Origin of the sequence: Nostoc sp. (genome assembly GCF_036916985.1) — a bacterium.
Classification (GTDB): Bacteria; Cyanobacteriota; Cyanobacteriia; order Cyanobacteriales; family Nostocaceae; genus Nostoc.
The window spans coordinates 57,672-115,342 of record NZ_JBALFD010000079.1 but is presented as its reverse complement, the minus strand read 5'-3'; the positions used below and the strand labels follow the sequence as shown (position 1 = coordinate 115,342).

Annotated in this window: 48 protein-coding genes, 1 tRNA gene and 2 pseudogenes (2 of these 51 cut by a window edge); 23 read left to right on the top strand and 28 right to left on the bottom strand. The window is 40.9% G+C overall.

Features of this window, described 5'->3' with window-relative positions; all coding sequences use genetic code 11:
* Both V7L07_RS25550 and V7L07_RS25545 read left to right on the top strand, forming a co-directional pair.
* Positions 1-243: the 3' end of a hypothetical protein gene (locus V7L07_RS25550; RefSeq protein ID WP_335061603.1), read on the top strand. It extends 267 nt beyond the left edge of the window; only the last 243 of its 510 coding nucleotides appear in the window; its start codon lies off the left edge, out of view; its stop codon occupies positions 241-243.
* A gap of 710 nt (positions 244-953) precedes the next feature.
* Positions 954-2,567: an NAD(P)H-quinone oxidoreductase subunit 4 gene (locus V7L07_RS25545; RefSeq protein WP_335061602.1), complete on the top strand. Its 1,614-nt coding sequence runs from the start codon at positions 954-956 to the stop codon at positions 2,565-2,567.
* Positions 2,568-2,728: 161 nt separating this feature from the next.
* Here the strand turns inward: V7L07_RS25545 and V7L07_RS25540 are convergent, their stop codons facing one another.
* The 3 genes from V7L07_RS25540 to V7L07_RS25530 all read right to left on the bottom strand — a co-directional run bounded on the left by V7L07_RS25540 (position 2,729) and on the right by V7L07_RS25530 (position 6,622).
* Complete coding sequence (locus tag V7L07_RS25540; RefSeq protein ID WP_335061601.1) at positions 2,729-2,869, bottom strand: hypothetical protein; 141 nt, start codon at positions 2,867-2,869, stop codon at positions 2,729-2,731.
* Positions 2,870-2,973: 104 nt separating this feature from the next.
* Positions 2,974-5,202, bottom strand: a complete 2,229-nt coding sequence (locus tag V7L07_RS25535) for a tetratricopeptide repeat protein (protein ID WP_335061600.1) — start codon at positions 5,200-5,202, stop codon at positions 2,974-2,976.
* Positions 5,203-5,452: 250 nt separating this feature from the next.
* The gene (locus V7L07_RS25530; protein WP_335061599.1) at positions 5,453-6,622 is read right to left on the bottom strand and encodes a cysteine desulfurase family protein; all 1,170 of its coding nucleotides are present in this window, start codon (positions 6,620-6,622) and stop codon (positions 5,453-5,455) included.
* Between the two features lie 218 nt (positions 6,623-6,840).
* On the opposite strand from V7L07_RS25530, the gene V7L07_RS25525 reads away from it, so the two are divergent.
* Positions 6,841-8,472: a DUF655 domain-containing protein gene (locus tag V7L07_RS25525; protein WP_335061598.1), complete on the top strand. Its 1,632-nt coding sequence runs from the start codon at positions 6,841-6,843 to the stop codon at positions 8,470-8,472.
* A gap of 123 nt (positions 8,473-8,595) precedes the next feature.
* Here the strand turns inward: V7L07_RS25525 and V7L07_RS25520 are convergent, their stop codons facing one another.
* Entirely contained in the window at positions 8,596-9,672 is a 1,077-nt protein-coding gene (locus tag V7L07_RS25520; protein ID WP_335061797.1) for a glycosyltransferase family 4 protein, read from the bottom strand.
* An 835-nt stretch (positions 9,673-10,507) separates the two neighbouring features.
* Here V7L07_RS25520 and V7L07_RS25515 point away from each other — a divergent pair.
* Entirely contained in the window at positions 10,508-11,317 is an 810-nt protein-coding gene (locus tag V7L07_RS25515) for an ABC transporter permease (RefSeq protein WP_335061597.1), read from the top strand.
* A 719-nt stretch (positions 11,318-12,036) separates the two neighbouring features.
* On the top strand, positions 12,037-13,863 hold the full coding sequence (locus tag V7L07_RS25510; protein ID WP_335061596.1) for a bifunctional serine/threonine-protein kinase/formylglycine-generating enzyme family protein: 1,827 nt from the start codon (positions 12,037-12,039) through the stop codon (positions 13,861-13,863).
* 257 nt (positions 13,864-14,120) lie between these two features.
* Here V7L07_RS25510 and V7L07_RS25505 read toward each other — a convergent pair whose 3' ends face one another.
* Complete coding sequence (locus V7L07_RS25505; RefSeq protein ID WP_335061595.1) at positions 14,121-14,357, bottom strand: hypothetical protein; 237 nt, start codon at positions 14,355-14,357, stop codon at positions 14,121-14,123.
* 361 nt (positions 14,358-14,718) lie between these two features.
* Between V7L07_RS25505 and V7L07_RS25500 the strand changes: the two genes are divergently transcribed.
* Complete coding sequence (locus V7L07_RS25500; protein WP_069070526.1) at positions 14,719-15,087, top strand: Dethiobiotin synthetase; 369 nt, start codon at positions 14,719-14,721, stop codon at positions 15,085-15,087.
* A gap of 57 nt (positions 15,088-15,144) precedes the next feature.
* Here V7L07_RS25500 and V7L07_RS25495 read toward each other — a convergent pair whose 3' ends face one another.
* Positions 15,145-15,756, bottom strand: coding sequence for a hypothetical protein (locus V7L07_RS25495; protein ID WP_335061795.1), 612 nt, complete (start codon positions 15,754-15,756; stop codon positions 15,145-15,147).
* 313 nt (positions 15,757-16,069) lie between these two features.
* Between V7L07_RS25495 and V7L07_RS25490 the strand changes: the two genes are divergently transcribed.
* Positions 16,070-16,873 carry a hypothetical protein gene (locus tag V7L07_RS25490; RefSeq protein WP_335061594.1) on the top strand — a complete coding sequence of 268 codons (804 nt, stop codon included), beginning with the start codon at positions 16,070-16,072 and terminating at the stop codon, positions 16,871-16,873.
* Between the two features lie 215 nt (positions 16,874-17,088).
* Positions 17,089-17,358 carry a hypothetical protein gene (locus V7L07_RS25485; RefSeq protein WP_335061593.1) on the top strand — a complete coding sequence of 90 codons (270 nt, stop codon included), beginning with the start codon at positions 17,089-17,091 and terminating at the stop codon, positions 17,356-17,358.
* On the opposite strand, the gene V7L07_RS25480 is transcribed toward V7L07_RS25485, so the two are convergent.
* Entirely contained in the window at positions 17,355-18,377 is a 1,023-nt protein-coding gene (locus V7L07_RS25480) for a zinc-dependent alcohol dehydrogenase (protein WP_335061592.1), read from the bottom strand. The two genes, V7L07_RS25485 and V7L07_RS25480, sit on opposite strands and share 4 nt — an antisense overlap.
* 168 nt (positions 18,378-18,545) lie before the next feature.
* On the opposite strand from V7L07_RS25480, the gene V7L07_RS25475 reads away from it, so the two are divergent.
* The 3 genes from V7L07_RS25475 (at position 18,546) to V7L07_RS25465 (ending at position 20,352) form a co-directional block, all read left to right on the top strand.
* Positions 18,546-18,920, top strand: coding sequence for a hypothetical protein (locus tag V7L07_RS25475; protein WP_335061591.1), 375 nt, complete (start codon positions 18,546-18,548; stop codon positions 18,918-18,920).
* A gap of 132 nt (positions 18,921-19,052) precedes the next feature.
* Positions 19,053-19,679, top strand: coding sequence for a hypothetical protein (locus V7L07_RS25470; RefSeq protein WP_335061590.1), 627 nt, complete (start codon positions 19,053-19,055; stop codon positions 19,677-19,679).
* A gap of 154 nt (positions 19,680-19,833) precedes the next feature.
* Positions 19,834-20,352 (top strand): hypothetical protein, encoded by a 519-nt coding sequence (locus V7L07_RS25465; RefSeq protein WP_335061589.1) that lies wholly within the window; start codon positions 19,834-19,836, stop codon positions 20,350-20,352.
* Between the two features lie 209 nt (positions 20,353-20,561).
* Here the strand turns inward: V7L07_RS25465 and V7L07_RS25460 are convergent, their stop codons facing one another.
* Both V7L07_RS25460 and V7L07_RS25455 read right to left on the bottom strand, forming a co-directional pair.
* Positions 20,562-20,747 carry a hypothetical protein gene (locus tag V7L07_RS25460; RefSeq protein ID WP_179063627.1) on the bottom strand — a complete coding sequence of 62 codons (186 nt, stop codon included), beginning with the start codon at positions 20,745-20,747 and terminating at the stop codon, positions 20,562-20,564.
* 57 nt (positions 20,748-20,804) lie between these two features.
* Entirely contained in the window at positions 20,805-21,875 is a 1,071-nt protein-coding gene (locus V7L07_RS25455; protein WP_335061588.1) for a glycosyltransferase family 4 protein, read from the bottom strand.
* A gap of 456 nt (positions 21,876-22,331) precedes the next feature.
* Here V7L07_RS25455 and xth point away from each other — a divergent pair, with 456 nt between their 5' ends.
* On the top strand, positions 22,332-23,114 hold the full coding sequence (gene xth / locus V7L07_RS25450) for an exodeoxyribonuclease III (RefSeq protein ID WP_335061587.1): 783 nt from the start codon (positions 22,332-22,334) through the stop codon (positions 23,112-23,114).
* A 599-nt stretch (positions 23,115-23,713) separates the two neighbouring features.
* Here xth and V7L07_RS25445 read toward each other — a convergent pair.
* Both V7L07_RS25445 and V7L07_RS25440 read right to left on the bottom strand, forming a co-directional pair.
* On the bottom strand, positions 23,714-24,802 hold the full coding sequence (locus V7L07_RS25445; protein WP_335061586.1) for a T3SS effector HopA1 family protein: 1,089 nt from the start codon (positions 24,800-24,802) through the stop codon (positions 23,714-23,716).
* A gap of 99 nt (positions 24,803-24,901) precedes the next feature.
* On the bottom strand, positions 24,902-26,143 hold the full coding sequence (locus tag V7L07_RS25440; RefSeq protein ID WP_335061585.1) for a phosphotransferase family protein: 1,242 nt from the start codon (positions 26,141-26,143) through the stop codon (positions 24,902-24,904).
* Positions 26,144-27,102: 959 nt separating this feature from the next.
* On the opposite strand from V7L07_RS25440, the gene V7L07_RS25435 reads away from it, so the two are divergent.
* The 6 genes from V7L07_RS25435 (at position 27,103) to V7L07_RS25410 (ending at position 34,099) form a co-directional block, all read left to right on the top strand.
* Positions 27,103-27,744 (top strand): hypothetical protein, encoded by a 642-nt coding sequence (locus tag V7L07_RS25435; RefSeq protein WP_335061584.1) that lies wholly within the window; start codon positions 27,103-27,105, stop codon positions 27,742-27,744.
* Positions 27,745-27,754: 10 nt separating this feature from the next.
* Positions 27,755-28,561, top strand: coding sequence for a pentapeptide repeat-containing protein (locus tag V7L07_RS25430; protein WP_335061583.1), 807 nt, complete (start codon positions 27,755-27,757; stop codon positions 28,559-28,561).
* A 1,084-nt stretch (positions 28,562-29,645) separates the two neighbouring features.
* Positions 29,646-30,989, top strand: a complete 1,344-nt coding sequence (locus V7L07_RS25425) for a DVUA0089 family protein (protein ID WP_335061582.1) — start codon at positions 29,646-29,648, stop codon at positions 30,987-30,989.
* Positions 30,990-31,051: 62 nt separating this feature from the next.
* Positions 31,052-32,500, top strand: a complete 1,449-nt coding sequence (locus V7L07_RS25420) for a PQQ-dependent sugar dehydrogenase (protein ID WP_335061581.1) — start codon at positions 31,052-31,054, stop codon at positions 32,498-32,500.
* 141 nt (positions 32,501-32,641) lie between these two features.
* Positions 32,642-32,726, top strand: a tRNA-Ser gene (locus tag V7L07_RS25415).
* 194 nt (positions 32,727-32,920) lie between these two features.
* Complete coding sequence (locus V7L07_RS25410) at positions 32,921-34,099, top strand: CapA family protein (RefSeq protein WP_335061580.1); 1,179 nt, start codon at positions 32,921-32,923, stop codon at positions 34,097-34,099.
* A 417-nt stretch (positions 34,100-34,516) separates the two neighbouring features.
* Here V7L07_RS25410 and V7L07_RS25405 read toward each other — a convergent pair whose 3' ends face one another.
* From V7L07_RS25405 to V7L07_RS25395, 3 genes are all read right to left on the bottom strand, one after another.
* On the bottom strand, positions 34,517-36,109 hold the full coding sequence (locus V7L07_RS25405; RefSeq protein WP_335061579.1) for a serine/threonine protein kinase: 1,593 nt from the start codon (positions 36,107-36,109) through the stop codon (positions 34,517-34,519).
* 565 nt (positions 36,110-36,674) lie between these two features.
* The gene (locus tag V7L07_RS25400) at positions 36,675-38,900 is read right to left on the bottom strand and encodes a pentapeptide repeat-containing protein (RefSeq protein WP_335061578.1); all 2,226 of its coding nucleotides are present in this window, start codon (positions 38,898-38,900) and stop codon (positions 36,675-36,677) included.
* Between the two features lie 9 nt (positions 38,901-38,909).
* A complete protein-coding gene (locus tag V7L07_RS25395) occupies positions 38,910-39,917 on the bottom strand; it encodes a zinc-dependent alcohol dehydrogenase family protein (RefSeq protein ID WP_335061577.1) in 1,008 nt (335 codons plus the stop codon).
* A gap of 499 nt (positions 39,918-40,416) precedes the next feature.
* Between V7L07_RS25395 and V7L07_RS25390 the strand changes: the two genes are divergently transcribed.
* Positions 40,417-40,626, top strand: a complete 210-nt coding sequence (locus V7L07_RS25390) for a hypothetical protein (protein ID WP_335061576.1) — start codon at positions 40,417-40,419, stop codon at positions 40,624-40,626.
* Positions 40,627-41,250: 624 nt separating this feature from the next.
* Here the strand turns inward: V7L07_RS25390 and V7L07_RS25385 are convergent.
* The 7 genes from V7L07_RS25385 to petM form a co-directional block, all read right to left on the bottom strand.
* The gene (locus tag V7L07_RS25385) at positions 41,251-41,517 is read right to left on the bottom strand and encodes a hypothetical protein (protein WP_335061575.1); all 267 of its coding nucleotides are present in this window, start codon (positions 41,515-41,517) and stop codon (positions 41,251-41,253) included.
* Between the two features lie 27 nt (positions 41,518-41,544).
* Entirely contained in the window at positions 41,545-41,772 is a 228-nt protein-coding gene (locus tag V7L07_RS25380) for a DUF2949 domain-containing protein (RefSeq protein WP_179065710.1), read from the bottom strand.
* 511 nt (positions 41,773-42,283) lie between these two features.
* A complete protein-coding gene (locus V7L07_RS25375) occupies positions 42,284-42,790 on the bottom strand; it encodes a DUF192 domain-containing protein (RefSeq protein ID WP_335061574.1) in 507 nt (168 codons plus the stop codon).
* A gap of 105 nt (positions 42,791-42,895) precedes the next feature.
* Positions 42,896-43,582, bottom strand: coding sequence for a response regulator transcription factor NblR (gene nblR, locus V7L07_RS25370; RefSeq protein WP_179065712.1), 687 nt, complete (start codon positions 43,580-43,582; stop codon positions 42,896-42,898).
* Positions 43,583-43,930: 348 nt separating this feature from the next.
* A complete protein-coding gene (locus V7L07_RS25365; RefSeq protein ID WP_335061573.1) occupies positions 43,931-44,848 on the bottom strand; it encodes an NAD(+) kinase in 918 nt (305 codons plus the stop codon).
* A gap of 131 nt (positions 44,849-44,979) precedes the next feature.
* Complete coding sequence (locus V7L07_RS25360; protein ID WP_335061572.1) at positions 44,980-45,978, bottom strand: SDR family oxidoreductase; 999 nt, start codon at positions 45,976-45,978, stop codon at positions 44,980-44,982.
* Between the two features lie 232 nt (positions 45,979-46,210).
* Entirely contained in the window at positions 46,211-46,315 is a 105-nt protein-coding gene (gene petM, locus V7L07_RS25355) for a cytochrome b6-f complex subunit PetM (RefSeq protein WP_069072151.1), read from the bottom strand.
* 205 nt (positions 46,316-46,520) lie between these two features.
* Between petM and pdxA the strand changes: the two genes are divergently transcribed.
* On the top strand, positions 46,521-47,618 hold the full coding sequence (pdxA, locus tag V7L07_RS25350) for a 4-hydroxythreonine-4-phosphate dehydrogenase PdxA (protein WP_335061571.1): 1,098 nt from the start codon (positions 46,521-46,523) through the stop codon (positions 47,616-47,618).
* Between the two features lie 131 nt (positions 47,619-47,749).
* On the opposite strand, the gene V7L07_RS25345 is transcribed toward pdxA, so the two are convergent.
* Positions 47,750-48,469 carry a response regulator transcription factor gene (locus V7L07_RS25345; RefSeq protein ID WP_335061570.1) on the bottom strand — a complete coding sequence of 240 codons (720 nt, stop codon included), beginning with the start codon at positions 48,467-48,469 and terminating at the stop codon, positions 47,750-47,752.
* 1 nt (position 48,470) lies between these two features.
* Here V7L07_RS25345 and V7L07_RS25340 point away from each other — a divergent pair, with 1 nt between their 5' ends.
* From V7L07_RS25340 to V7L07_RS25330, 3 genes and pseudogenes are all read left to right on the top strand, one after another.
* On the top strand, positions 48,471-48,674 hold the full coding sequence (locus tag V7L07_RS25340) for a hypothetical protein (RefSeq protein ID WP_335061569.1): 204 nt from the start codon (positions 48,471-48,473) through the stop codon (positions 48,672-48,674).
* A 691-nt stretch (positions 48,675-49,365) separates the two neighbouring features.
* A complete protein-coding gene (locus V7L07_RS25335; protein WP_335061568.1) occupies positions 49,366-51,729 on the top strand; it encodes an NACHT domain-containing protein in 2,364 nt (787 codons plus the stop codon).
* Between the two features lie 192 nt (positions 51,730-51,921).
* Positions 51,922-52,368, top strand: a pseudogene (locus tag V7L07_RS25330) (rhodanese-like domain-containing protein); the annotation flags it as partial.
* A 543-nt stretch (positions 52,369-52,911) separates the two neighbouring features.
* Here V7L07_RS25330 and V7L07_RS25325 read toward each other — a convergent pair.
* The 6 genes and pseudogenes from V7L07_RS25325 to trpB all read right to left on the bottom strand — a co-directional run.
* Positions 52,912-53,541: a ribonuclease H-like domain-containing protein gene (locus tag V7L07_RS25325; RefSeq protein ID WP_334696872.1), complete on the bottom strand. Its 630-nt coding sequence runs from the start codon at positions 53,539-53,541 to the stop codon at positions 52,912-52,914.
* 89 nt (positions 53,542-53,630) lie between these two features.
* Complete coding sequence (locus V7L07_RS25320) at positions 53,631-54,179, bottom strand: CAP domain-containing protein (protein WP_335061567.1); 549 nt, start codon at positions 54,177-54,179, stop codon at positions 53,631-53,633.
* 293 nt (positions 54,180-54,472) lie between these two features.
* Positions 54,473-54,850 (bottom strand): annotated as a pseudogene (locus tag V7L07_RS25315) (CAP domain-containing protein); the annotation flags it as partial.
* A 29-nt stretch (positions 54,851-54,879) separates the two neighbouring features.
* Positions 54,880-55,167 carry a hypothetical protein gene (locus V7L07_RS25310; RefSeq protein ID WP_335061565.1) on the bottom strand — a complete coding sequence of 96 codons (288 nt, stop codon included), beginning with the start codon at positions 55,165-55,167 and terminating at the stop codon, positions 54,880-54,882.
* A gap of 91 nt (positions 55,168-55,258) precedes the next feature.
* Positions 55,259-56,416, bottom strand: a complete 1,158-nt coding sequence (locus V7L07_RS25305; RefSeq protein ID WP_335061564.1) for a class I SAM-dependent methyltransferase — start codon at positions 56,414-56,416, stop codon at positions 55,259-55,261.
* Positions 56,417-56,448: 32 nt separating this feature from the next.
* A protein-coding gene (gene trpB, locus V7L07_RS25300) for a tryptophan synthase subunit beta (protein WP_335061563.1) crosses the window boundary here: on the bottom strand, positions 56,449-57,671 show its 3' portion. The gene runs 13 nt beyond the window's last position; 1,223 of the gene's 1,236 nt are visible here — the last part of the coding sequence; its start codon lies beyond the right edge, outside the window; the stop codon is at positions 56,449-56,451.

Sequence of the window (57,671 nt, the reverse complement as noted above, 5' to 3'; positions counted from 1 at the left end):
CTTATCCTCCAGCAGCAGCTAGAGGAAGCCAAAGAAATTGCTCAGATTCATGCTGAACGCATTAATCAACTAGCGGGAGAACTGGCCGCAGAAGTCCGTTTTCTTAAGGCTTGTGCCAATCAACTGAGTCCAATGTATTGGCAGATTTATTACAAGCCCTTCATTACTGGGTTCAAAACAATCTCCGTCCCCTACGTCCGCTCAGATGGGGAAGTTTGGACAATTGTCAACCGGATTGTTTAATGTTTTAGCCTTTTCGTTTGTATGCAATACATTGACCTCACTTCCATTCCTCTCTCCTAAGAGGCTACGGTGTACACACAAGTCTTGAAATTACACCTCACACTTGGTTTCGTCGTCTATCCCTAAGCTGTTGGATCGCTCCGAAAGCTTGTCATTGCGAACGCGAGTGCGTCTCGTAGAGAGGAGGAACGACGAACGCAAGAGCGTGTCGCAGACAAGCAATCGCAAAAACTACGGGATTATGCGATTACTTCGCTCCGCTCGTAATGACAATTTATTGGGTCTAGAAAGCTTGAAACCCTTGTAGATACCACTTGTGTGTACACCGTAGCCCATAGGGAGAGAGGCTTTGAATCTTACTCCCCTTCCCTTATAGGAAAGGGGCTGGGGGTTAGGTCTATGACTCAACTTAGAAGCTTAGACTAAATAGCCTTGACAATTGGGCTTAACCAGAAAATGTGACGGGATTGTAACGGTGGCTTTAGCTGCCGTTTTTTGTTGACGTTGCAAAAGTTTACATTTAGAATAGAAAACGGCAAAATCAAATAAGTATTTATTCTTATTTATCCTGAAAAACTGACATTTGACGAGTATATATTCTTATCGACATTAAAAATTTAATCTTTTAAAGATCAAGAATGTTTACAAAAGTCAAAATTCCTTAATATAATGTAACTAAAAGCGAGAAGTCAAATTGATTGTCAGAAGTGATGAATGCTATTGAATTTCCCTGGCTAACAGCCATAATCCTCTTACCCTTGGTGGCTGCCTTAGCCATCCCCCTAATCCCAGACAAAGAAGGTAGAACTGTCCGTTGGTATGGTTTGGGAGTAGCGATCGCCGACTTTGCACTGATGATTTATGCCTTTTGGCATAACTACGACTTTCAGAGTTCAACACTCCAACTTGTAGAAAACTATCCTTGGATACCGCAGTTAGGTTTGCATTGGGCTGTGGGGGTTGATGGTTTATCGATGCCCTTGCTACTTCTGACAGGCTTAATAAATACCCTCGCAATCTTCGCGGCTTGGAAAGTTACCACCAAGCCGCGATTATTTTATGGTTTGATGTTGGCGATGTACAGCGCCCAGCTTGGTGTATTTGTCGCCCAAGATTTGCTGTTGTTCTTCCTAATGTGGGAAATCGAGTTAGTGCCGGTTTACCTGCTGATTTCCATCTGGGGAGGACAAAACCGCCGTTATGCCGCAACAAAATTCATTCTTTACACCGCCGCTGCATCAATATTTATCTTGATTGCCGGTTTTGCAATGGCATTCTCTGGAGATACTGTCACATTCGACATGGCAACTCTGGGAATGAAGGAATATCCCAAAACCTTGGAATTATTAGTTTATGCAGGTTTCTTGATTGCCTTTGGTGTGAAGTTACCGATTTTCCCTTTACACACTTGGCTACCTGATGCCCACGGTGAAGCATCAGCACCCGGTTCAATGATTTTGGCTGGTGTGTTGTTAAAAATGGGTGGTTATGCCCTCATCCGCTTCAATGTGGAAATGTTGCCTAATGCCCATGTGACTTTTGCCCCAGTGTTAGCAATTTTGGGTGTAGTGAACATTGTCTACGGTGCTTGCTGTGCCTTTGCCCAAACCAATCTCAAACGCCGCTTGGCTTACTCTTCAATTGCCCACATGGGGTTTGTGCTGATTGGAATTGCCTCTTACACAGAGTTAGGTATTAGCGGTGCAGTGCTACAGATGGTTTCTCACGGTTTGATTGCTGCTAGCTTGTTCTTCCTCTCTGGCGTGACTTACGATCGCACTCACACCTTGATGATGGATAAAATGGGCGGTATGGCCAAGGTAATGCCCAAAACCTTTGCTCTGTTTACCATTGGTTCAATGGCTTCTCTCGCCCTACCTGGAATGAGTGGTTTTGTGGGTGAGTTAATGGTATTTCTCGGTATCGCCACCAGTGATGTTTACAGTTCCAGCTTCAAAATTGTAGTTGTACTGCTGTCAGCCGTTGGCGTAATTTTGACACCAATTTATTTACTGTCGATGCTGCGCCAAGTGTTCTACGGTGAGCAAAATGAAGAGTTGCACTTGGATGCTGTAATATCTGATGTCAAACCCCGCGAAATATTTATTACCGCTTGTTTGCTGCTACCAATTATCGGAATTGGTTTCTATCCCAAATTAGCAACGCAGACTTATGATGTAAAGGCAGTAGAATTAGCTACCCATGCTCGTCAAGTTCTACCAGTAGTTGCTCATCAACAACCATCAAGTTTGTACTCGCGGATTTTCTCTGCACCAACATTGGCTAATTCTCAAGTTGAAAGTTCGATTAATATTTCTGAGTAAATTAACTTCCCATTAAGGGGCTGCAAGTAAATTCTAAATATTCAGGGGAATAAAGGGGTGGTTATGAAACCACCCCTAAAATTTTGGAATTTATCGAGTTGAAACAGATTTTTAAGTCAATACAGTTCAGATAAACCCAAAACACTTGTAGAGACGGCGATTTATCGCGTCTCGAAAACCCAAAATTGTTGCCAGTAGCCCTTTGAACCGTATTGATTTTTAAGTAGGAGCAATTCATGTAGACGCATTCGCAAAGCGGATTCCACCATGAGGGAACTCGGTTCTGGGTTAGATAGACTCATTTATTCGTTTACGTGACTCAGGGCTAAGTTTACCACTGTGACAGGCAGCGCCATAGAGTGCTGGGATCGGTATTAGCACAAAACTAAAGACTTAAATTATAATTCTATACTTTAGTCCAGATTGTAATTATTTGTTGCACATGTTCTCTACAATTTTGAATACTGGTGTCATCTGGAGCGAGAACCAGTGAGCGTTCAAATATTGTCAATGCCGCTTGATAGCTCTGGAATGCCTTTTCACTTTGAGATAAGTTTTTAAATAAACGACCTAAGCTCCAAAATATTTCTCCTTTTTTGTTGAGAGCACAAATATTATCAGGGGAAAGTGAGAGTGTATGGTCAAAAGTAGTTATAGCCTCTTGATAAGACTTTTGAGCTTTAAGGTGCTGCAATAACTTTAACTGTAAGTCAGCCACTTTTTTTAATACATAGCCTTTGTTATTAAGAGCATTGATGTCATCAGGGGAAAGAGAAAGGACAGACTCAAAAGTATTTATTGCTCCTTGATAAGACTGTTGTGCTTCAAAGTTCTGTGATAGTTCTAACTGTAAATTGCCTAACCTTAATAGTATTATCCCCTTGTTGAAAAGACTCTTAATATTATCGACGTAAAGGGAGAGTGCATTGTCAAAAGTATTTATTGCTTTTTGATAAGACTCTTGTGCTTCCTGTGGCTGCGATAATTTTAACTGTAAATCGCCCAATTTTGCTATTGTTAACCCTTTATTGGAGAGACTATTGATATCATGAGGCGAAAGGGAGAGTACATTGTCAAAAGTATTTACTGCTTTTTGATAAGATTCTTGTGCTTCTTGTAGCTGCGATAGCTCTAACTGTAAATCGCCTAAATTTAATAGTGCTGTTCCCTTATTGGAAAGACTACTGATGTCATTGGGTGAAAGAGAGAGTACATTATCAAAAGTATTTATTGCTTTTTGATAAGACTCCTGTGCTTCCTGTGGTAGCCATAATTTTAACTGTAAATCGCTCAATTTTGATAGTGCTATCCCCTTATTGGAAAGACTTTTAATATCATGGGCAGAAAGGGAGAGGGCATCGTCAAAAATAATAATTGCTTTTTGGTAAGATTTTTGTGCTTCCTGTAGGTGCGATAACTCTAACTGTAAATCGCCCAATTTTGCTATTGCTAAACCCTTGTTGGAAAGACTATTGATGTCATTAGGTGAAAGAGAGAGAACATTGTCAAAATTCTTTATTGCTTTTTGATAAGACTTTTCTGCTTCCTGTGACTGCGAGAACTTCAACTGTAAATCACCCAAATTTAATAGTACTGCCCCCTCGTTGTAAAGAGTCAAAATGTCCTTAGGAAAAAGGGAGAGTACATTGTCAAAAATATTTATTGCTTTTTGATAAGACTCTTGTGCGTTCTGTAGCTGCGATAACTCTAACTGTAAATTTCCCAAATTCAATAGTACTACCCCTTGGTTGTAAAGACTATTTATATCGTCAGGTGAAAGAGAGAGTATATTGTCAAAAGTATTTACTGCTTTTTGATAAGATTCTTGTGCTTCCGGTAGGTGCGAGAATTTTAACTGTAAATCGCCCAAATTTAATAGTGCTGTTCCCTTATTGGAAAGACTATTTATATCGTCAGGTGAAAGAGAGAGTACATCGTCAAAAGTATTTATCGCTTTTTGATAAGATTCTTGTGCTTGTTGTAGCTGCGAGAATTTTAACTGTAAATCGCCCAAATTTAATAGTGCTGTTCCCTTATTGGAAAGACTATTTATATCGTCAGGTGAAAGAGAGAGTACATTGTCAAAAGTATTTATTGCTTTTTGATAAGATTCTTGTGCTTCCGGTAGGTGCGATAATTCTAACTGTAAGTTGCCCAAGCTTTTTTGAGCAATCCCCCTGTATTTAAGAGCATAAATATCATCAGGGTGAAGGGAGAGGAAATCTCCAAAAGTATTTATCGCTTCTTGATAAGATTTTAGCGCTTCAATTGGACGTGATAAATTTAATTGTAATTTAGCAAAGTTTAATAATGCCAGTCCTTTATTATTGTGAATATAAATATCTTTAGGTGAAAGAAAAATAGCCTTTTGATAGGCGATAATCGCTTCTGTATAAGACTGATATGCTTCAAGCTCCTGTGATAGCTTTAATTGCACATTAGCCATTTTTACTAGTGCCAGACCTTTATGAAATACAACCAAGTTTTCATTTGGAAAAGATGACAAAATACTATCAAAAGTGGTAATTGCTGCTAAATACTCTTGTATTCCTTCTTGGTATCTAGATGCGGTAACACAGTAATCTCCTTCAACTAATGAAATTTTTCCTAACTGAAAATCTTTAGTAACGCTCATATTAAGACTGAAATATCAGGATCTTATTTAGAGTACCCACACAGCTAAAGATTATTGCTTGTTATTAAATACAATTTAGCTATAACCGATATTCCCCACCCTATCTGTCACAATAGGTTTTTACTCATTCAATCTGAGAGTAAAATAATTTTAGTCACTTTAATTTAGATACAGTAAGCATTTTGGGCTTAACGTACATTCCTGTTCCATTGCTACCAGAACCCCAAATACTAGTAGTCTTGCCAAAAATTTAACGCTTAACTAAAGATAAATCCGGTGTCAGCCTTTGCAAAACTTGCTTCAATACCATCACCGTCCAATCTATATCAGCTTCGGTAGTATCACGCCCCAACGTGATGCGAATTCCGCCTAAAGCCGCTTTTTCGGAATAACCCATCGCTAACAATATCGGGCTTGGGCTAAGTTTACCACTGTGACAGGCAGCACCAGCACTGATGCCGATGCCAGCAAGGTTTAGCTGTCGTACCAAGGTTTTACCGCTGAGTTTTTTCCCATCGGCGTTTTCTAAGCACATACTTACATGGTGAGGTAAACGATCGCAGCTATCCCCTGTAGGAATTAAACCAGGAATCTCAGCTAATTGAGCAAAGGCGCGATCGCGTAACTCAATCAATCGTGGTGTTTCTATAGCTAGTTCTTGGGCTGCTAATTCTGCTGCTACACCAAACCCCGCAATTATCGGTACTGCTTGCGTACCAGAACGCAATCCCATTTCTTGTCCACCACCAGCGATTAAAGGCATCAAATCCACACCAGGACGCACATATAACGCCCCTGCACCTTGGGGGCCATATATTTTATGACTAGAAAGGCTAAGTAAGTCTACTGGGAGTTGTTGCACATCTATAGGTAAGCGTCCCGCAGCTTGCACCGCATCTGTATGAAACAAAGCACCATGCGATCGCACAATTTTACCCAGTTCTGCGATCGGTTGTACAGTACCAACTTCACTTTGACCGTAAATTATCGAAACCAAAACTGTGTTATGTCGCAACGCCGCCTTTAAATCTAGGGGATTTACTCTACCTTTCACATCTACAGACAAGCGCGTAACTTCCCAACCCCACATTTCTAGCAACCTTACTGTTTCAGAAATTGCAGAATGTTCGACGCTGGAAATAATTAGATGTTGAGGAACAGCATACAACCGAGCCACACCCATAATCGCTAAATTATCTGCCTCAGTGCCACCAGAGGTAAAAACGATCGATTCAGGGGTAACAGCGTTAATTAAACCAGCAACTTGAACTCTGGCTTCTTCTACAACCGTTGCAGCCCGTTGTCCCCACTCATGTAAGCTGGAAGGATTGCCCCACTGTTGAGTGAGGACTGTTTGCATAACTGCGATCGCTTCTTTTCGAGTGGGTGTAGTGGCGCTGTAATCTAAATAAATTTGCATATAACCGAATAATGGTGAGAACACAGGTTAGTAGTAGACTGCTGTTCTTGTCAGCATATACAGTTTTAGTGGACAAATCCTGAAAAAATCTCTGTAATTCTGCTTCTAGCGGTGGATTTTTCCCAATACTAGGAAAACTATTTCTCTACTTCATTCAGAACGCAAAATTTTGGGAATGATAAATATGTCCACTCCCAATCCACTTTTAACAGATTACAGTGCAAGTTATTTCTAGACAAAGATATTTTTTATATATCTTTTTACTGATATTCTCCCTCGCTGGTTGTCAACGAGTCCAGTCTTCTAATCAGCGTCCAGCACCCTTAACACAAGACCCGCTAGTTCAAGTTTACTTTAATCATTCTGAGTCTTCAGAATACCAAGAAAGTTACCGTCAGCAAACTCGCCTTGGGGATGATTTAGAAAAACAGATTGCCGATGCTATTACGCAGGCTAAATCTACAGTAGATGTTGCGGTACAAGAATTACGTTTACCCAAAGTTGCCCAAGCACTGGTTGATAGACAAAAAGCTGGGGTAAAAGTCAGGATAATTTTAGAAAATACCTACAGCCGACCTTGGAGTAGCTTAACATCTACTGAAGTCGATAAGTTAGATAAAAGAGAACGGGAACGCTATAATGAATCCCGCAAATTTATCGATATTAACCAAGATAATCAACTTAGCCCAGCAGAAATCAATCAAAGAGATGCTTTGATGATTTTGCAGAATGCCAAAATTCCCTGGTTAGACGATCAAGCAGATGGTTCGGCGGGTAGCAGTTTGATGCATCACAAGTTTGTGATTGTGGACAATCGCCTTGTAATTATCACTTCGGCCAATTTTACATTAAGTGACACTTCTGGAGATTTTACAAATTCCAGCAGTTTAGGCAATGCCAATAACTTATTGCAAATTGACAGCCCAGAATTAGCATCTTTATTTACAGAAGAGTTTAATATTATGTGGGGGGACGGGCCAGGAGGTCAACCAGATAGTCGATTTGGTTTAAAAAAGCCAATGCGTTTACCTAAACAAATAACTTTAGGTAATACCAAAATTACTGTGCAATTTTCGCCTACTTCTCCAACTCAACCTTGGAGTAACAGTAGTAATGGTTTAATTGGCAAAACTTTAGATTCAGCAACTCAATCTATTGACATGGCATTATTTGTTCTTTCCGAACAGCGTCTTGCCAATATTTTAGAAAAACGCCATCAACAAAGTGTGGAAATTCGCGCTTTAATTGAACCACAATTTGCCTACCGTCCTTATAGTGAAGCATTAGATATGATGGGGGTTGCTCTCAGTAACAAATGTAAATATGAAATTGACAATCATCCCTGGTCAAATCCAATTACTACCGTGGGCGTACCTGTGTTAGCCAAAGGTGATTTATTGCATCACAAATTTGGTGTTCTTGATAGTCAAACAGTAATTACAGGTTCTCATAATTGGTCTGATGCTGCCAATAATGGTAACGATGAAACTATTGTAGTAATTGAAAATCCGATAGTTGCTGCTCATTATGTACGAGAATTTGCGCGTCTTTATAGCAAAATTAAACCAGGATTGCCAACAGCAATTCAAGAAAAAATTAAATTAGAGCAAACACGCTGTCCACAAATAAAAACTTCTTCATCAACTGATTTACAAACAATTCAAAAAGTAAATATCAACACCGCAAGTTTAGAAGAATTGGCAACTCTCCCTGGCGTAGGTAAAAAGTTAGCACAGCGAATAATTTTTAGTCGTCAACAGCAAAAATTTACATCTTCACAAGACTTGGAAAGAGTTCCAGGAGTGAGTGCTAAGATGTTGGGAAAATGGATCGATCGCATAATTTGGTAAAATCGCATAGCATTTTTTCTTAGCCCACGGAGGTGGGCTTTGTTTGTGTACCTGCGTTTGCCCTTGGTGTGCCGGAGGCATCATTCTATTCGCCAGGGTTGTAAAATTACACAAATGCGATCGCTAGCTAGCTAAATCAACCAAACTGCGGAAATGCCCATTCTGAGAAAATCGTTCTGCTATTACTTGTTTATAAACTGTTTCATAGCCATCAGTCATGTGCCCAACGCTGAAAAGGTCTTCCACATATTGACGACAAGCATAGCGGTCTAACTCGATGGTGCGATCGATGGCACTGATGCACTCTTGAATATTATTGCAAAGAAAACCCGTCTTACCGTGAGAAATTACCTCTTCAGTAGACCCCAATTTCATTGCAATGACTGGCGTACCCGAAGCCATTGACTCAATCATTACCAATCCAAAGGGTTCTCGCCAGGTAATCGGGAACAGAGTTGCGACTGCACCACCCATAAGGGCATTTTTTTGAACATGGTTGGCTTCACCCAAATATTCAATTTGCTCCCCATCAATGTGCGGTTTGATTTCCTTCTCAAAGTATTCCACATCAACAACATCTATCTTACCTGCCATTTTTAAATGCCAGCCAGCTTTTTTGGCAATTTCTATCGCTAAGTGCGCTCCCTTCTCTGGAGACATCCGACCTAAAAAAGCTAAGTAAGGAGGATCTTCTGGTTGAGAGTGAAACTCATAACTGCTAACATCAATCCCGTTATAAACCGTTGCTATAGAGTTCAACCCTAACCTTGGTTCTCGTTGTGAATTGGAAATATTGATGTAGGGTTGTTTTTTACCAAAACTAAACATCTTTTCGTTGTCAGGGGTAAAAATACCGTGCAACGTATGAACTGTAGGGGTTTTGACAAGATTTGCATAAGCCAGTGCCCCATGTCCGATATGGGAGTGAATAATATCAAACTCTTCTGCGCGTTCATACACCGAAGCGATATTCAGCATCTCGTAAATGCCGTAATCTTTGATAGTAGGATCGAGTCTGAGGGCACGGGGATGAACAGACGTTAGTTTTGCCAGACTAATAGAATCTCCCGATGCAAATAGAGTTACTTCATGTCCGCGTCGGACTAATTCATCGGTCAGTAACCCTACTACTAACTCTATGCCACCATAAGCTGGCGGCGGTACTCTTTCCCACAATGGAGCTATTTGAGCAATTCTCATCATAAACCTCCTAAAAATAAAACTTGAATTAGAAGTTTTTTATTTCTGTTGTTTTAGTGCTTGTAATTGATTCACTTTGCCATCAGAAAGTAACTTCAGCTACTAAACTTATTAACAATTTCCTTCAAATCTTACGCTCTTACTTCTATATTTTTCGTCTATCCTAGTACGGAAATTACCCACTCCTAAAGAGGTAAATGTATTCTAATTTATTAACTTTTGTGTTATTTATTGCAGTTTTCAATAGAGATTTTTTTTCTAAATAAGAACTTGATAAAATCGTCGAAAACTAGCTTTCAATGGTTAAATTATGCGAAAAAGCTCTATTTGTAACTATCAATTATCTGATTTTAAAATGTTAATTAAAGAATAAAATGTGTAGAGACTATTTGGACGGCTTTCCGTACAAGGATAAATTGTGGTCGTCCAAAAGGTAGATTTACAGCAAATTGCAATCAAACGCACCACAGATAAAAGTACTAAAAGCAATACTAGGCTTTGTTTTAGGATTTATTTTTGTAGTGGGTTTGATCGAAAACTGTTGTAAGAAAGGCAGTCCTGATCAAACAAGTTTCACAGCCTTGAATGAAAGAATGACTGGGGACTGGGGACTGGGGACTGGGAACTAGTATTTTTACTCAGCACTCAGCACTTTCAAGTCAGGAGCTAGGAGGAAGAAAACTTTAGTTCTCGGTATAGAGCGGCAGTCAAAAAAAGAATTGGGGCAAGACGCGTAGCACGAATCGCATTGCGTCCTTGAAGAAGAGTTAAATAGTTGACTTATTGCATTAAATATGATATTTTGTATTGCTATCAACAAAAATCATATATAAGCGTGAATATCTCTCCATCTCTCAAAAAACCGCGTGTCTCATGGCAGGCGGTTTTCTCAGTGCTGATGTTTGTGTTCATGTACCTGCCCATACTGGTACTTAGCTTTTATAGCTTCAATCAATCGCCCTACAGTGCAACTTGGCAAGGATTTACTCTCGACTGGTATCGCAAGTTGTTCAGTGACGATCGCATTTTATCCGCTTTGCAAAATAGTATGATTGTTGCTGGTTGTGCTGTGGCAATTTCAGCAGTGCTAGGAACCTTGATGGCGGTTGGGTTGGCGCGTTACGAATTTCCTGGTAAGAAATTGTATCAGGGTGTTGCTTACCTACCATTGATTATTCCTGATATTGCGATCGCAGTGGCTACCCTCGTTTGTCTAGCCACCTTTGCAATCCCTTTGAGTTTGTGGACGATAGTTGCAGCCCATATAGTGTTTTGTCTCGCCTATGTCGGACTTGTAGTTGCTTCCCGACTGACTAATTTAGATCCACACTTAGAAGAAGCAGCACTAGATTTAGGTGCGACACCAACCCAAGCTTTCATCCAAGTATTGTTACCTCAATTAATGCCTGGGATTGTCGCTGGTTGTCTCTTGGCTTTTGTCCTCAGCTTAGATGACTTTCTCATTGCCAGTTTTACTGCTGGTAGCGGTTCTAACACCTTACCAATGGAAATTTTTAGCCGCATTAGAACAGGAGTTAAACCTGATATTAATGCTTTAAGTGTCATGTTAATTTTAGTATCTGCGATCGTTGCTCTTGTCGCTGAGTTAATTCGCATTTCGGGAGAAAATAAAACTTTCAAATAAGAGTCACGTCGCTTCTCTACGAGACGCCAAGGGCGAACGCTCCAAATTCAAAATTCAAAATTAATGATCCCCATAAATAAATTTAGGGGCTTGTATCCTTTTCGTTTTCGGTCAGAATTCCGAATACCGAATACCGAATACTCTAAGCATAAATGGATAGAGTTTTAAGGTGAGTATACTTAATACTAGTTTCGCCCACTATTACACTCGCTTTTAACCAATATTTATTACCAACTTGTACATAATTAATACTGAATTCTGACTCCTGGGTTCTGAATTCTGCTGATAAAAATTATAGGGTATTTGGTTCTTAGTGAACTTTTTTGAATAGTGAACAACAGCTATATTAAAATTTAGGGTGCATTGGGCTTGCCATAAATTACTAATATCATGGCAATATGCCGTACTTTCTGCTAGCATAACTTCTTACTATAGATAAGGGAACTCCAATAAATAAATTATCCAATATTGTGGGGTGGGCATCTTGCCCGCCCAGTCCATAATATGGTTATCGTGTCGCCCACCCCACAAGAGCTAATTGAATATTTTTTATTTGGAAGTCCCTAAGTAAATAAATAAAATTTATTCATTCTTCTATCCTCGTGTGAAAGATAGTTTTAAACACATGAAAAAACTTCCGTGTTCACTTCTCTACATAACTGTTTTCAATTAGATAATATTGGGGCTAACTTTGGAGAAGATGCTATTTCCCCCTCATTATGCAAATCTGCCAAAATCCCAATTGCTCAAATCCATTCAACTCTGATAGCAATAGATTTTGCGTGAGTTGCGGACAAAGCAACTTTGGCAAACTTCTCAGAAACCGTTACCGCGTATTAAGACTTTTAGGTGAAGGTGGATTCAGTAGAACTTATGCTACAGAAGATGTCGATAGACTAAACGCACCTTGCGTCATCAAGCAATTTTTCCCACAATTTCAGGGAACAGGACAACGCACGAAAGCAGCAGAATTTTTTAAAGAAGAGGCTTTTCGGTTGTATGAACTGGGAGAAAATCATACCCAAATTCCCAGATTACTAGCTTATTTTGAACAAGGTACTAGTTTGTATCTTGTTCAAGAGTTTATTCAAGGAAAAACTCTCTTACAAGAAGTTCAGCAACAAATTTATGGCGAACAACAAATTTGGGAACTTTTAGCCGATTTATTGCCAGTTTTGGAATTCATTCATACCCATAACGTCATTCATCGGGATATCAAACCAGAAAATATTATCCGTCGTGCCAGTGATGAAAAACCCGTATTAATTGACTTTGGCGGTGCTAAACAGGTAACACAAACCAGTATAGGCAGACAAGCTACAGTAATTTATACCCTTGGCTATGCCCCAACCGAACAAATGGCTGGATTTGCTTGTCACGGCAGTGATTTGTATGCTTTGGGTGTAACTTGTGTGCGTCTTTTAACTCAATGTTTGCCTTTTCAGGATGCTTCTGGACAAGTTAAAGATCCTATTTATGATGCCATGAATGCTAAATGGTTGTGGCGCGAACGTTTACAGCAAAAAGGTATTACTATCAGTGACGACTTAGGAAAAATTTTAGATAAATTACTCAAACATTTACCGAGCGAAAGGTATCAAACAGCAGTAGAAGTTATCAACGATTTGAAGTTTATAACATCGAACATTGAACCTGTCGCCCTAAAAATTGTTTCGATGCCTCAACCCATATTACAGCCGCTACCACAAAAATTAATCGAACCATTACCCGCCTTAGAAACCTTTGAATTTGACGTAGTGACAGTAGACACAGGTGGTAGAGAAGTAAACCGCATGAGTTGCAATGCCAACTTCTTTGCCGAAGAATTGAGTAAGTCTGTCACATTAGAAATGGTATCAATTCCTGGCGGTACTTACATGATGGGTTCACCAGAGTTTGAAGGAGATGCTGACGAACGTCCTCAACATCAAGTTACTGTCGAACCATTTTTTATGGGGAAATTTCCCGTAACTCAAGGACAATGGAGAATAGTAGCAGCTTTACCTAAAGTCAAACAAACTTTAAATCCTCATCCGTCGAAATTCAAAGGTTTAGATAGACCAGTAGAAAATGTATCTTGGTATGAAGCTGTAGAATTCTGTCTCAGGCTATCAGAAAAAACTGGACGCGACTATCGTTTACCGAGTGAGGCTGAATGGGAATACGCTTGTCGTGCTGGAACTACAACATCCTTCCACTTTGGTGAAACCATTACCTCTGAGTTAGTTAGCTGCACTATGGAACCAAAAAGCAAATTCCGTAAAGAAACAACAAACGTAGGCAGTTTTGAAGTCGCCAATGCCTTTGGATTATATGATATGCACGGGCTAGTTTGGGAATGGTGTGCTGATTCGTGGCACAACAATTACAACGGCGCACCCTCAGATGGAACAGCTTGGGAAGTTGGTGGTGATATTAATCGTCGAGTGCTACGCGGTGGTTCTTGGAGTTTCAACGCAGAACTTTGTCGCAGCGCCAGTCGCAGCTGGAATGAGTCAGACGGTGGACTGAGGATTTGTGGCTTTAGAGTAGTATTTTCACTCTAGATATTGACATCGTTTTGCTTAGTTTCTCGATCAGCTAATCGGTATTCAAATTACATAATTAGGATATTTTTTTGATTTAGCAATAATGATGTTGGTATTTATCAATATGCACTGAGCCTTTGGGATCTGAGTGGAGTGTAAGATCGTTTTGCAGTGAATGGGCGATCGCAGTGAGAAATTTTAAGCGATCGCCCACTGATAAATTGTATATTTTACTTTTTTAAATCGGACACTCTCATAATTTTTATGACTACACATCAAAGTATTTCAGAAATGGCAAACTCATCATTTATAGAAGCAGTTCCTATTTGAATCTTTGGCTCACTAACCCTGACTTCCAGTTGTTCTTCTGGATTGTTGACATCAACTAATTTATCTTTTACATACTCATTCTCTCGGATTTGTCGAACAATACTTTCTAACAGCCAAAGTTGTTCTTCTACAGACAAGGCAAGGATAGAGCGCTCAATTTCTAGTAAATTCGGTGAGATCATTTTGCTTTTGATTCCTAGTAAGGTGTATTTTTCAAAGATTTTATCGTAAATTAAAGGGTTTAAGACCCCTACAATCTACATGTAGCACACATTTCAGTCGAGGTTTAAATCCCTGTCTTAAATGTCTTTAATTTTGAATTTTGTTAGCGCAGCGTTAGCGAGTCATCGAGCGTCATTTTTAATTTTGAATTGTTAAATTCAGTCTATCTGGTTAACCTAGAACATCGCAAATCCTCCATCATTTTCCCCACGCCTATCTTTTCACAAATTACAAGAGATTGCTATAAATAACCAGAAAACAATTTTATGACTTTTTAATTAAGTATTCCTGCTGAAGCAAAATGTAAGGTAAACTGGCTACATGAATTACGAAACAGCTAGGAAACTCCTCATAGATCAGACAATCACTACCGAGGAAAACCCAGATGCGCTGTTAACGCGTATGAAACAGGGCAAACCGCCGGTACCCGGTCAGATCACCTCGATTTTGTTGGCGTTGAAAGTGGTGTTTGAAGCCCTCAAAGATGCAAAGAGCCTAGACCGAGAATTGGCTTTGGCCCTTTATCAGTTAAGCATTAAGGCACAACAGCTATTTGGCGCAGGGCGTAAAGCCGGAGTTGATTGGCCGCCACTGCTGAAGGAAGATTTACTACGAATTTCCTTAGCATCTGAAAGTATCTTTTCAGGCACATGGCAAACTCTAGCTCAGATGGAATTGGGGAAGTTGTAAAACACCACTCAGTAATCTTTCAACGAATGAGGGGAATAAGCAATACCCAATGCCCCATTAACGAATTTGCAGTTCCTTTTCTAATTTGTCTAGGTCAGTTTTGAGCAAAACTGTCATTTGACCAGTAAAAGCTTTGCCAGCCTTGGGTTGGGCAATTTCCACCCAATATACATAGCGATCGCCTACTCGTAATTCTCCCTTTAAAGCTTCCCGAATCGGAGTTTTGGCTAGACGCGCCGAATTAACTACCTTTTGGCTGGGATATTGATACACGACTTGGGCGCGATCGTAGTCTTGATAAATCTCTAAGCCATAAATCACCCGCAAGGATTCTTGAAGGCGCTCAAATGTCATGCCGTTAATGGCATCATACATAGCAATACGCTCACTGCGAATTGTGCCTCGGTCTTTGGAAAACTCCACCCTACCGGGAGGCAATACCGACGCTTGAAAAGTGAATCTTTGGGCAGCTGTATCAGTTTTTTGCACAAATAATTGCTCCCCACTCCTGGGACGGAGTGTAGGATGTGCTTTAATCCAGGTGCCCACTTCCTCTGTACTTTGCCCTGGTAAAGCATTAGCTTGGGAATCAAAAAGCGTTCCTATGCACAGCCAGGGCACTAGAGAAAAAGGCAAAATTAAATAGTTAAGCAGAGATTTTTTGAGCATTTTGCTGTTCGGGACTTTCATATAAATTTCTCCATTCGGGAGTAATCATAGTCTTCCCGTTTTTCAGCAAGATTATTTCAATAGGTCAACCTAACTTAAGATATCAGGGATCTTACTTATCAACGCTCTATCAGAGAAAAAGCTAGTTTTTAGGACTTGTGTGTACACCATAGCTTTGCAAGAAGGATATGTAGAAAATATTGTATTTTAATGTTTGAGATATTTATTTTTTGGGAACCATACATAGAGTGATAGTAAATTTATCGGACTATCTACTAGCAAATGGTATTTAAATACTCAACTATATCCAGATATGAAAAAAACAATTACACAGATATCTGCTTTTAGCTTTTGGTTTATTTATAATGCTTTTGTCGGTAAGTTAATACTCCATTATCTCCTAAATCTAGAATTTATTCCAGCAAGTATCTGTTATATATTTATTATCGTACTACCATTTATTTTATTCTTTGAGATATTTGTAAAGATACTCTTGCTCTCAACTATTTCTAGCAAATTAAAAATTGTACCAGTACAGTTAGAATCTCTATCTCAAATAGATATTAAGACTTTCAAGTACTACACGAATACTTTAGAGTCCCTTGGTTTTACTAAAATTAGTGACTTAGAACTGTCAGAATCTTCCCTTACTGTCGCTAGAATTTTTTCCCATCCAAAACATTTTTGTTTTGCAGAAGTCATTCAAACGCCTGGGCGTTCGGCAGTCTTTTGTGCTATTGGTAGCGCTTTAGAGAAAGAATGGTCAGTTAGTTTTAGAGATAATTCTTTTATTCACGCTATTGTCTACGCCTTTTTACGCCGCCCAAAAGGAATAATTGTTGTTAAACAAGGAGTAACTCCTGAAGAACTATTGCGATCGCATCTAAAATTTCGGCAGAAAATAATGCGTGACTTGAATTTACAGCTATTGCCGGATATTTCTATAGAAGCTTATTTTGATCAATCGCAAAGAGCAAGGATAGGTCAGAGAAAAGCACTATGGCGTAAAAGTGTCATTATTGGATTGCTAGAAATGGGACTTTTTAACTTCAAATCTGAGGTTCAAAAATCTGAATGGCTGGGAGATTATGCTCGTTTAGCAGTTAAAAAAGGCTAATGTCAGTAATTCGACAGAGATTTTCTCATCTATAAACTGCTTTTAACCCCAAATCTGCTTCGATAATCTAGACTGAGGTTGCCAAAGACGGCACATCAGGTATTAAACTAACAAAGCTGAAGCCATCTCAAGGCTTCAGCTTTTCGTTTAAATATTATCAGGACAGTAACAGCAAGTTTTCTTGTAGGGAAAAAGAAGTAATCTACTGGCTGACCTTGCTTGATCGATTAAAAGCTCTATCTAGCCTAACTGCTCAAGAGTTGTTACTGAATCGTAGTAGTACTCTCAGATGTCATCCCATCAAGTGGGAAGATACTAGCGAAAGGGCATTTGGTTTGCCAAATAAACAACAATTGGTTGATATACCATATCAGTTTTCTATCTCCTCAAATGAACATGGTACGGTTCATGGGTTCTTTATTAACGAGATTTTCTACATTGTTTGGCTAGATCCAGATCATCTGCTGTACTCCGCAAAAAATTAAGGAATCATCGCTACCTTAATTACTTTACGCGCTTTCATATCAGAAAACACCTGTTCTAAATCTTTTAATGGCCGCTGTTCGCTAATAAGTAACTCAAAGGGAATTTTACGACTAGCTATCAGTGCTAAAGCCGATCGCACATACTCTGGTGTATTATGAAACACGCCTTTGATGGTAAGTTCGCTATAGTGTAGCTGTTCTGTATTGACGGTAATGCTGGTATCTCGTGGACATCCACCGAATAAGTTGACTGTTGCACCAGGACGCGCACAGGCGATCGCAGTTTCCCAAACACTTGGTACACCAGTGGCTTCAATTACTACATCTGCGCCCCATCCTTGGGTAAGTTCTTTGACCACACTGGGAATATCCGAGATTTGATGATAATTAAAGGTCTGGGCTGCACCCAATTTCTGACCAATTTCTAATCTGTGGTTATTACCTCCCCATAGCAAAACTTCAGCTTTCTCACTCAACGCCGCCACAAACATCAACCCGATCGCCCCATCTCCTAAGACGACTACTTTATCTTCAGATTTAATATGAGAACGCGCTACACCATGCAACACACAAGCTAGAGGTTCCGTCATCGCTGCCAATTCACACGGCAACTCATCGGGAATCTGCAATAAATTATGCTCTACTATCGGTGCGGGAATTTTTAGGTATTGGGCAAATGTACCATTATTCCAGGTCAAATTTGGACATAAGGAATATTCTTGACGTTGACAAAAAAAGCATTTCGTGCAGGGAGCCGAATTGTTAGCGACAATGCGATCGCCTACTTGCCAATTTATCACCCCTGCACCCAAGGCAACAATTCGCCCAGCACCTTCATGACCAAACAGCGTCGGCGGTATGAGCATTTTGGCATGACCACCACGCCGCCAGACTTTCAAATCTGTCCCACAAGTTGTTGCTGCCCCCACTTGGATCACAACTTCGCCAGCCGCCGGAGTGGGATCGGGAACTTCTTCTAGGCGTAAATCTTCTTGACCATGAAGTAATGCTGCTAACAAAACTTTAAAACCTATTAATTAGCTCCATCCGATTTTACCAGTTGGAATTGGAACTTATTAAGCCTAGTGAGCGCCTGACCGCAATATTTTGGCAAAAATTTCAACCCCTTCGGATATAGTGTATTTAATGCCGAAACTACAACTGTAAAATCACTGTTTTATTAACTTATGGAAGCAGTAACACTGACAGCAGCAGCGATCGCTACCTTAGTCATTACCAAAGCCTTTGAAAAAACTGGCGAAATCATAGGCGAAAAGGCTTGGAATAAAGGGAAAAACCTGTTATTTCTGCTAAAGCGCAAAGAACCCAGCACAGCAAAAGCTATAGAACAGGCTCAAATACAACCTCTCAATTACGGTCAAGTCCAACTGATTGAACAGCAATTAGAAGCAGCGGCAAAGAAAGATCCTGAAATTGGTCAAGCTATAGAAGCTTTAGCCAATGAAGCAAGAGATCAATTGACAACAACTATTGAGAGTTGGCAAGGTATCAACATTAAAGGTGGAACTAATACTATTTCTGGCAATACGTTTAACTTCTGACTAAAGTCGCCCGTGCGGGAACGGATAAAGTCAAATCCCTCAGAATTTATTCCCTACACTATTGCTGTTCTCGTTCTATGCGTTGGAATAGTGTACCAACACCATAGATACGAAAATATTATTAGGCAAGTAGTGATTTCACCTAATAAATCTACTTCTGGAACTTCCCTTATTCCAGTAGCAGAGCCTTCGCCTACTACATCGTCACTACCTCAACCCTCACCGAGTCCCCTTCCAAAGCTTACTTCTCAACCGTCTCCTAATCCTGTGCAATCTCCTCTTCGTCTGCTGTCAGCAACTCGACCATTGCCAAGCTTACCTGAACAGAAGACTTCTTCAACTTCCTTTAGTCGAGTGAAACGTTCCTCTACTGCACAATCAGCAACTTTGCCATCAACGGATGCCCCAAAGAAGCTTAATTCCATATCTTCCTCTACTGAACAGTCAGTGCCTCAGTTCTCAGCGAGTTCAACTCCAAAGTCTACTTCTGTAACTCCCCCTAATGGGGTAATATCTTCTCCTAATTCAGTACATCCGATAGCACCCAATCAGTCTGACCCATTTTCGGTAGCTGAACAACTCGTGCAACCACCAGAATCAATAATGTTGCAACCAGCACTTACATCGTCGAAAGAGTCATCAAAAGAGCAATCAGAACCCTCAATGACGTTGCAGTCACCGCTTACATCAAAGCAGTCATCGAAAGAACTATCAGAGCCATCAGTGACGTTGGAACGACCGCTTACATCAGGGCATTGACCAGAAAGGCTACTAATTGAAATAATTTGCCACAATCATCTATATTTATAAAGCGAAATAAAACACTACTTTGTAGCACAGATTATGTTAATATCAATTAGCATTATTTTGAGCAAAAAATAAAATTATATTAGTATCTAAGGATGATTAGATAATGTTGAAGAGTCTACCGTTAATACTTTCCCTAGTTCCTACATTACAGCCTTTTTCGGATTTTTCAGTTAGTCAATATTTTATTTCTTATATTACAGATAAGAATAATTCTTTTAATAATCTAGAGACAATCATTGCCCAGCGAAAATTACCTACTTTTGAAAAGGACGGATTCGTATTTCAGTATACGGGATGCGAAAGACTCTCTTCAGATTCGATAAAGTGTAATTTTGTAGTAAACAATAAGCAGCGAACTAGACCGCTTGAAATTGTTCGTGAGGAAACAAGGATAATAGATAGTGCTGGGAATGAATTTATAGCCTTACAAGTTAATCTGGGCACTAAAAAAGATAATTCTGTTGGAATCCTAAACGACAAGGTTGTAAGATTTGCAATTAATCAAATTCCAACTAAGGCTCCTATGAACGGTAGTGCTATATTTCGTGGAGACATAGCAAATAAAATAGTATTATTTGATATATACACTGGTGATTATCATATTGAGTTTAGACCAATTTAGGACTTTTGACTCCTCAAAATACTCTGTAAAAATCAAATCTAGATTTTGGTTTTCGCATTGATTCCGTGTGATTTCATGTCGGATATTTTTTGCTCCCCCTGTGAATATTTACGATTACTCTATTGGTATCCCATATCCCACACTACCTGCTAGGAATGTGGATTGATTAATCTACATTCTTAGCAGGTAGTTTGGGTAGTTCACTAAGTTTAAGTATTCACTGCTGGCTGGGGAACTACTCCGGTATTTCGGGTATCCACATTAGGTAAGCGAATAGCATTTAATAGCGGTACTTCTTGTCGGCACGACAGGCAAAACCAATATAGTTCACCATGACGGGCATGACGCAGGAGGGAACCACCGCAGCATGGGCAGGTGTTGGCTCTCGTACTCATACCAATATCCTCCTTAAAAAAATTTGTTGTTTTAAACTCACCAAAAAAAGCAGTTGATTAAAAATGGATTTTGGTTGCATGAATGCGACCATTCGATTCTATGCGGTCTTTAATAATTTGTCTGTAAACAGCTTCATATCCGTTAACCATTTGGCTAACGCTAAAGTTATTTTCCACATATTTTCGACAGGTTTGACGATTGAGTTCCAAAGCTAGTGGAATCATTGTGGCTATTTCTGCGTAGTTATTGCAGATAAAACCTGTTTTACCGTGGGCAATAACTTCAGGTACCGAACCTAAATTCATCGCAATAACTGGTGTACCAGTTGCCATTGATTCAATCATTACTAAACCAAAAGGTTCTTGCCAGTTAATGGGGAAAAGAGTGACAGCAGCATTGCCCAAAAGTTCAGCTTTTTCGGCGTGGTTAATTTCGCCGAGATATTCAATTTGCTGACCATCTATATGGGGAGTAATCTCTTGTTCAAAAAACTCAGAGTGTATTGCATCAACTTTTCCTGCCATCTTCAAGCGCCAACCACTTTGTTTAGCAATGGCGATCGCATGTTGCGGCCCTTTATCTGGCGAAAAACGCCCTAAAAATGCCAAATATGGAGGTTCTGACGGTTGGGCTACGAATGGGTAATCTGCTAGCTCAATTCCGTTATAAACTGTGGCAACATAATTGAGATCGATTTGACGCTGCGAGTTACTAATGCTGATATATGGTTGCTTTTGGTGGTAGCTAAATGCGTGACGGTTGTCAGTTGTAAAATTATTGTGCAGAGTATGGACTGTAGAGGTTGTTGTTATTAAACTCGCTAAAGGTAATGCCGAAATCCCTACATGAGAATGGATAATATCGAATTGGGAAGCACGTTGGTAAACTTGGCTTAGTTCTAGCATTTCGTACACTGCATACTCTTTCACATTTGGGTCTAAGCGTAATGCACGTGGATAAACTGCTTCTAAATGAGCCAAAGTTTGAGAATCGCCAGAGGCAAATAAAGTTACCTCATGACCACGACGAACAAGTTCATCAGTTAAGCGACTCACTACCAGTTCTATTCCTCCATAATTAGGAGGTGGAACCCTTTCCCATAAGGGGGCAACTTGAGCGATTTTCATAAGTTTTTTTGGTTCAGTCTATGAAATTGTCCTCAATAATGAGCTACATCATTATTTTATGAGGCAAGAGCATTTCTACTTACTCTTTTGACATTTAAATTAACCTAAAAGTCTAACAAAAGCCCAATAAAGGTTAATCGCACTGCAAATTTACTTCCGTCAAATCTAATGGACTATCGGCAAAAGTTAACTCTGACCTACACTTCTAACCTATAACTAATCTATTACTTGTTGCATCTGTCCTGGGGATCATAATGAGGTAGAATATTTTGTAGCGGAACTTACAAAATTGAATATTTTGTAGCGGAAAATACTAAAATATTCAATGGGATCAAATCATTAAAGCTTCGTTTAAAGGTAATTGGTAAAAGGAAGAAAAATTCTAAATATTAAGTAATTGTACAATAATTACATAATTTGTAATTAGTAATTTACAAAAATTCTGATAATTAACTAATGAAAATCGCTACTTGGAACGTCAACTCAATTCGCACTCGCCTTGAACAGGTTATCGATTGGTTAACCCTGAATCCTGTTGATGTTCTCTGCTTGCAAGAAACCAAAGTTGTGGAAGCTGAATTTCCGCGATCGCCTTTTGAGGAGTTAGGCTATAACCTTTATATATCAGGACAAAAATCTTATAACGGCGTAGCTCTGATTAGCCGCCAGCCACTTGTAGATGTCAGTAGCGGATTTCGGGCGATTTTGCCAGATTTACACCATGAATGGGACGAGCAAAAGCGTGTGATTACAGGTGTAATTGATGGTGTTCGGGTTGTGAACTTATACGTTCCCAATGGTGCAGCGGTAGGAACCGAGAAATATGAATACAAACTACGCTGGTTGACAGCGCTACACGAGTATTTAAGATTGCTGGTGTTGTCACAACGTGCAATTTGTGTATGCGGCGACTTCAACATTGCCCTAGAAGACAAGGATATTCACGAGCAAGTGAGTACAGAAAATCACATTATGGCAACAGAAGCAGAGCGTCAAGCCTTACGGGACATTTTAGCGCTGGGATTTGCCGATGCTTTTCGCAAATTCAACACAGAAGGCGGAAATTATAGTTGGTGGGATTATCGCTCTGCCGCTTTTCGTCGTAACTTAGGTTGGCGAATTGACCATCACTATTTGACACCCGTACTATATGAACGTGCTAAAAGTTGCATTATTGATGTCGCACCAAGAAAGTTAACTCAACCTAGCGACCATGTGCCGGTAATTGTGGAATTTTGAACTGGGGATTGGGGATTGGGGACTATAGCGGTTCTCGTTTGGATGCAATACACAATAGGATACAGCAATGCTGTGCCCCTACAAATGGTCTGTATTCTATGCAATTAAGAACCGCTATAGAACAATACAGTTCAGATAAGCCCAAAACAATTGTAGAGACGGCGATTTATCGCGTCTCGAAAACCCAAAATTGTTGCCAGTAGCCCTTAACCCAAGCGTATTGCGCTATAGAAGTCCGATTCAGTATTCATGGTCATGATGAAAAATTCGGGTTTCTTTTAGGCGCAAGAAAAGAAATTGTGCTTCAAATGACCTAAAAATCTGGTTGTCCAGTCTCGTGTTTTATTACTAAATCGTTGTTCTAGGGACTAGGAGAAATGGCACTAAGTTAAGACACAGCCCTTGCCCAGAATGGGTTCCCAGCCTCCAGGCTGGGAACCCATTCTGGGAGGCTCCGCCTCCTCTTTCTTAAGCAGAGGCAGAGCCTCTGGGAATACATTCCCAGCCTCCAGGCTGGGAACGAGGCTACACAAGCTTTCGAGCTTTTCTTAGTGCCATTCGGACTAGGAGAAATAATAATCCCCAGTCCCCAATCCCCATCAATTTAACGGCTTATATATATCCTCAGAACTGGGATTGAGATAAGGACGCTGCAAATCTATTAGATGCCGCGTGAAGTGTTGGTCAATAACCCTCATCCGTTCCTCCATTGCATTTTTACCTTTTTGCCAAGCTTCCAATAAAGCATTTGCAACAATTTGGCAACGGTTCATTCCAAAACTTTCTTGTGCTGCAAATTTTTGGGTTGGTTCTTCGGCTAAACCTAACCCTGGAGCTAAAAATTTGGTAAACAAAGGAATTTCGGGCTGGAAATGGGATTGATTTTCGATATAAACAGCCTGAAGGATTGTACGGATTGCTAGATAGTCGGGGAGTTCAAAGTAGAGTAGCCCCGAATCATAGCGTCCGTATGCAGAAGGGTTGTGGAGAACCTGAAAGCTAAAGGGAATCGAGGCTGCGTTTAATTGCAGTGTCAAGCTTTCCATGAGAGCGATCGCACCAGATGGCGTAAAGTTAAAGTAGATTCGCCCTGCTCCTAAATCGGCATCTGGGTTACTTTGCCGTTCCTGTCCAACATTGCTAACTGCTAAGTAACAGCCATTTTGCAGTCGATTTTTGGGCATCCAGATTGCTACCATGTCACCCACTTTGGTAGATTTCTTACTAGATTTTAGATGGCAATCTGGCTCAACATAAAGTGTTAAACCGCCTTTAGTCACCGCCATACTTCCATCAGGTTCTTTTCGCAACACCTGCCATTGAGGGTCAAAGTAACCTCTGCCGTGATTACTGGCGTGCAGTTGCTCATAAAAGTCCCAATCAATCTCCAAAACAGAATTGTCTGCTAAATTATGCTTTGGTGGGTGATTAGTACTATCAGTATTGACGGCTAAAGTACTTTGTAGGGAGCCATTGTAATAGATTCCATAGAGAAAATTTCTTAGCAATAAAGAGAGATACTTCTGTTGTAAATCTACGGAATTTTGCTGAAATCTATCGGCTATTTTAGTCGGCAGAGCAAAGGGCTGATAATTGGGATGATAAATACAAAAATTAGACTCAATCTGGATATTCTGAGCAATATCAAATAGAGAATTTAGCGATTGATTGATAGAAGAATTTAGCATTATCCATTCAGAAATCAAACTTTAACAAAATAGAATTAAGGAGTCAGTAATCAGAATACAGAATTGTGTGTTCTTTTTAAATTGTTCTCCTGCCTATTACTAACAACCACGTAGCCGAGTTTTTTCATAATAAATACGAAGTAACTGCTGTTCCCTTACAGGCTGAGGAAACTTATGGATTTTTGCCACAGGATTCAGAATTTCTGACTCTGATATCCCGAAAATGGTTAATATCGCTTGTTCTGGCATTGTCAGTAAACTTTTTGCTACTTGAAGCATACAGAGTTCAGCATTATTAAAGTATTTATGGCACGTAATCGTATCCTGAATTTGATGAATCAGTGCCAGCCCCGCAGACTGGATAACGCGCAAAATAAAGTCTCTGCGGTATTCCAAAATCATCGGGAAAGCATTCACATAAGCTCTAATTAGGGCAATCAGTGAAGGTTGTAAAATCTCTAACGGTGTCAACGCCAAATGTAGAGATTCTTCTAACTCAATGGTGGGGTCTACTACCAGACTCTTGAGCCAAATTCTTAAGTAGCTTGCTAGTAAAGTTCCTAAATCAAAGGCTGGGTCTCCCCAAGAACAAGCTTCCCAGTCAATTAGTCGTACTAGGCAATTGTCTAATTGTTCCCACCTGGAATGAACTAAAATATTGTTCAATTTCAGGTCGTTGTGAGTCAAGCAGCAAGGATTCCAGCTATATGCCAAATCTGCGATCGCAGATTCCAAACTCTCGTACTGTTGATAGAGAACATAGAATTTCAGTGCATCCGTGGGAACAGTCCCAAAAATCTCCGGCCCAATTGACCCTAACCCTTGCGCCGGATTGTAAAAGCCATAGCGAAACTCTCCTTGAGGAGCAGTTGCCATAAAATTCTGATATTCTCGGCGGTTGTAGGTGGCGCGATGCAGCCCCGCTAAAGTAGTGCCGATGGCAGAAGCAATTTCTTGTGGAAAAATCTCATTGTTGTGGTATAATGTCGCAAGTCCCACATATTCACTCAGGTAACTGCGGACAAGAATAGAATTTTCTTCGTCAAAATGCACTACCAATGGCGCGATTGCTGAAGTGTTACCTAAAACTGGAAACTGTTGGAGCAACTGGTGAAATAGCCACTCCTGAAACAATTCATGAGGCGCGGCGTCATTGTTGTTAACGTTACGTTCTTGTTTGAGAAGCAGCTGGCGATTATCTGCTAAAGTCACCAGTATATTGAAATTGTTCTGACTACTTCCTGGCAACTCAGATTTATCTGATACGTCATCTTCTGAGCTACACAGACCCGCGTCTTGTAGATACTCGATAACGTTATGAGAAGACAGTGATAATACCATGTATTACTTCCTACTTCGTTAAATTACTTAAACTTATCTGTGTCAAATTTGCTTGGTCTTAACAGTTTTCAGTAGACAGGAATTAGTGCAAGAAGGCAGATGTGAATAAAAATAAAGATTTGTACAATCTACTAATATCCCATATTTGGGAGAGAAACCTGCCAAAATGGCACCAAGTTCTTTGCAATTCCTTTAAAATTTGCTCCAAGATACCGTCACATCTTTACACTTTATCAGCATAGTTACTTAGATACATCTAAAGTAAGTTTTGTGTTAGAGCTTTTTGATGTAGCTCCATCTCCTTTTTTGTGGCAAAGAAGCATCCCCAGCAAAAAACTGATGTTCAGTATTCATCCTGAAAGCAGTGAAGAATTTCAATAATCCTTCGCGGTAAGAAGCATGACATTCAATGCTATTACTTTTATTTATCATCACGAAGCCAAAAAAACCGGAGTTTTTCGGTAATTAGTAATTATTTTTTGATTTAATTTTCATATTTTATGTCTGAAAGCCTTGTTAGCACGTTGTTTTAGTCACCGACAAATTGTAGATGACTATTGGCGATCGCAAACAAAGGCTACATGAGTGCTTCTTATGTAACTGCACTCTTGTCAAGGTTGAAACTCTAATATACGCTACGGATCTCGAAATAAATCCTTGCGGTTCCAGTTGGGAGATGTTGCGGAAATATTTGGGGTAAAACTGGGGTAATCTAAAAGGGTTAAGGTGTTTACAAAGCAGCTGTGTTAAACAAAAATTATGTCGTCCGATCAAAGTAGATTTTATCCCACGACGACGATGGTCTTCTAAACAAGCATTGGCTCCTATAATTGCAATTTGACACACGGGTGTAGATCCGTTTAACGGATTTTGCGCTCTTTTATACCCTATATTGTCAATTTAGGCGCTTATATCCTGCATATAGATAACTTTTACCCTCACGACTGGAGAGCAAAATCTTGGGCATAGAATTACGCAGTTTCGTATTTCTCGACAACCTGCAACCTCAACATGCAGCATATATGGGAACAGTAGCCCAAGGCTTCTTACCATTACCAGGAGATACATCACTGTGGATTGAAATCTCTCCTGGTATCGAAATTAATAAGATTACGGATATAGCCCTGAAATCTGCCTCTGTCCGTCCAGGAGTACTGGTAGTTGAACGATTATACGGCCTATTGGAAGTTCATTCTAGCTCCCAAGGCGAAACGCGAGCAGCTGGTCAAGCTATTTTGGCAGCACTAGGAGTCAAAAGAGAGGAATGTCTCAAACCGCGTGTTATTTCTAGTCAGATTATCCGCAACATCGATGCTTATCAAACACAACTGATTAATCGCACGCGCCGGGGACAGCTACTACTAGCAGGTCAAACACTATATGTATTAGAAGTGGAACCTGCTGCTTATGCCGCACTGGCTGCCAATGAAGCGGAGAAAGCAGCGAGGATTAACATTCTTGAAGTTCAAGCTGTAGGTAGTTTTGGACGGCTTTACTTAGGTGGACAAGAACAGGATATTCTAGCAGGTGCGGCAGGAGCGTTAACGGCTATTGAAAGTGTCGCTGGTCGGGTAAATTCTCTAGGTGGGCGTCAGGAGTAAAAGAGAGAAAATGGCAAATCGAGAGCATCTAACTTTACTCAAAGCAGGTGCAGTCACATGGATTGAGTGGAGAAAGAAAAATCCCCAAATTGAACCAGACCTCAGCGCCGCAAATCTGCAAGGCGATAACCTCAGAGGCGCAAACCTCCAGGGAGTAAACTTGAGGAGGGTAGATTTGGGTAATGCTTTACTCGTGCGAGCAAACCTCAGTGGTGCTGACCTCAGTAGTGCCAACCTCTACAAAGCCTTCCTGAATGAAGCGAACCTGAGTGCGGCTAACTTTAGTGTTGCTAATTTGAGTGGTGCTATACTCAGACATGCAGATTTAAGTCATGCTAATCTGATTGGAGCAGACTTGAGTGGGGTTGATCTTAGAGGTGCTGCGATCGCATCTGCTAATCTTATTGGCACTGATTTAAGAGGCGCTAACTTGAGAGATGCCAATTTAGGTGCAGCAAAATTGATGCGGACTAACCTCTCTTTTGCCAACCTCATTGAAGCTAACTTGATTGACGCTGACCTCAGCGAAGCAAGTTTGTACGAAGCAGAAATGTTGGGAGCTTATCTTTACAAAGCTGACCTTTACAAAGCTAATTTGAACAAGGCTCACCTAACTGGTGCCTACCTATTGCGGGCTAACCTCAGTGAAGCTGACTTGAGTCAAGCTAACTTGAGTTGGACTAACCTCAGAGGTGCGAATTTGGCAGGAGCGAATCTTAGAGGAGCTAACCTCAGAGGAGCCGACCTTAGGGGAGCTAACCTCAGCAGCGTCAATCTTCAGGAAGCAATTATGCCTGACGCTTCAAAGCACAATTAGTTTACAAGAAAAACTAATTGACGTTTAGATTCATTTTTTGAAATTTAGAGTAAGCTGTTGGACATTTAACTTGCATATTACCTAGCATTAAAACTCTTGTGGGGCAGGCATTTTGCCCGCCCTAGTTATGCAAATAAAAAGTACATTAGCTTAGTACAGCACGGCGGAAATAAACAGACCATTTCAAATGGCGCAAGAGCTTGGAATACAATTCTTTTGACTTTTGACTTCTGCCTTGCGGTATTAGTCTGTGGATAATCTTAGGCTGGGTTGAGACAATGCATTACCCCAATACAGTTCAGAATGAGCAACAAAACACTTGTAGAGACGGCGATTTATCGCGTCTCAAAAACCTCAACCCAACCTAAGTAGGTTAAGGTTTTTATGGCTAACTGAACCGTATTGACATATAAAATTTATGTAAAGCTTAAGTGTTATTAAACTCAAAAATGCTCTAGATAATCTATCAATTTAACTTATGTATTTGAGAAGGGATTTCTTTAATAGAAAAGTATTGTTTTTGCAAAAAGAAAATGATATTGAAACCTAACTTAACGATAATACGCATTAAGCTAAAAAATATCGCAATCCTTAGCAAAAAAAAACAGTAGATTTTAAAAAATACTTAATTAAAGTTCATTCACATGTTTTTTATGTATTATAAGATACACGAGTCATATCTTAAAGATTTGGTAAATAAGTTGACGTGAACTTTTGCTCATGATAAGTAAATAGTGACACCTAAAATTAATTAAAGATTGCGGAAAAATAACCAAAAAAAGACAAATGAATTTTGACCCAGTGCAGCACGGCGGAAATAAACAGACCATTTAAAATGGCGCAAGAGTTTGGAATACAATTATTTTGACTTTTGACTTCTGCCTTGCGGTACTAGTTACTTAAGCATTTGTTTAATCGAATAACCAAATCAATAATTAATATTTTTTAAATCGTATTAATTACCTTAGTAAGTTCATCTGTATTGAAATTTACAGTTTTAATTAATCAACATTGAACTTAGAAAAAGTTCTTTGACTTAGGCCGAACTTAGGCATTCATTAGATATTTAGGAACAATAATAAATATGGCAGTTATTTACGGCACTACAAATCCTGACACCAGAAATGGGACTTCAGGAGATGATACAATATATGGATGGGCTAATGGGGGTAATGCCAATAGTCCTTCTGGTAACGACATCCTCAATGGTGCAGATGGTAATGATAATCTGTTTGGTGGGACGGGAAACGACAGTTTAATCGGTGGTCTTGGCAATGACACACTTGATGGCGGCTTGGGTACTGACAGCTTAAATGGGGGAGCAGGTGACGACACTTACATCATTGATACTGTTCTTGATACCATTACGGAAGCTGCGAATTCAGGCATAGATACCGTCCGGTCTTCTGTCACTTACACATTAGGCGTCAATATAGAGAACCTGAGGTTGACGGGAACTACCGCCATCAACGGAACAGGTAACATTCTTAACAACTTCCTTTTTGGGAATAGTGCTAACAACACTCTGAATGCAAGAGCAGGCGATGACACCCTAGACGGTAATTTGGGCAATGATATCCTCAATGGTGAGGACGGCAATGATAGCCTACAAGGCGGGCCCGGCAATGACATACTCAATGGTGGGTCTGGAAACGATATTCTCATCGGTGTTTTTCCCGGTAGTCTACTCCCACCTGGATTAGGGGAAACTGATACCTTAACTGGCGGCGTTGGGCTAGATAGATTTATCCTTGGTGACGCTAAAAATGTCTACTACGACGATAACAACACTGCAAATGCTGGTTTTGGAGACTTGGCTACTATTACTGACTTCAACCGTAGTGAAGATCGAATAGAACTCAAAGGCTCCCCAAAGGACTACCGCCTACAAACTGTTGGAGCCAACACACAAATATTCTTAGATAAACCTGGAACAGAGCCAGATGAGATTATCGGTATTGTGCAGGGCGTAGTGAACCTTAGACTTGATAGTGACGACTTCCTTTTCTATGAACGGGAAAATGCTGGACAAGCTACAAACAATACACTCGCTAGAGCTGAAGGTTTAGGTTCTTTATCATCAGGCTCAAACATTAATCTCGCCGGTGAGCTAGTAACAGTTCAACCGGGGGATAATCCCGATTTCGACTTTTTTACATTTTCTCTAGCAAATCCAAAAACTGTCACCATCAGTACAGTGACAACCGATGATACAGTTATCGGACTGTTTAACAATGCTGGGAATTTACTGCAAAGTGACGACGATAGTGGCCCCGACTTTGGATCATTAATCACCGCTTCATTAGGTGCAGGTACATACTCCATTTCAGTGAGTAAATATGCGTTCTTTCCTGAAGATGGCGGAACTTTCTCTGGCTCTAGTGACAGCAGTTCTACTCCTTATACACTAGGAGTCAGTTTGGCATAAGAGCGTTGTCAACTTCAGGGCAGATTTCTATCATGTCCGGGTAATTTTTTATGAAGAAAATCATGAATAACACTAAATCATCCAACCAAGTTCAACGCAGATTTATCGGGAAGTTTGCTCTAAAACAGTGCTTTTTCGCTGCTAAAACCCTGTTATTTACAATAGTTCTATTAAATCATGGTACTACTGGAGTAAATGCTGCACCTGAAGCTCTGCGTTCTGATATTAGGATTCGCAATATTATCAATACAATATCAGTCTCCCCTTCTGTGCGGATTGTAAAAGATCCACGAAACAATACCCTTTACTACCTCAAACAAAATGGTGAGATTTATCGACTCAATTTAGCCTCCTCTACTAGTACACTTGTGTACAACTCTAGTAATCATAATCTAGGTGAGACTGAAGGTATGGCCATTGGCCCTAACGGCACAATTTATTTGGTTGGCAATGCAGACCTTGTGAATAACCAGACTAAAGCAATTATTGTTAAAGGCGTAATTAATTCGGTAACAGGACAGCGTACTTGGTCAGTCTTAGCTAAGAGTGCAGGCTATCCCAAAAGTAAAACAGCTTATGACCATCGCTTTAACGGCGTGATTGTTAGCCCAGATGGTAACTTCATCTATGTGAATAGCGGTTCTCGTACCGATCATGGTGAGGTTCAGTCTGTTGATGGCTTATATCCCAATACTCGCGAAGTCGGATTAACCGCCTGTATACTCCGTCTTCCTACTAATGGTAGAAATCTATTTCTTGCAAACAATCGAGCAACCTTAAAGACAGCTGGCTATATTTTTGCAGAAGGAATACGCAATACTTTCGATATGGCTTTTGCACCAAACGGGGATTTATTTGGCACAGAAAATGGCCCCGATCGCGACATGTCAGAAGAATTAAATTGGCTACGTCTAGGTGGTAATTATGGCTTTCCCTGGCGTATTGGTGGGACAGACAATCCACAACAATTTCCCAATTATAATCCTGCCAATGACCGATTGTTAGATCGTAGATTTAACGCTGTCAAAAAGGGCTACTATCGTAACGATCCAACCTTTCCTGTTCGCCCTACTGGAAACTTGATTGAACCAATTCCTAATTTTGGACCAGACGCAGATAGTTACCGCGATCCCATAGATGGCAGAGTCAAAGATGCCAGCGTTCTTGGGCAAAGTTTTAGCACTTTTACAGCACACCGTTCTCCTTTGGGCTTAGTTTTTGATACACAAGGAGTAATGAGTCCAGAATTTAACAGAGATGGATTCGTATTGGGTTGGACACCAGGCGACGCCACTGGCGAAACAATAGCAGGCCCTTTTAAAGATCCTGGTCAAGACCTGCTGCATTTAAAGTTAACTAAAATAGGAACTACCAACTATAGACTTAACGCCACACGCATTGTCAAAGGTTTTAGTAATCCTGTTGATGCTGAGATTATCGGCAATAAGATTTATGTTCTAGAATATGGTGGAAATCAAGGAATTTGGGAAATATCTATACCAACTAACTAAAGCAGATTGGGAATTATTGCACTTTTGTTTAACGCAAAAAGAGCAATAATGCTATAATACGATAGGGAGTTTGTTAGAATTTCCCTTACTTCATTGCACTTGAATCTGGATATAGATACTCAAGTGTTTGAATAAATAGCTGGAGAGGTGTCCGAGCGGTTCATGGTGACGCACTCGAAATGCGTTTTGGGGAAACTCAACGGGGGTTCGAATCCCCCCCTCTCCGTTCAAAAAGATTACTGAACAATTAAACAAATAGATGCTGCTTGCCTTGACAGTAAGTATATATCATTACTTACGTGGGAAACGGGATTATGTTTCCGTATTTACTTAGTCAAACATTTCCCAAAAAACACTAAAATATACACCGCTAGTACAGACTTTTGGGATAAACTAATGCCATCGTGTGAGGAGTTAACGATGGTAAATCGCAGACTGGAGCGAGTACTCTCATTTAGTTTTATCAGCGTTTGTTTATATCTAGGTATTAGTATAGGAGTCATTATCCGGCTTGGGCAATCGCAGCGATTAAACGCTGCGACTAAACCCACCAAGTCTGTACGATTTTCAGCTATTCCTGAACTTGCGCCATCAATAACAGAACAACAAACCTTTCCAAATACTATTACGATCAAAGCCGTTGGAGATATTATTCCCGGCACTAATTTTCCTAACTATAGATTACCCCGTTTTCGAGATCAATTATTACCAAAGTCAGTGAGAACTCACTTGCAAGGATCTGATATTTTATTTGGTAATTTTGAAAGTAGCCTAACTAATTATCCCTACAGTGCTAAAGATATTAGTCGAGGGCAAGTCTTTGCCTTTCGCTCTCCACCTGCATACGCCCAGCTATTTGCTAAGGCTGGTTTTAATGTGTTTAATATGGCGAATAACCATGCAATGGACTTTGGGCTAGTAGGCTTCAAAGATACAAAGAAAAATCTTGAGGCTGCGGGCATTGCAACATTAGGTCATAAAAATCAAATTCTTTATTTGGAAGCTAAAAATATTCCCGTAGCAATGATTGGGTTTTCTCCTTATGAAATATATAATTCTATTCAGAATTTAGGGGTAGCTCAAGCACTCGTGGCAGAAGCCAAAAATAAAGCCAAAATTGTAGTGGTATCGATGCACGCTGGAGCCGAAGGAACAGGGGCACTACACGTTAAGAATCAGACAGAGTTTTTTTATGGAGAAAACCGAGGTAATTCGATCAAGTTTGCTCGAAATATGATTGATGCAGGAGCAGACTTAGTACTGGGACATGGGCCTCACGTTCCAAGAGCGATGGAAATTTATAAGGGAAAAATGATTGCCTATTCTTTAGGAAACTTTTTAGGATATCGGACTTTATCTACAAATGCCCAAACAGGTGACTCAATGATTTTAGAAGTCAAACTCAATTCAGGGGGAGATTTAGTATCAAGTAAAATTATCCCTGTTCGGATGGATCGGCAGGGAATCCCTCATATTGATCGGAGTTTTCAGACTGTCAAACTTATGCGTTATTTGAATCATCAAGCTTTTCCCAAGAATCCGGTGAAGATTAATCAGAAGGGGGAAGTTATTGTACAAAAGAGGCTTAATTCTCCCTAAAATAATTACTAATTCGTAATTTGTAATAATTGCCTCCAGTGAGAAGCAAGCTAAGTAAATAGTTACAGCGCTTCCCGCTATTATGCAATACAGTTTTTATCCTTGCCCCCTCCTAGCATAGCTTTTAGTTTTGAGGATGTACCTCATAGCTGCCGGAAGTGCTGTAAATGGAAGTCAGCGCGATACTGGACTTACCGCACTACTTTACCAAAATCCAAAAGTTAAAATCTAACATTGACCAAAACTAAAAGGATACAAGCCCCTAAATTTATTTATGGGGATCATTAATTTTGAATTTTGTTAGCGCAGCGTTAGCGAGTCTGCGTACTCTTTCAGAGAAGCAAGCTACGCTTTTAGCGTCTCGTAGAGAGCGTCATTTTGAATTTTGAATTCGCAGCGATCGCCCAAGCGACGTGACTAATTATTATCATCTTGTGGCTTTTCCTCGAACTTCTGAACATTCTGGGGTTGACTATTAGTTGGAGAATTTTGCTTTTCTAATGTTGGTACTACTACAGCAGAAGGATCTGATTGTTTGGATTCCGTTGATGGTGCTGTTGGTATAACCACAGGGTTTAACGGACTCACCTGTTGAGGGGAGGCAGAATCTTGACTAGGAGTGGGTAAGTTATTTTGTGGTACTGGTGCGGGGGAAGCCTTTCGAGATGAGCGGATTGCCCTTAGTTTCTCTACTAGGGAAGGTGTGGGGGAAACACTAGGCGAAGGTTCAAAATTGCCGCGTTGTGATTCTGCTGTCGGGTTGGGGCTGGAAGATTCTTCTGGGGAAGAACGACGATTACGACGGCGCGACTTGGAATTAGAGACGGGTGCTGATTGGGTTCTCTCTTCACCCGGAGGTGAGGATGTACTATCGAAGTTAGGTACTTTTGCACCTGGTTCTGGAGTTGGCTGTTCAAAAAGTGGCTTTGTGGTTGGCTGCTGCTGAGATTTGGGTAATATACTCGTGATTCCAAAACCTGCTGTAGCAGCAACTAGGGCTACACTTATACCAATCAATACCTGAGATGATCTCAGCTTTTTAGCCAGTACAGCTTCCTTGGCAATGCCTGGGTTGCCCAAGGCTGATGGTCTATGAAGAGAATTTTGGGCAGTTTTCCCAATTATAGTTGCTGCCTGTTGGGCAGATAAATTGACAGTTGGCACTGCGTAAGTGGGTAAGACTTGCGGTGTCAGATTCATTCCATTTCCAGGTAGCAATTGCAGCCACTCGGCAACTGTTGCTGGTCGAAAACGAGACTCCACCGCCATACCGCGCATTACTGCCTGGTTGACAGCAGCACTCAAGTGTGGTTGTAATTCGCGGGGCGAAGGCATTTGCTCGCGATCGCGCAATAATGCTGGCATGGGAACTTGGGCTGTCAATAGTGCATACAAGGTTGCTGCTAAACCATAAACATCCGTGGCGGGTGTGCGTGGCGCTTGTGTCAAGTACTGCTCGATGGGAGAATAACCTTCAGAAACCAAACCTGTATGAGTCTGCCTGACACCACCATTAAATTCTCTGGCAATGCCAAAATCAATTAGTACTACTTCCTGGGTTCCTTGACGGAGGATAATGTTATCTGGTTTGACATCTCGGTGTAACAAACCGTTGTTGTGTACTACCTGCAACGCTGCCCCAATTTGCTGGATGTAATGAATTGCTGTTGCTTCTGGCAAAGTTATCCCTGGTAATACAAATGCGTCCCCCAAGGTTTCGCCAGGAATGTATTCCATCACCATGTACGGCAGTCCAGCTTCCACAAAAAAGTCACTAACTCGGACTATATTTGGGTGGATACACGTAGCTAATCGTCTGGCTTCATCCTGGAATTGTCCCTCGAATTTGGCAAAATCAGGATGTTGTCGCAGCCGTTCATTGATGGTTTTCATCACCACCTCCTGATCCAAGTAGTGATGCGTAGCTTTAAACGTAATGCCAAAGCCACCACGCCCTATTTCTTGAATTAGGGTGTATTTTCCATCCTGCAAAATTGTGCCTGCTAACATAAAGAGTTCTGAGTCCTGAGTGAGCAGATAAGTAGCGATTCCTGAGTTTTGAGGAATTTCCCAAAAGTCTTCCCATATTTTTACAAGGCAGGGTTCTTGCCTGTCTATTTTACGGGATGATTTAGTTGTTGAAATTCCTGAAGTGAGAAAGACCTCCCCATGATCACAACAGTTTTATCTTTCTCAGATGATAACGCGGGAGTGTGGCAAGCCTAAAACAGAAGATGGGTTAAGACTATTTTTTAGACTTGATCAACAGGCTGCATTCTTTGGAACTGGGTATTGGGGAAGAAAATATGAGTAATATTTTGTTTGGATCTGAATCCCAGTTTAAATTTTCCAGACTCTAGGAACCAGTTCTGGCTTTTTTTAGTGCTGTTCTTCTCGAAGACAATTAGCCAGATTTTCACGGATAGCGATCGCATTAATTTAACTTTATAGTGCGATCGCCTGATTTTCTACTAACGCCAACACTCTTCAATTACTAATGTGTCAAAAATAACAATATTATACATGGATTAAGAATTTGATATTATGTTTCATTCCGCAAAACTCTAAATGGCTGCTACTTCAGATAAATCAGCAAATTCAACCCTGGAATTGTACGCGAAAGTGTCCACAAAACTAGGGTGATGTAAATTAAACCCAAACTCCATTGATACCAAGCAAGTGCAGAGATAATACCTGGTAAGTGTTCGTCTCGCAGGCGAATGTCGTTAAATCCTAATTTAACTAGGTTGTTGAGGCTAAAATCATAGTAGTTGAGCCAGTTCCAACGGCGATCGCACAATAAGGGCATATATCGTTCCCGAAATGTCTGATTCCTTGGTATCACTGGCAAACGCCCAATCAATAATCTTAACTGGCGAAATGTGCCGTCTTCTGTGAAGTAAGAAACATTCATTAAATTGTGATAGCGCCCTTGTTGGTAAAGTCGGATCAATAAAGCCATTGGCACGGGGACAATAATTATAAAAAGACACCCTAATGTCAGCCAAGGTTGTGCAGCGTTACGAAAGATTGCTAGTAAGCTGAAGAATTCTAAAACGCTAAAACTGAGTAATATGGAAATGGTTTCGTAAACTGTGGGAATAATTGGTACGGGATGCAGCCGACGATAGCGATCTACTAGCCAAAATAGCAAGCCGAAATAAGCGATCGCTAATCCTCCCACGCCAAAGACTAACCAAAAATTTGTCCCATAGCCACTCAATAACAGCAGTACACTCAACGCTAACCAACTCCAAGCTAGCAGTAGCCACCCACCTATAGAAAGGGTTTCGCCAACAATTAAGCGATCGCTTAGTTGGGTATATTTTTCTAAATCGATGTCTGCGATGGTGAGTAACTCACTACTGTTACGAAAGGATTTTAGCAGACGACGGTGGGCGATCGCTTGGGCTTGAGGTGCAGAAAAACCTAATTTAATCAAACTTGCGACACTTGCACTATTAATATTTGTAGCCGTCAGACGACGGCCAAACTCTATTAATCGCAGTCTTTGTTTGGTATATTCCAGTTCATTAGCATCGGCAACTTGCTGTTGCTGACGGAAGTTTTGCCCCAAATTTCGCAAGATATTTTGATTACCTTGTAATGTTGGGATGCAGAACATCTTACCAATCTCACCGGGATTACCTAAAATTTTCGCTTGGTTGGAATTAAAAGTTAAACCAGATACACTTAAACAAGCCTCTGTACCAAACCTCGCATCGCTAAAATCTGCTTGATTAAGAATGTTCGCACCTTGTAGATTTACCAATTGGTTAAACTCCGCTTCTCGGAAGCTAACAGCTTGCTCAAAAGTTGCTTCTGTTAAAAGGAATAACTGATTAAAATCTGCTTTAGTAAACTGGACTTGATTGGTAAAATCCACACCAGAAAAATCAGCATTTCCTTGCCAATGCACACTATTGAATTTAACCAACTGTTTAAAAGTTGCTTGGTTGAAGTTGGCAATTTTTTCAAAAATACTACCTTGAAAATCAGCGAATTCCTGAAATTTGATTTTTTTGAAATTAGTTTTTTCAAAAAAAATACTGCCCTGAAAATTGCTTGGTTGCTTGAAGATAGCACTGTTGAAACTAACGGGACGAGCAAATCTGCTTTCAGTCCAATTAGTAGGTTGGAGAAAAGTTGCACCTTGGGCATCCACAGACTGAAGAAAAAATGTATTAGAGAACTTCACTTCTCCATTGAAACGAGTTTGCACCAGTGTTAAGACACCACGAAAAACAGTGATTTCACTGGCGGGGGTTGACTCTGTTCCTAAGAGCGATCGACAATCTTTAGAGTTGGGTAAAGCAATTGCAAGTGACTCTAGACAAACAAAGCGCAAACGTTCTAGTTCTTTTTGTTCAGTAGCGGTGAAAATGGGAGCAATGGCTTTTGCATACAATGGTGTTCTTAAACCCAAATCGCTGCCTACAAAATCCCCTAAAATCAAAGTGTAACTGAGGTCTAAACCCAGAGGTTTTGCACCTAGTTCTTTTCGCAGCAATTGGTAAAAAGTATCACGAAAGCTAGCATTCTCTGTTCGCAAATCAATCACCATCTTCTGCAAATCTATAGTTAGATTGCCTTCGCGGAGTGTCGGAGTACGTAGTCGTTCTTGTAATAATTCCAGAGTTAAGGGTGTACGTTCTGGTTGTGCTGCCCAAACAGGTAGGGGGAGGAAGAGGAGAAGAATTAAAAAAACGCAAAGGAACGCAAAGGAATGCAGCGAAACCCCTCTGTGTACCTTTGCGTTTAACCTCTGCGTGCCTCTGCGTTTAAAAAATAAATTATGCAAATTGTTCGATCATTCATTGCTAATTAGCAGAACAATTTTACCCGCCACAGACCCACTTTCAATCAGTTGGTGCGCCTTAGCCGCTTCTTTTAAAGGAAACTTGTGACTAATATGGATTTTTAACTTGCCTTCATCGATCCAAGTTGCAGATTGTTCGAGAATTTCTGCATGATGCTGGAGACTCTCTTCTAATCCTAGTAATGCTGGTGTCAACATTAATTCTAAACTAATGCGGAGATTACGTAGTCTCGCAGTTTTCCAAATAGTATTGGCATCTGGTTCGAGAATCGTCACAATATCACCATAGACTCGCACTGCGGGGAAAGTTTGGTGAAAGTTTTCGCCGCCTACGGTATCAAAAGCTAAGTCTACACCTTCGCCGCCTGTCCAATCTAATACCGCTTGCACAAAGTCGGTTTGTTTGTAAAAAATTACATGATCAGCACCAAGTTCTTTGACGAAATTAGCCTTTTCCTCAGAACCCACTGTAGTGGAAACAGTAGCACCTTTGAGTTTCGCCAGTTGAATTGCTACATGACCGACACCACCAGCACCCGCATGAATCAAAACCCGTTCCCCAGGTGACAATCGTCCTCGTTCATATAAAGCTTCCCAGGCAGTGATTAACACTAAAGGCGCTGCTGCTGCTTCGGCAAAGGAGATAGACGCAGGTTTACGTGCGACAAACCGCTCATCCACAACGGTATATTCAGCGTAATTGCCTTGGTGTGCGCCTAAGCCACCATAGCAAAAATATACCTCGTCGCCTGGGCGAAAACGCTGAACGCCAGCACCCACCGCCTCGACAATACCCGCACCATCACATCCTAAAATTGTTGGCGTGCGATCGGGGTAGAAAGTGCCTCGACTACGAAGTTTAGTGTCAATGGGGTTAATGCCAGCTGCCACTAAACGCACTAAAAGTTCAGTATTCCCAACAGGAACAGCAGGGTTTGGTACATCCTGTATTTGCAGAACTTCGGGACTGCCTGCTGCTGTCATCAAGACTGCTTTCACAACTCTTTCCTCCTGCCTTTAGATGCACGTTCTTATGCAACTCTAGCGTAATAGGGTAGATACAGAGCTATGTTTGAGGGAAAACTGCGATCGCCGATAGGGTAGCGGTAGCAAGTCCGCGTACCCTTACAGGGAAGCAAGCTACGCTTTTAGCGTCTCCTAGAGAGCGTCATAACCCATCGTAGACATCGCATTGAGGTTATAATAAATGTACATTTAATAATTGAATAAAGCTGAGATTTGCTTTTGAATGGAGCGATAATTCTTTAGAAGGGGTGGAAATATGCGATCGCACCCTCATCCCTGATCTCACAGCGTCATGTCTGAATACAAGCTGTTAAAAAGGAAAAAACCGCCAAACTTGGCGTTTAACGGTTTTTAGTGTGGTGTGAGGAGTTTAACTATATATCATGATAAATTAGCTGCCCAAAAACAACGCACTCGTAACAATTTTGGTAACAGACTTTTTTGGCGATGACACTCTCAAGTCTAAAGTGTGATGAAATTACGACTTGCTAACCCAAAGGATATTGACTTAATCCTCACTCAAGAAGCCAGGGATGAGTTCAAAAACCTGATTCTATCCTGGAGTCGAGACGAACACAGCAGACACTTGCACTCTGCTGACAAGGGTTACTTCATGATTGAAAATGGTTTAGAAAAAACCAGTGGCTACGCTATCTTATCTGGTCTGGCTTCAAATCACTAAACCGTAGTATTGAGTTAACTCGAATCGTCATTGCTGAACCAGGGCTAGGATACGGTAAGCGTACATTGCATCTCGTTATCAAAAAAGTTTATAAATAGGACTTACGCATTGACAGAAAAGCCAAAATAAAAGGTATAGTTTTCAAGGCTTCTAGCTAGGTTTTTCAGTCATATTTTGGCGATCGCCAGCAATCAAAAGCGACCGCCAAAAGCCTGAAACAACGTATTTACGTTAATACACAAGATAGTTTTTTTGTACAGTGCGTAAGTCCTAATAAATTAACGTGAGTTCGACAAGTCTTATTTGACCTCTCCCCCAGCCCCTCTCCGTGTCGGAGAGGGGAGCAAAAAGCTTAATTTTTCGTTGCTCCTCCCTCTCCGAAACGGAAAGGGAGGTTGGGAGGGAGAGGTTCATCGAAGTCACGTTAAATTAAGGGGATTTGATAAAGACGTATTATTTCTCTCTACGAGACGCAATCATGAGAACGCGCTACGCCACGACGCTCGTGACGCTCGATGACTCGCTTGCCGCCGGCGCTATCGCTCTTAGCGTCTCCCTTTGGGAGAAGACTCGCTAACGCTGCGCTATCGTTATAAATGTTTTTATTTCATTCCATAAATAAATTTAGTTGCTCTCAAACCATTTTTCTTTTTCTTTATGAGTGCCTTTTAACTTTTTACTTTTGCCCTGTTCGGTGATATACCTCAATTCTCCTAAATGACACCAAGTTGCCCTAGATAGTATTATTTGTTCTGAAGAAAGTCGGGCAGTCTCTTTGACACCAAACAAGACTAACTTTGGCAACTTAGTATCATACCAAATTGGTATAAATAGTATTCTTTGAGATTCCGTTAACAGGTATTTGGTAGAAATTTTTAATCCAAAATCCAAAATTCAAAATCTAAAATTGAATATGAATTATGCTGTCTCCAGCCAATCATAAATTTGTTCTAATTGGTCTAAAGTAATTAACCCATACTGCCAAAGAATCATTGCCAAAGGGCCTGGATCTTGCTCCCGATGTCGAAGCGCCACTGCTAGTGATGCTGTGGAAATTGCCAAATCTTCTTGTAAAAAATGAATCAGTCGAGAATATTTTGATGGTGACATTTGTATCTCACCTCCTTGTGCAGAATGTATTGTCATATATCAGTTCACCATTGCTCGGTAGACAGTAGCCAGTATTTCATCTGTCACTGTGCCGTCATCGGCCATACACCCCAGCACAGTTTTTTTTGATCTGCCTTTAAGATAGGCTTTTCATAGAGGGTTTAAGAAATAGGAATTTTCGTACAAATCATCTGCTCGATTCTCAAGCAGTATTTTTACTTAATTCAATTGGCTTCATCTTATTTACTTTTGCGCTTTATTTAATTACACAGGTAGTAACAAAGATTCCATAGCCTATACTCTCTTATTGGCGACTATTTGCACTTACGCCCAAGGGAATATTTTTGCAGCCCAACCTTAAGACTAAGATTTTAGGTTGGAGACAGTAGAATTTTACATTATTACCAGAGTTTTTAAATAGTAGCGTTAGAAGTGACTGTTTTACCACATAAAGTGACATTTTTTACAGAAAAAACATATATTTCGACCGTATAGGTTCTTAACCGGGTAATTACCCAAATTTTTATACCCGCAAAGTACCGGAGGCTCAAAACTCAATTTTGATAATATCACCTACTTTCAACTTCAATTCGGCAGCTCTTCCAGAGCGAAGTTCAATCACCTTATCTACTGGCGTCCTGGGGCCGTAGGTAGGACAAGGATCACTTGCACAAGGAGGTGTAGCAGCCTGAATATATTTAACTACACCCTTATGTAGAAATACTATATCCAATGGCATAGGTGTATTCTTCATCCAGAAACTAACTGGTTGTGCTGAAGGGAACGGAAATAGCATTCCCCGGTCATCTGGCAAAGCTGGTCGATACATCAAACCCATCTCTTGCTGTTCTGGTGTCTGTGCTACCTCTAATTTAATTGTTGTGCCATTAGGAACAATAGCTTTCGCAGAAATTGGTAGTGTTTGACCTAAAATCGCTGGTGCTGGAGTTTGAGAAGCAGAGGTGGGGCTGGGAGGTTTAGCTGTTGTTGGTGCGGAACAGCCTATTAGAAAAATACTCAGCAACATCGAGAGCAAACTTAGCCGACGAGTCATATAATTTTTCGATTTTGTAATTTAGACTTCAATTTTACAGTGTTGTAGGCATAAAAACCCCTTGGATGGGAGGCAACGAGGTCGCGAGACTTCCGCTACAGTATACTAGGATTCTCTTAAAACGTATCCGACGCCGCGCACTGTTTGAATAAGGCGCTTTTGACCTTCATCTTCGATTTTTAACCGCAAGTAACGGATGTAAACTTCAATTACATTAGATTCACCCAGAAAGTCGTAACCCCAAACATTCTCTAAAATTTGTTCGCGGGTTAACACTTCACGGGGATGTTCCATTAAGAATTTTAATAGTTCAAATTCCTTCATTGTCAAGTCAATTGGTCGTCCGTTGTGTATAGCGCGGCGAGTTGCTATGTCTAAAATTAAATCCCCAAAGCGTAATTGCTCGGTGGTATCCACATCGGGTTTTAAGTAAAGGCGAATCAACTTCAAAAAGTCTTCTGAGCGATAAGGCTTGAGGATGTAATCATCCGCTCCAGCTTCTAGACAGGCTACTCGATCGTCAACTGTATCCCTTGCCATTAAAATCAATACAGGCGATCGCATACCAGTGCTTCTCAGATTTTTGCACAATGAGAGTCCTGATTCTCCTGCTAGCATCCGGTCTAAAACAATTAAAGCTGGCTGGCGATCGCGACAGTGTTGTAAACCACTCGCAGCATCGTGAGCCACAATTGATTCATAGCCGGCTTCTTGCAAATCGCAAGCAAGCTGATTTGCAAGACTCTCATCGGTTTCAATCACCAGAACAGAGGGACTTTGAGCAACTGTCATAACAATTTGGGATATTGGATTTGGGATTGTAAAGATATTCCAGTGAAAATCTTTACATCAGTTATAAAGTGCAAATACGAGTTTTTCGTGATGGAGCAATCTGATTTGACGCGTAGCTAAGAATCTTTTAGCACGTTCAGGTATCAGCCATCGAATTCTTGGATGCAATCTTAATAACTAGGGATTGGGTATTGGGTAATAGGTACTGGGGATTGAGTATTGGAATTAAGGGAGAGACGATAGGTAACAGAGAATAATCTTTACCCTGTAGCCTGTTTCCCAGCCCCAACCCCTCAGTCCCTAGTACCCAATCCCAATCCCCAATCCCCAGTCCCAAATCCCCAATCCCTACGGCAATTCTACCGAAGCTGGTTTGGCGATATGTGGCAGACCCCAACCTAATTTTTCTCGCAGAATTCGGAAAAACTCAGGCGGTTGCAGGCGAATAAATCGGGCACTATATTGCGATCGCTCCATATATACCCGATCTTCTGGTAAGATATAACACCCACCATTGCCATCTACCACCATCACCAGCCGAGGGATATTGACTGGGTAGATATTAACCGATTCACTATCTGGAAATACCAATGCTCTAGAAGCTAGGGAATGGGGACAAATGGGTACTAGCTGTAAAACAGGTACGCCGGGAGTCACCACTGGACCACCAGCACTTAATGAGTAAGCTGTAGAACCAGTAGGCGTAGAAACAATCACACCATCCGCAGCAATATCTACTGGCGCATGGCGTCCTATGGCAATTTCAAAATGGCACATAGAGGTCAAAGGTTCCCGATGCAGCACCATTTCATTTAAGCAGAGGGCTTCCCATAGTACTGAATCTCCCCGAAACACTTTGACGTTGAGCATGGCTCGTTCTTCAATTTCATACTCGCCTGCGATCGCCTGCTCTAATGCTTGGGGCAATTGATTCAGGAAAGTTTCGGTCAAAAATCCCATGTGGCCGGTATTCACTGTTAGTAGTGGAATACCACAGGGAGCTACCTGACGAGACGCTGCTAAAACAGTGCCGTCTCCCCCTAATACCACTGCAAACTTCATCTCTGAGTCAAAACCAGGGGGCGTTAGACCGTCAATGGGAGTGTGGCATACAGGACTTTCCGGGTTAGGGTAGCCCAATATCCCACCGATACTCGATGTGATACATACATTCCAACCGGCTGCGGTTAGCTTGTCTTTCAACTCGATAGCGACACGGCCCGCTATCGGTTTAACGTCATTGTAGATAATGCCTGCTTTCGGCACACTCAAATATCCAAATTTAGGCGATGCTTTGTATTCTGTAATCCTTACACATTTTTGGTCATGTAGTCATTAATCTAGAGTCAAATATCTAGAGTCTAGAATTTTACGACTAAATGTCTGTTTTGTAATGATTATTGGCTATTGGCTTTTGAAGACTGTTTAAAAGGGGTTTTTTTCGGTTTCTGCTTTTTATTTTTATTTTTCTGGTAGTCTACCTCTTTGAGCTTCTTCATGATTCGGCTGAAGTACTCTTGTAGATAGCTTTCTAAAGTTGTGGTTTGTTGCTGATCTAAACCAAACACTGTGTAAACTTCATCCATTGCAGCATTTAACTGTTTACCACTAGCCAATACTTCTGTAAATGCTAGCCTATCTGCTACGTTCCATCCCCACTGGAAGAATCGCATTATACCCCGCACAGCACGCAGCAAGTTTATTGGCATCCGCGTTATTCTGGCATCTTTTCCAGATAAGCGTTCGCACAGGTTGATGATTTCTTCTGCACTCCATGCACGAGTACCAACTACAGGAAAAGTTTGGTTTTCCGTTTCTGGTACACTCAATGCTCGGATTGCAAACTTAGCAATGTCCTGAGTGTCCATATAGGCGATGGGTGAAGAATTACCTGTTACCCAAACTGGCTGTCCTTCCAAAATGGGAATCCCGTACTGACCGATTAACCCTTGCATAAACCCAGCTAGCCGCAAGATAGTGTAATTTAAGCCTGACTCAGCCAGAAATACTTCTGTACATCGCTTAATTTCCATAAGCGGCACTTCTGGATATTTATCAGCATCTAAAATTGAAAAGAAGACAAAACGTTCTACACCCGCAGCTTTTGCAGCTTGAATCAATGCTACTTTGCCTTCCCAGTCCACTTGTTTGATACTCAGTGAATCTGTAGGGCGAGATGTTGACGCATCTATAACTTGGGTTACACCTTCTAATGCTTGGGCTAGGCTTTCGGGATAACGCAAATTTCCGGGTACGAGTTCTGCACCCCACTCTTTGAGAAAAGCTGCTTTTTTACTGCTGCGGACAAGGCAGCGCACTTTATATCCCTCATCGATAGCACGACGAGCCACTTGTCTTCCTAAGGTGCCAGTGGCACCGACGATTAATAATGTCATGAGGGTTGTAATAAATTTTAATGTTTTATGAAAAGAATGTTATCAGAATAACCTATGCAAACAAAACTTTACATCTTTTCTCAGAAAATCAATTGATTTGGATAGACTAATGAGAAAATAGCTGTCCGGTTAACGGACAAGCTTTTTTCTCATTTCGTGAAAAAGGGAGTGGGGAGAATAAAATAACTCCTAACTCCTAACTCAGCACTCAGCACTCAGCACTCAGCACTAATTATTCTTCTCCGCCCTGAATTTTCAGTAACAATGCGCCTAATGCCCAGCCTACGAAGATTAAACTGAAAGACAATAGAGCTGCATTCAAAATTTCGCCGCCCATTGGTGTGATTCTCCTTATGCAAAGTGGTGTGTAAACTAGGTCTACCAGAAGCTTTTCAACAGTTGCTAGGATTAGACCTGTGTAAACAATTTTAAACTAGTTTAGCAAGTAATCCCTACTGGCTTGGGGGGCAATCCCTACTGTTGGAAGATAGGGAGATCGGGAAATTGGGAAAATTTTATGATAATAATTATGAAGAAAATTTATGTATCAAAATAATCAAGCTAATTTAATAAACTCTGTTAAAGAAAATCGTCCGCGTTTGGTGCTGACGCTGGGAGATCCGGCGGGTATTGGGCCGGAGGTGATTTTGAAAGCTTTAGCAGATCAGGAAATTAGTCAAAAATATGACGTTACAGTGGTGGGTAACAGGGATTTGCTGGCAGAGACTTATCGCAAACTGAATTTAACTGAGAATTTAGTACCTTTGGCAAATCCAGATGATTTGTCAGTCTGCGATGTGCCGTTGGATGGGAAGATTCAAGGTGAAATTATCCCAGGAATAGGTAATGCGGCCAGTGGTGCGGCCAGTTTTGCCTATATGGAATATGCGATCGCTCAAACACTGGCTGGTAAATTTGATGGTATTGTCACAGGTCCGATCGCTAAATCTGCTTGGAAAGCCGCAGGCTATAATTACCCAGGACAAACTGAACTTTTGGCGCAAAAGTCAGGTGTTGACCGTTTTGGAATGTTATTCGTAGCGCGATCGCCCCATACTGGTTGGACACTCCGCGTAATACTAGCCACCACACATATTCCCCTACGTCAAGTAGCTGATGTATTGACACCGCAGTTGTTGACACAAAAACTAGATTTGCTGGTGGAGTGTCTGGAGAGAGATTTTGGTATATATAGAGGGAGAATTGCGATCGCTGGTTTAAATCCCCACAGTGGCGAACAGGGACAACTTGGGCATGAAGAACAGGATTGGTTAATTCCCTGGTTGGAGCAAGAGCGGCAAAACCGACCACAATTGCAGTTAGATGGGCCAATCCCGCCAGATACGATGTGGGTTAAGCCTGGTCAAGCTTGGTATGGAAATTCTTTAGTCCAAAGTCCTGCTGATGGCTACTTGGCACTTTACCACGACCAAGGTTTAATTCCTGTGAAGCTGATGGCGTTTGATCGAGCGGTTAATACTTCTATTGGTCTTCCCTTCGTTCGGACTTCACCAGATCACGGAACAGCTTTTGATATTGCGGGTAAGGGAATTGCTGATGCTACGAGTATGAAAGCAGCAATACATTTAGCGGCTGAGTTGGTTAGTCAAAGGCTAGTACAGAAAAATGATATTTATTAAGTCACTATTTGCCAGATAACATAAGGCTAAAACCACAGAGTTTTCAGGCAACATTACTTATTAAGATACTATCTGAAGCTTTAGCGGACACAAAATCACCAAATAAGTTTGGTATCAATGAATCGGGAAACTTACGAATTAGTAATCTCATCGGGTGCTTCAAACTTGTAACCATAGCCCCGTACAGTTTTAATAAACTCCGGTATGCTGGTATCGACTTCCATCTTCTTACGCAACTGACCAATATGCACATCAACCACCCGTCCATCTCCTATGTAGTCGCAACCCCAGATTTTTTGGATTAATTGTGGGCGACTCCAAGCTTGGTTAGGATGACTTGCTAAAAAATGTAAAATATTAAATTCCAGTGCTGTTAAGGCCAGAGGTTTATCGTTAAGTGTTACCTCTCGACCCTCTGGATTAATTGCTAACTGCTTGAAAACGATCCGTTGTGTTGGGGAAGGGTTGATGTAGCGTATCCGCCTCAAAAGAGCTTCGACTCTAACTTCAACTTCTGCAAGACTAAATGGTTTAGTCATGAAGTCATCAGCACCCGCGCTTAAGATTTTAATTTTATCAGCCTCATCAGTCCTACTAGTCAGTATCAGCACTAAAACATTAGTACGACTCTGCATTTCTTGGCAGAGGCTATAACCAGTAACATCTGGCAAATTCCAATCCAGAATTACTAAAGCTGGGTTGAATTGCTCAAACAACGATAAAGCAGTCTTACCATCTGCTGCCGACTCTATTTGATATTTCCGACTTAAAAAACGATAGACGAGATTTCGCACGCCGAAGTCGTCATCAACAATCAGAATTTTGGGAGTCGTATCGCTAATCATAACCATAATGCTGCCTATTGTGGATTCTGCAATTCGCTGTTATGCCAGTTTGGCTTTACGTGTTTTTGTTGAGAGTGTATTTACGCGCGTCTCTGCTGAGTGCGATCGCTACTGTAGTACTTGTGTACAATTAATTTTCCATGAAGTTGATAAAAACTTCAGCCATTGTAATGCTGATAAAACGTATGACTGTTGTATGATTTTTGTATAATCTTGAATTTATTTTGTATACCTGTAAAAATTCACACTTAGATTTAAGTATAATCATAAACCATCTCCGTAACCGCAAATACTCTAAAGACACATCCAAAAGGGACGGTAATTACTACAACTTTAAAAAAGCAACATAATTTTCTGAATAATTAAGTTAAGTTTCTACAAAGGCTCACAAACCAATGGCACTAAGTTAAGATACAGCCCTTGCCCTAACTGCTTCCCAGCTTGGGAGGCTCCGCCTCTTCTTTCTTGACCAGAGGCAGAGCCTCTCGGAATACATTCCCAGGCTCCAGGCTGAGAACGAGGCTAAATCTGAATTTTCAAGATATCTGGAAAATCTCTCTCCTAAAAGGGGCTAGGTTTTTTGTGGGCTTTTCTATGCAACGCGAAAAGTTAGATCAGCCAATCTAGATTTTTAAATCCTATTTACCATACTCAGTGCTGAGTTTTAAAGTGGAGTACTCAGTACTTTCGACTTGGGTTTTTGCCCCGCCCTTGTGGGTGGGGTATCAACTCAGCACGGGCTAAACGCCCCGCTACCGCTAACAGCACTCGGAACTCAGCACTCTTCATCTAACTAGACTTTAGCCAGCAGGTGTGTTCTCTGGAAGAAAATCTACCCTAGTGCATTTACATATAGCTACCCTCTTAAGCATATACTATACTACAAATTTCAGCCTGAGACTATGACCAGCCAAGGACTGAGAGCATCACCAGAAGGTATAAGGGCAGCGAAAACAGCTTTAACAGACAAAACTTGGAGTCAGCATAAGTTAGCAACAGCTTTAGGCATTACACGTCAACCAGTTTCCAAATTTTTTGCAGGTGAGTCGATTTCCCGCTCTTGTTTTGTGCAAATTTGCCAACAGTTAGGGTTATCTTGGCAAAAGGTCGCTGGCTTACCTGAAGATGTGGCATTTGAGACAACTCCTAAAACGCAATTCAAAGGCGCTGATCTCGATACACTGGTGCGGGAAGTGCGGCAAAAACGCCAAGATAAAATTCAAGATCAGTGCAGCACCTTGCAAATCTTGGATATTTCCCAGACAATCCAACTGATCGATATTTACACCGATATTAATGTTTTAGAGAAGATAACTAACCTGCAATGGCGAGAAATTTCTGACCTGTTGAAAGACTTCAAATCTGAATCAAATTTTAATCAACTTGGAGGATACAAGGGTCAGAGAAAATTACCAGGCTTAGAAGTGGTATTGCGGCACTCAAAACTAATGGTGCTGGGTAAACCAGGATCGGGTAAAACCACATTTTTACAATATTTAGCGATTGAGTGTAACAAAGGCAAGTTTCAGCCAAACCGCATTCCAATTTTTATTAGGATGAAAGAATTTGCTGAAGATGCTCAAAGTGATAGCCAATTGAATCTATTAAACTACATCATTCAAGAATTTATCAATTGCAGTATTGAACAAGAATCAACCAAAATTATGCTAGCTGAGGGAAAACTGCTGATTTTGCTAGATGGATTAGATGAAGTAGCAGTAGAAAAAGCAGATAAAGTCACAAGAGAAGTTCGTAGCTTTACTCAGACTTTTTATCGGAATCAGTTTGTTATTAGTTGTCGAATTGCTGCCCATAAATACAGATTTCAGGGATTTACTGAAGTCGAGGTGGCAGACTTTGACCAAGAGCAAATAGAAATTTTTGCCAAAAATTGGTTTGTTGCAGTTGCTTTTAATTCCAGGGAAGATGGGGAAGTCATAGGAAATTTATTTATTAATCAGCTGCATCTACCAGAAAATCAGCATATCCGAGAATTAGCAGTTACTCCAATACTGTTACATTGGATTTGCCTAGTGTTCCAAGTAAAAGATGGATTCTCCTTAAAGCCAGCAAAGTTATATGAACAAGCACTGAATATTTTGATGTTCAGATGGGATGAAATTAGAGGTATTAAACGCGATCGCGTTGGTTATAATTTGACTCTAGTCAGCAAAAAAAAGCTACTTTATCAACTTGCGGCTATAACCTTTGAGTATGGGGATTATTTTTTTGAAAAAGAAAATATTCTGCAACTTATTGCTGAATATCTGAATACTTTCGCCGGAGTTCATTCAGAAGCAACTCAATTACAGCTAGTTCAAGAAGCAGTTTTGCAAGAGATTGAAGTCCAAAATGGGTTATTGGTGCAAAGGGCACAAGAAATTTACTCCTTTTCTCATTTGACCCTCCAAAAGTATTTTACAGCTAGAAAATTTGTTGAATTTCCTCAAGTCCAAAATTGGAATAATCTGGTTAATCATATAACTGAAAAGCGCTGGCAGGAAGTATTTTTATTAACTGTTGGTATGTTGCCAAATTCTGATGAAATTCTACAGATTATGAAGCAAAAAATTGATTTGCTAGTAGCTGAAGACGAGAGATTGCAGTATTTTCTAACCTGGCTGCATCAAAAATCTAGTTCCGTATCTACCCAATACAAAGCAGCAGCAGTTCGTGCTTTTTACCTGGTTTGCGTTGAGCAAAGCTCACATCGCGCCTTTATTTATCCTTCTGGTTATGACCTTGAGTACGCCCTTGTTGGTAACATCGCTTTTGACGCTGACCTTGCTCTTGATGAGTTTCTATTTAGTACTATTGCCTGTATTAACGAACTTGATTTTGCCTTTGAGTATAGCCTCAATGATGCCCTCGATCATGCTCATGCCTTTGCAATTGCCTTTGATGAAACTGTTGATCTGGTTGTTAATCCGAAATTGAAGCAAGTGTTGCAAAAACTTAAAAAACAACTGCCATCTATAGATAGCAATCCAGAGAAATTTAGGGAATGGTGGCAAGCTAAGGGGAAAGTTTGGGGTGAACAATTAAGAGATATACTGATTAAGTATCGCAATATTGGTTACGATTGGCAATTCGATGAGCAGCAAAAAGAATTGCTTCAGCAATATTACGATGTGAATAAATTGTTGGTAGATTGCCTCAATAGTGCTGCTGATGTAACTGCAAGAGTGCGAGAGGAGATTGAGGAGACATTATTATTAGCGATCGCAGATATTGAAAAGGTACGCAATTCCGATACTAATAGCTGAATATTTTGCATTTTCAACTAATATTTTATCAACTCATTAGGCATCTTCAAGAAGTCGGAGATCTTTTTGTTGGTAAGTCTGCACAGATTGCTATATCTGAGGAAAGGGTTAGAGGAGATTCATACCAGCGAAAGAGCAATTAAATATGTCGAGCCGTTAGATTGCTATTAATATCGTTAGCAAGGAGCAGTTATGACAAATAATTTAGTAGGCGGCATCATTCCCCCACAGCAACCAATAGCAGCACAATCTGATGCTCATACCCTGAAGAGTCGGTTGGAATGGGGCGAACCAGCTTTTACAATATTGGATGTGCGCGATCGCACAACCTACAACCAAGGTCACATCCTGGGAGCGATACCAACGCCAGTAGATGAATTGATTGAGCGTGCAATATCTTCTTTGGATAAAAGCCGTGATATTTACGTTTACGGCGCTAATGAGCAAGAAACTGCCGAAGCCGCACAACAACTACGTTCTAATGGATTTGAGCATGTCTCCCAACTCAAAGGTGGTCTTGCTGGATGGAAGGAGATTGGTGGCCCAACAGAAGGGATTGTTGAATCAAGAACTCCTCCAGGTGCAGATGATTACAATGTTGTAGCCCGGCTACAAAATCACCAAGAAAATCTCCAAAAGGGAGGTACTAGCACCACGGAAGCCATTAAGCAGGGAGTCAGTAACCTCAAGGAAGGTATTCAAGAGGGAGCCAGTAACCTCAAAGAAGGCATTAAAGAAGGAGCCAGTAACCTCAAGGAAGGCATTCAAGAGGGAGCCAGTAACCTCAAGGAAAATCTTGATGAATCTAAAACTCCTAGAGACACTGATGATTCCAACTTTGGCTCTTAGGCAAAAAATAACTGTTAAGATCCCCGACTTCTTGAAGAAGTCGGGGATCTAGCGGCCTAACAAAATTAATGAGACAAACGACTAGCCTGAATGGCACTAAGTTAAGATACAGCCCTTGCGCTGACTGGTTCCTAGCCTCCAGGCTGGGAACCCATTCTGGGAGGCTCCGCCTCCTCTTTCTTGACCAAAGGCGGAGCCTCTCGGAATACATTCTCAGCCTCCAGGCTGGGAACGAGGCTACACAGGCTTTTGGGCTTTTCTTAGTGCCATTCCCACTAGCCTGGATGACAAGCAATAAGAATTTCTTGTCCCTACTCCCCATTCCCTATTTGATCAATGTTCAAACAAATCCTTAAATTGCCACAAATCTAAGGAAACTATCGTTGGCAGGAATTCAAAGCATTCTTGAGCAACTTGCCAACGTTCTTCTCGTTTGAGCATTTCGATTAGCTTCTGTTGCACGCTAAGTAAGTAGCGCACATCATTGGCAGCATAACTTAGTTGAGCTTCAGATAAGCTAGCGGCGTTACCCCAATCAGAACTTTGAGAGCTTTTATCTAGCTCCACTTTTTCTAACTCTTGCACCACATCTTTAAGTCCGTGGCGATTTGTGTAAGTACGGGCTAATTTACTAGCAATTTTAGTGCAAAAAACAGGACTAACCTGAATCCCCAGATTAGCTCGCAAAGTAGCCAAGTCAAATCGAGCAAAGTGAAACACTTTTACGACATTGACTGCTTCTAAGAGTTTTTTTAAGTTGGGCGCGTCAGTTTGTCCTTTAGCTATGCGGATTACAGCAACTTTCCCTTCTGGATTGCACAGTTGGACGAGACACAAGCGATCGCGCAGTGGCAATAATCCCATTGTCTCTGTATCAACTGCGATCGCTGTCGATTCTAAATACTGGCTAAGGGCTGCGTCACTGAGATCGCGATCGCTCACCTGAAAATCTTGTAATGTCATCAATCTTTTAAAAAAAATAGCAGTGTCCAGCAAACAAAAGTCTTGTCAGACACTACATTATTATTGTGCAGAAAAATCAAGAATTAAATCTACCTAGTGCGAAAAAACATTTGTGTCAGGTAGACTTCACCTTGATTATTAGTAGCAACGCCGATTCCAGTGAGGTTATAATTTCCTTTCAAATTCTTTAGATGCCCAGGACTTTTGATCCAACCAGTAACAGCTTCCTCTACAGGGTTGCTATATCCCCGATTGAAAGCAACATTTTCCGCCGCACTGTTGTAGCGAATAGGGATAGCCTTGACTCGTCCTTCAAATCCCTGATGGCTAAATGGGGTTTTACCTTTAGCCATATTTTGACTATGAATTCTTGCCTGTCGAGTTAAATTTGCATTTAAAATCAACTTTGGTAGCCCTTTAGAAGCCCGATATCGATTAATTTGCTCAAATACTGATTTTTCTAGCTCAGTAGTTTTAAAAGTAGGAGTCGATATTGCAACCTGACTAGAAAAAAGCGACAACAGCTTATTACGGGTGGATGTATTCGTAGAAGTATGATTTGGTATCGGAACAGCCGTTAATCCACTAGCAAGGACAAGCGCACTTAAAGCGATGCCAAAAGCAGTTTGTCGGAACATGGAGAATTGCGTAATGTGTAGAGATATAAGACTTATACTTTAGCTCATTGTTCCAACGATATGCACCACAATACTATTAAGGATTGATGAATTTCGGCAATTTGGCTACATCGTTTATAAGGAGGATAAATAATCATTTGTAATTGTCAATACTTCAATAATCAACTTTATGAAAATCACGGTTAACTTTGCTGAGAATTTAAGATTTTCAGTAATTAATATGAGATATGTAAATTAGACGTAGTTTACATTAACAGAGAATTTCAGAAAAAACCTCAATTTCGCCAAACCGATCAGCGAAGGAAAATTTGTGTGAAGTAAATTTCGCCTCCGCTGTTACTAGCGACACCAATTCCTGTGCGATCGTAATTACCTCTAATATTGGCAAGATGCCCTGGACTTTCAAGCCATCCTTGAACAGCTATTTTGGCAGGATCGCTATATCCCTGGTTAAAAGCGACATTTTCACTAGCGGCTCTGTAAGAAATACCAATTGCTATAATTCGCTGTGAAAATCCCGTATGTCCAAAGGTAACTACACCATTAGCCATGTTTTGGCTGTGAATCCTGACTTGATTATCGATGACAGCATTACGAGTCAACGCTGGTAGCCCTTGAGAAACTCTGTAGCTATTTATTTGGTTGAAAATTGACTGTTCTAGAGCCGCAATATCGATGCTAGGTTCTACCATCTGAAAGACTAGCTTTGGTTAAGGGTTTCCAACTCTTCTTGTACCACTCGTAACACCCTAGCAATATATTCTGCCCGCCACTGTTCCCGTTCCTTAGTTACTGTGGTATCCGGCTCATAAGCTTCAATTTCAGTAGCCGATAAAATCCCTTTAACTTCTAGCAACCTTTCAATTGTGTCCAGCCGCTCATGCAGCACAGATACCTCGCCAGCCAAAGCCATAACGATCGCTAGCAATTTATCAGTTTGCGGATTTTCTAAGTAAACAGGCCGTTTACCCTTAGCTATTTTTATCATCCGAATACCAATTCTCCAAAAATAACACTACACAAAAAAAAGCCGGAAACCCAGAGAAAATCCGACTTCCTCAATTACGAATTACGAATTACTACTTAGTTGCAGCAACTACAAACCAAGTGCCTTGGCTGCCTGAGTTCCCATTTTTAAACAGTCCATTCGTTACCTTGGCTTTCCACGCTCCATTTGGGACAAATTTCTCGAAAACCTTATCTGCTGCAAAACCAGCCTTAGTAACTAGGGATACCAAATCCAGATCGCGTGCAGCACTCCAGAAGGGTTCGTTGTTGTTAGCGGTTTCCCAATCATAAATAAACTGCGTATAAACATCCATGTGACGATAAAGGGGTGCTTCAACATGGATCATCATGCCGCCAGGAGCCAGTAGACGATAAGATTCTTGCATAACTTTACGGATGGCTGGCGGGGGAATTTCATGCAGCAAAATATGAGAAACCACTAAATCAAATGATTCATCAGGGAAGTTAGTGCGTTCGGCATTTTGCTGAGAGAAGTGTACCCGTTTTCCCAAAGCTTCGGCTCTTGCATGAGCGTAACGCAGCATAGATGCACCCACATCTATAGCATGGACTTCTGCATCTGGGAAACCATCTACATAAGGTAATGTACTATTGCCGACAGAACATCCCATATCAAGAATTTTTCTCGGTCGAAAGTCAGGATATTCTGATAGGAGGTAATTTTGAACTATAGATAGCCCCATATCATCGTTCAGGGGCCCCAACCAACCTAAACCATAAACATAAACGCCGCGATCGTAGGTTGCGCCGGCAGTGACATCATCAGTGGTGAATTCACTGTGATATCCTCCGGGCATACAGTGAATATCTACAGCTTTTTGATGAGTAGGTATTTCAAAATTTGAGTCAAGGGTTAAAGTACCCAGTTCACCACCTTTATCTTTGCCACGTTCAATCAATTCTGGTAGTTGTCTGTCAACGTTGGCATTTACAGCATCCCATAACATTTCCTGGTTGATGCGCTTGAGGGCACTAGTCCAGCGATAATAGGGTTCGTGCTGCATTACTTCCCGAATTTCATAACGATTCTGGGGGGGACGCTGATGTTCTTGTTCAAACCTCGGCTTGCCTAGTTTTTCATAAACTACCTTATTACCAGGAGAGATATTCCTGAAAATGTGCATTTTCAGACTTTGCACAAAGTTTTGACGTGCTAACTCGTCATGAGTAGGTTGCGGTAGCATCGCGTGTTTGAATTGTTGATCCATATATTGCTTTTTTCCCAATATTTTACGTAGATTTACGCTGGATATAATAACTTGGCTACAGTTTGTACATCTTTATCACCGCGTCCAGAGCAGTTAATGACAATCCGAGGACTGCCAGTTAGTTGAGGACAGAGGGTTTCTAGGTAGGCGATCGCATGGGCTGTTTCTAATGCCGGGATAATCCCTTCCAATTTCGATAATCGCTGGAATGCCTCTAAAGCCTCTGCATCCGTCACACTATAGTATTCAGCGCGACCAGTATCTTTCAAATAGCTATGTTCTGGGCCCACACCAGGATAATCTAACCCAGCACTAATTGAGTGTGCCTCAATGATTTGACCATCTTCATCTTGCAGCAGGTAGCTCATTGCTCCATGCAATACACCAACTCGTCCTTTTGTCAAGGTTGCTGCGTGTTTTTGAGTATTGACACCTTCTCCCGCTGCTTCAACCCCAATTAATCGTATAGAATACTCATTAATAAACTCATAAAACAGCCCCATTGCATTGGAACCACCACCCACACAAGCCAAGAGAATATCAGGCAATCCACCCCACTTTTCTATTGCTTGGGCGCGAGTTTCTTCGCCGATAACTGCATGGAAATCACGTACCATCATTGGGTAAGGATGTGGCCCTGCGACTGAACCCAGGATGTAGTGGGTACTTTCTACATTTGTCACCCAATCCCGAATTGCTTCAGAAGTCGCATCCTTCAAAGTTCCAGTTCCCGCCTCTACCGGACGCACTTCTGCCCCCATCAGCCGCATTCTGAACACATTTAAAGCTTGGCGTTCCATATCCTGAACGCCCATGTAAATTATGCATTCCAGCCCAAAACGAGCGCAAACCGTGGCTGTTGCAACTCCATGTTGTCCCGCACCCGTTTCGGCAATAATCCGCTGCTTACCCATGCGTTTTGCCAACAATACCTGACCAAGAGCATTATTGATTTTGTGAGCCCCAGTATGATTTAAATCTTCACGTTTTAAGTAAATTTGTGGCCCGGTGCGATCGGATCGGGCATAATTAGCAGTCAAGCGTTCAGCAAAATACAATGGTGTCGCACGTCCTACATAGTCCCGTAACAACTGCTGTAGTTCTGCTTGAAAACTGGGGTCATTGCGGTATTGCTGATAAGCTGTTTCTAACTCAGCAAGGGCAGGCATAAGCGTTTCAGGTACATACTTACCGCCAAAGCGTCCAAAGCGGCCTAGCGTATCTGGAACTTGAGCAATTGAACTTGGAGATAGGG

Excerpts from the sequence above, each read along its gene's own strand:
- V7L07_RS25545 (WP_335061602.1), top strand. The coding sequence starts at position 954 with ATGAATGCTATTGAATTTCCCTGGCTAACAGCCATAATCCTCTTACCC.
- V7L07_RS25540 (WP_335061601.1), bottom strand. The coding sequence starts at position 2,869 with ATGAGTCTATCTAACCCAGAACCGAGTTCCCTCATGGTGGAATCCGCT.
- V7L07_RS25535 (WP_335061600.1), bottom strand. The coding sequence starts at position 5,202 with ATGAGCGTTACTAAAGATTTTCAGTTAGGAAAAATTTCATTAGTTGAA.
- V7L07_RS25530 (WP_335061599.1), bottom strand. The coding sequence starts at position 6,622 with ATGCAAATTTATTTAGATTACAGCGCCACTACACCCACTCGAAAAGAA.
- V7L07_RS25520 (WP_335061797.1), bottom strand. The coding sequence starts at position 9,672 with ATGAGAATTGCTCAAATAGCTCCATTGTGGGAAAGAGTACCGCCGCCA.
- V7L07_RS25510 (WP_335061596.1), top strand. The coding sequence starts at position 12,037 with ATGCAAATCTGCCAAAATCCCAATTGCTCAAATCCATTCAACTCTGAT.
- V7L07_RS25505 (WP_335061595.1), bottom strand. The coding sequence starts at position 14,357 with ATGATCTCACCGAATTTACTAGAAATTGAGCGCTCTATCCTTGCCTTG.
- V7L07_RS25500 (WP_069070526.1), top strand. The coding sequence starts at position 14,719 with ATGAATTACGAAACAGCTAGGAAACTCCTCATAGATCAGACAATCACT.
- V7L07_RS25495 (WP_335061795.1), bottom strand. The coding sequence starts at position 15,756 with ATGCTCAAAAAATCTCTGCTTAACTATTTAATTTTGCCTTTTTCTCTA.
- V7L07_RS25490 (WP_335061594.1), top strand. The coding sequence starts at position 16,070 with ATGAAAAAAACAATTACACAGATATCTGCTTTTAGCTTTTGGTTTATT.
- V7L07_RS25475 (WP_335061591.1), top strand. The coding sequence starts at position 18,546 with ATGGAAGCAGTAACACTGACAGCAGCAGCGATCGCTACCTTAGTCATT.
- V7L07_RS25465 (WP_335061589.1), top strand. The coding sequence starts at position 19,834 with ATGTTGAAGAGTCTACCGTTAATACTTTCCCTAGTTCCTACATTACAG.
- V7L07_RS25460 (WP_179063627.1), bottom strand. The coding sequence starts at position 20,747 with ATGAGTACGAGAGCCAACACCTGCCCATGCTGCGGTGGTTCCCTCCTG.
- V7L07_RS25455 (WP_335061588.1), bottom strand. The coding sequence starts at position 21,875 with ATGAAAATCGCTCAAGTTGCCCCCTTATGGGAAAGGGTTCCACCTCCT.
- xth (WP_335061587.1), top strand. The coding sequence starts at position 22,332 with ATGAAAATCGCTACTTGGAACGTCAACTCAATTCGCACTCGCCTTGAA.
- V7L07_RS25445 (WP_335061586.1), bottom strand. The coding sequence starts at position 24,802 with ATGCTAAATTCTTCTATCAATCAATCGCTAAATTCTCTATTTGATATT.
- V7L07_RS25440 (WP_335061585.1), bottom strand. The coding sequence starts at position 26,143 with ATGGTATTATCACTGTCTTCTCATAACGTTATCGAGTATCTACAAGAC.
- V7L07_RS25430 (WP_335061583.1), top strand. The coding sequence starts at position 27,755 with ATGGCAAATCGAGAGCATCTAACTTTACTCAAAGCAGGTGCAGTCACA.
- V7L07_RS25425 (WP_335061582.1), top strand. The coding sequence starts at position 29,646 with ATGGCAGTTATTTACGGCACTACAAATCCTGACACCAGAAATGGGACT.
- V7L07_RS25420 (WP_335061581.1), top strand. The coding sequence starts at position 31,052 with ATGAATAACACTAAATCATCCAACCAAGTTCAACGCAGATTTATCGGG.
- V7L07_RS25410 (WP_335061580.1), top strand. The coding sequence starts at position 32,921 with ATGGTAAATCGCAGACTGGAGCGAGTACTCTCATTTAGTTTTATCAGC.
- V7L07_RS25405 (WP_335061579.1), bottom strand. The coding sequence starts at position 36,109 with ATGTTAGCAGGCACAATTTTGCAGGATGGAAAATACACCCTAATTCAA.
- V7L07_RS25390 (WP_335061576.1), top strand. The coding sequence starts at position 40,417 with ATGAAATTACGACTTGCTAACCCAAAGGATATTGACTTAATCCTCACT.
- V7L07_RS25380 (WP_179065710.1), bottom strand. The coding sequence starts at position 41,772 with ATGACAATACATTCTGCACAAGGAGGTGAGATACAAATGTCACCATCA.
- V7L07_RS25375 (WP_335061574.1), bottom strand. The coding sequence starts at position 42,790 with ATGACTCGTCGGCTAAGTTTGCTCTCGATGTTGCTGAGTATTTTTCTA.
- nblR (WP_179065712.1), bottom strand. The coding sequence starts at position 43,582 with ATGACAGTTGCTCAAAGTCCCTCTGTTCTGGTGATTGAAACCGATGAG.
- V7L07_RS25360 (WP_335061572.1), bottom strand. The coding sequence starts at position 45,978 with ATGACATTATTAATCGTCGGTGCCACTGGCACCTTAGGAAGACAAGTG.
- petM (WP_069072151.1), bottom strand. The coding sequence starts at position 46,315 with ATGGGCGGCGAAATTTTGAATGCAGCTCTATTGTCTTTCAGTTTAATC.
- pdxA (WP_335061571.1), top strand. The coding sequence starts at position 46,521 with ATGTATCAAAATAATCAAGCTAATTTAATAAACTCTGTTAAAGAAAAT.
- V7L07_RS25345 (WP_335061570.1), bottom strand. The coding sequence starts at position 48,469 with ATGGTTATGATTAGCGATACGACTCCCAAAATTCTGATTGTTGATGAC.
- V7L07_RS25340 (WP_335061569.1), top strand. The coding sequence starts at position 48,471 with ATGCTGCCTATTGTGGATTCTGCAATTCGCTGTTATGCCAGTTTGGCT.
- V7L07_RS25335 (WP_335061568.1), top strand. The coding sequence starts at position 49,366 with ATGACCAGCCAAGGACTGAGAGCATCACCAGAAGGTATAAGGGCAGCG.
- V7L07_RS25325 (WP_334696872.1), bottom strand. The coding sequence starts at position 53,541 with ATGACATTACAAGATTTTCAGGTGAGCGATCGCGATCTCAGTGACGCA.
- V7L07_RS25320 (WP_335061567.1), bottom strand. The coding sequence starts at position 54,179 with ATGTTCCGACAAACTGCTTTTGGCATCGCTTTAAGTGCGCTTGTCCTT.
- V7L07_RS25310 (WP_335061565.1), bottom strand. The coding sequence starts at position 55,167 with ATGATAAAAATAGCTAAGGGTAAACGGCCTGTTTACTTAGAAAATCCG.
- V7L07_RS25305 (WP_335061564.1), bottom strand. The coding sequence starts at position 56,416 with ATGGATCAACAATTCAAACACGCGATGCTACCGCAACCTACTCATGAC.